The following is a 56,265-nucleotide window of genomic DNA, read 5'->3' as shown; positions in this document are numbered from 1 at the left end:
GCGTCACCGGCCAGATTGAGGCCGGACCCGCTCGAATAGCATGGGCACAGGATGACATTTAGCCTTTTCCAGACCAAGCCTTCATTCGCATTAGTAACAGGTAATAATGGCCGGAAATGGCTTCAAGCGCATGCTGTTTGACTTTCGCGAGCAATAACTGGGGATAAACATTATGCGCCTATTTAAGAATAGAATTCAGCGTTTGCGTGGAGGTCATTGTTTGCAATTTTATATTAGCGCTTCCTTTATTTAAATAAGTGAATATTTTATTCTGTAACTATTAATTGTGCTACAAAAGTTAATTTGACTCATATGTGCAATTGCACTTCCAGATGGGCACCACTACTTGTTGAATTATAATTCAATCGATTTTTGGTTCGGCTTCTCGTGAAAATTGTTCCCTCTTTGCTGATCATGCTGTTTGCGGTCGCGATGTCGAGTCTATGGGTGCTCGACAGGCGGCGGACGCATATGCTGCTGTTCGGCCTGAGCTTTGCAGCATTTTCGCTGGGGCATTTCGTACAGATTTCACCGTTTCTGCCCAATCTGCGCCATACATTCCTTTTGGCAATCTTGCTGCAATTTGCGGCTGGCTGGCTGTTCTGTCAGGCGGTAATGGTGCGGCTGGGGCGCGGCTTTCCGCCGAGAACCGCGTCGCTGATCACCATTTCGACGCTGGCGGTCGTCGGCCTCCTTGCATGGTATGGCGCGATCTACAGCTATCTGGTCGTTGCTGCCAATATCGGCCTTGGAACGCTGGCCGCTCTTTTGTGTGTGTATGCCCGGCGTGTGCCGGGCGACCGGTGGGTGGAATCTGCGCTGCGTCTGGTGCTGGTGCTGCTGGCGGCGCATTTCTTCCTGCGCAGTGTCTTCACGATCATCATGCTCGATGATGTGTTGAGTTCCAGGCAATTGCTGTCCTTGCCTTATTGGTCATGGGTGACGGTGGCTGCGTCGATGGGCGGCGTGCTGCTCGGCCTGTTCATTCTGACGGTGGCCGCGCTCGATAACATCGACAAATTGCGCAATGAACGCGATGCCGATCCGTTGACGGGCCTTCTCAACCGGCGTGGCATGGAACAATGCGCAAAGCGCGCGCTGGCGCAGGCTCCGCTGGACGCGACCCATGCGGTCATCATTGCCGATATCGATCATTTCAAGGCGATCAACGACCAGTTGGGCCATGCGACCGGTGACCGGGTGCTGGTCGAGTTTGCACATCTGCTGCAGTCGTTGGTCGGAAAGGACGCGCTTGTCAGTCGTGTCGGCGGCGAGGAATTCGTTCTGCTGGTCGCGGGCAGCGCCCAATATTGCGAACGCTTCGCCAAGCGACTTTGCAACCGGGTTGCCCGTCATGACTTTGCGGCGCTGCCCAGTGGTCGTCATGTGACATGCAGTTTCGGTGTCGCCATGCTGCGTCGCAACGAAACCTTATGGCAAACGGTGTCCCGGGCCGATCTTGCCTTGATGCGCGGCAAGCATCGCGGGCGCAATCGCACGGTGACCGAGGGCAAGGAATTCCCCGAAATTTCGGACGATACGCCGCCCCCTTATCGCCTGACGGGTTGATGAGGCGTTCCTCTCCGCGAGAGGAATTATCAGACGGACGCCGTTCGTAAAGACTTTGGTTACCATAATTCGCCATGCTGGAAGCGACCATTGCGGTCACTGCTTTGCTTCGGCCACTGCTTTGCCATGTCCTGTTCGCTTTTTTGCCGAACTGCCATGCGAGGCGAGGGCCCGAAAGTGGGGCCGCGAAGTCGAATTCCAGTCGGGTTAGTATCATGGCGTGTGTGACAGAAGTGTATGGCTATGCGGTTCCGCGTAGCAGCCGTATCAGCGTTCCGTTCAGTTTGCGCGGTTTTGCGCGCTTGACGGCTTTTGCCGTTACAGGGCTTTTCGCCGGTGGTTGGATGCTGACCACGCTCGGCGCGCTTGAAACGGTCATCCCGGCATTTGCACCTGTCGCGCCAGTCATGCGGCGCGCGCCCGGGGCCATGCCGCAGGCGCTCGCCCTTGTCGATCAGACCCGAACGCCATCGCACAAGATGCGCGAGAGCTTCATCAAGGCCTATACGGCGGATGGCGCCTATTCCAATCTCGATTGGCACCGCAACAAAGTGACCGACGATCAGCCGATCATTGCCGATATCGGTCCGGATTCGGTCATCGAACCAAAATCCGTAGACGTCGCATCGGTGGTCGAACCGCGCGCCGACCGGGTCAAACTGCCCGAGCCGGTTGCAGTTGCTTCAGCCGCCACGGCCATGGATAAAACGGGCGACACGGCGGCGAAACCCGCGACAGCAGCGGCTGTCACGCTTGGCTATGCAAGCGCGCCGCAAACGCCTGCCGCTCTTGTCGCGCTGGCCCAGATACAACCGCAGAACCCGTCCGGTATTTTGCCTCTGTCGCAGGCCGAAGAAGCTGATGCAGAGGGTAGTGCCACGTCCAATCTGCCGGTCGGCAAGGCGATACCGTTGCCGCAATCCGCGCCTGACCAGAAAACGAACATGGCGGCTGACGACGATACCGATAGCGATATGTTCGTGCCGGATGATGTGCCTTTGCCGGGTGCCAAGCCTGCGCTGCGCGCCTCGCGCATGCGTCCGAAGACGCAGCTTGCCTACGCGCCCGAAAGCGGCCTGACGGACAGTCCTGAGCCGGGCCTTTTCAGCCCATTGCTCAATCAGGCTGCGCGCAGCCGCGTGGCGATCTATGACATTTCCGCTGCAACCGTCTATTTGCCGAGCGGGGAAAAGCTCGAAGCCCATTCCGGCATCGGTCGCATGCGCGATAACCCCAGCTATGTGAACCAGAAGAACCGCGGCCCCACGCCGCCGCACAGCTACAATCTGCGCATGCGCGAGGCGCTCTTCCACGGCGTTGAAGCGATCCGCCTGACACCCGCTGACGGCAACAACCGCTACAATCGTGACGGGCTTCTGGCGCATACATTCATGCTGGGACGCAACGGCGATTCCAATGGCTGCGTGGTGTTCCGGGATTATCCGCGCTTCCTGCGCGCCTTCAAGCGCGGCGAGTTCAATAAGCTGGTCGTGGTGCCCCGCATGTCGTCATCCAAGCCGGCGCGCATTGCGTCACTTTTCTGATCGAAACATATCTGCGCAAAGAATTTCCGGCATCAGCTGAGTACACGAAAAATTGCCCCCGACAATATTGCAGGGGTAGCGGGAACTGATAGACATCCCGCGTTGCAATTCTTCGGAGACATCTTTCAGTGAAGCTCTATTACAAAGCCGGTGCCTGTTCGCTCGCACCGCATATCGTTCTCAGCGAAACCGGCCTGCCTTATACGTTTGAAGCCGTGGACCTGAAGTCCAAGATCACCGCCAGCGGCGCCGATTTTCTGGTGGTCAATCCGCGTGGCGCGGTTCCGGCGCTGGAGATCGAGCCGGGCGTGGTGATCACCCAGAACGCCGCTATCCTGCAATATATCGGCGATCATTCGGATGTCGCAGCGTTCAAGCCTGCCTATGGTACGATGGAACGCGCACGCTTGCAGGAAGCACTCGGCTTCTGCGGCGATCTGCATTCTGCCTTCGGCGGCTTGTTTGCACCGAACCTGACGGAAGAAGCGAAGGCGGGTGTGCTTGCCAATATCACGCGCCGCATGGGCCAGTTTGAAGCCATGCTGGTGGATGGTCGCAGCTATTGGTTGGGCGAAGAACTGACCCAAGCCGATGTTTATGCGTCGGTCGTCCTTGGCTGGGGCTTTGCGATGCAGGTCGATCTCAGCGCCTATCCGAAGGCGCTCGCCCTGCGTGAACGCGTCATGGCGCGTCCAGCGGCGCAGAAGGCGCTGAAGGAAGAAGGTCTGATCTGATCCTTCGCAGCCGGAGCCATTATGGCTCCGGCTGTTATGCTTCTATTGCTTCGCTTTTCGCTCAAGGCTTTGAGCCCTCGCATCGACCGGCTGCTTATTGCCCGGCCTGCAAGAGCCATTCTTTTCATTGCGATTTTCTGGATGTGTCGGCCTCCCTTTGCGCATGCTTGGGGAGGTATGTTTTTTGCTATTTGGAGCGCAGTTAATTTCCGAAAATTATAATTATAAAATGTATAAATTTCTAATTTAGTATTTATATAATCGTAATATTGAATATATGAGTGCAATTTCATTAAATATATGAGCATAAAATTGCGATTTATTATAAATATAAGCGTATTCTGCGTTGTACGAATCTTCAACATTAGATATGGATTCGGTGTGATCTGTAAGTATTCTGCATTTTATTTGCGGAATTGCTAAATTTATTTGTTGGATTATTCGCCGTGGGCCGGGGGGGCTGTAGGGGCGCATTTAGGGGCAATGATGTCGGTCATTTCAAAAGATCTGGTGCGGGTGCTGGGCTCAACAGCCGTGGCTCTCATTCTGACGAGCACAGTGGCTGCGGCGACGAGCGTTGTGGTAAACGGCGCAGCCTACCGTTATGCCGGGGGCAGTACGGCCAACCTGGACGGCTCGGGCGCGACCTACGAAGTGGCGACGACCAATAATGGGCGCGCATGGGGCGTGCTTGTCTCGACCGCAGCCGGATCAGCTTCGACGCTGAACGTGTCGAACATCAACGTCATCACGTCGGGATCGAAAGCACATGGCATTCAGGTCGGTGCGAAGGGAAGCAACGCGAATGGCATGGATCATTCGCTCATTCATCTGCTCGGCGGGGTAGCTGTCACCACTGACGGCGTCGGTTCCTATGGATTGCATGCGATTGATGGCGGCACGATTGACGGCTCAGTTCAGATCACGACGACGGGCGCCAGCGGCTTTGGCGCGTTCGCAGAAAGCTGGTCGACGATAAATCTATCGCACTCGGCAATCAACACGTCCGGCCAGAAGGCATTCGGCCTTATCGCAAATAATGACATGGGCACTGTCGCCGGGCAGATTTCCGGCGATGCGCTCACCATCACGACCGCTGGAGCCAATGCATCCGGCGCTTATGTCGATGGCGGCGGCCAGGTTCTGCTTACAGACAGCAATATTACGACAAGCGGCGCTACCGCGCACGGCGTCGAAGCCCTGTCGGGTGGCGCCGTCACGTTGAACGGTGGTTCGATCACCACTTCGGGCAGCAACGCAAGGGGCATCCAGGCCGACAATGCGACGGTCATCGCCAATGATGTGGCAATCGTGACCAACAACGCGGCCCGCTTTTCCGAAGGCGTCCAGTCGCACAACAATGCGAGCGTGACGCTCAACGGCGGTTCAATCACGACCCATGGTCTGCGCAATTACGGTCTGCTTGCCAGCAATGGCGGCTCGATTACGTCAAGCGCTGATATCACGACCTTAGGCAACAATGCCCATGCCGTGCAGGCGGGCGCATTCGGCACCAACCACCCGGGTTACGCTTATGACGGAACCACGTCCGGCACGGTCTCTCTGACTGGCGGCACCATCCGCACCGAGGCCAGCAATTTCGCTGTCGGCCTGCATACCGTCGATGAGGGGCTGATCGATGCCGAGAATATCGCCGTCGAAACCGTTGGCGCATCGAGCTTTGGCGCCTTCGCCGAATCCGCTTCCACGATCAGGCTTTCCGCTTCAACCATCCAGACGACCGGCGATCAGGCCCATGGGCTTCTGGCCAATAATGATCAGGGAACGGTAGGCGGCTCGATTTCGGCCACAAATACGCAGATTGTGACTTCCGGTGCTGGTGCTGCCGGGGCCTTGGCGCAGGCGGGCGGTTCGATTTCGCTCACGGGCGGCAGTGTCACCGCGCAGGGCGAGGCAGCGTCCGCTCTGGCGATTTCAGGCTCGGGCACGATCGTCGCCGAAGGCACGGTTCTTAAAACTGCGCAGGGACCGACAATTGGCGTTGTTCTGGCCAGCGCTGACGATGTAGCGCAAATTCGCCTCCGCAGTGGAACCGTTGCGACAGAGAATAATGGCGTCTTGTTGCAGGTGGATCGTTCCAATGGAGCGGGTTCCGGCGGCATTGTCGATATCGAACTCGATGCAGGCTCCGTCAGCACGGGCGATATTATCGACACGCAGGCTAAAACCGGGGCAGGAAACACCGTTCTGACTCTGCAGAATGGCGCAGACTGGAAGGGCCAAATTCAGGGGATCACGCATATCGAGGCGAAACGCGGCAGCAGTCTGGTTTTCGCGGGGCAATCGGTGATCGAAGGAAACCTTTCCGGCGTCCAGAGCAATTTCGATTTTGGGGATGAAGGCGATTTCATCGGCGGCAATGTCCTGCTTGCGGAGGGCTCTGCAACCCGTGGCGGCACGATTGCGATACCGATTACCGTGAGTGGCGATGTCAGTGTCGATCCTACATCCACTCTTGGCGGCAACTGGCAAATAGCCGGAGGTCTGGCCAGCTCAGGCACGATCACGCCCGGCAATTCCGTCGGCATCGTGTCGGTCGATGGCGACCTGACGCTGGCATCGTCTTCGGTCTATGCGGCGGAAATCGACGCGCAGGGCGGATCTGATCTGATCAAGGTGGGCGGAACCGCCAATCTGGCGGGTGCGGTGACCGTATCTACGCTCGGTGGCTATCAGCTGAACCGGCCTTACACGATCCTGACCGCAGGCAATCTTGCAGGCACGACATTCAGCAGCGTTTCCTGGACCGGATCGACTGATTTCATCGCGCCAAGCCTCAGCTATGATGCGAATAATGTTCTCCTGACCATCGGGCGCAATGCAGTTTCGCTTGCAAGTGTTGCGCAGACAGACAATCAGCGGGCTGTCGCTGGTGCAATCGACAGTCTGAGGCTGGGCAATCCGGTTGCGAATTCTGTCGCCTTTCTGGGTGCTGCGGGGGCAAGGCAGGCTTTCGACCAACTGTCCGGTGATGGATATGCGTCCACTAAGACAGGCTTGATCGAGACATCGCATTTGGCGGCGGATGCGATAAACAATCGCTTGCGCTCGGCATTTGCCAGTGTCGGAGCGAAGGACGTTCCGGCACTTTCTTATGCGAAAACAAAAGAACCGTCCCGTGCGTCTGCCGCAATTGATGCGGTCAGCGATGGCGCATCCCTGGGGCAATATGGGTTCTGGGCGACAGGCTTCGGCTCCTGGGTTGAGCAGGATGGAGATGCCAATGCTGCCGGTGTCTCTACATCGACAGGAGGCTTCATCTCCGGTCTCGATGTTGGGCTGGGAGAGGGCTGGCGCCTTGGTTTCGCGGGCGGTTACAGCCGGGCGGATATCGATCTCAAGGAGCGACATGCGGCTGCGACGAGTGACAATTGGCATCTCGGCATCTATGGCGGCAACCAGTGGGGCCCGCTGGGACTGCGCGCCGGGCTGATCCAGACATGGCATAGCCTCGATGCATCGCGGTCGGTTGCATTTACCGGTCTCTCCAACTCGCTGGAGGCCGATTATGATGCGCGCACGCTCCAAGCTTTCGGCGAGGTCGGATATCGGATCGACACGACCGCCGCATCCTTCGAACCGTTCGCCAATCTCGCGCATATCAGATTGCGCACGGACGCTTTCACAGAAACGGGTGGCGCTGCGGCATTGAATGTCGAAAGCGAAACGACCAACACGACCTTTACGACTCTCGGCCTGCGGGCGGAGGCTCCACTGTTGCTTGGATCAACATCCGTTAATCTGAAGGGTTCGCTCGGCTGGCGCCATGCCTATGGCGACATCATACCGGTCTCAACGCAGGCCTTCGCGGGCGGTGATGCCTTCAGTGTGGCAGGTGCGCCGATTGCCAAGGATACGGCTTTGCTGGAAGCAGGGCTTGATTTCGATGTGACGCGGGCCTCGACGCTCGGTCTCAGCTATACCGGCCAGTATGGCAGCGGTGCCAGGCAAAACGGGTTCAAGGCCTCGTTCAATATTAAGTTCTGACCTGGCCCGGTCTGCAACATGACGCAGTAAAGCCAAACTCACGTGCGGTTCCCAGCTTATCGAGCGGGAGCCGCACGGGCGACTGACAGCGGATGTAACGCGTATTTCGGTTCCCCAAGTGAGAAAGCCTGCGCTATTTCAGGGGCTGTACCTTGTATGTCAGGCTGCCCGGCGTCACTTCCTCGATCTTGATGGTAAGATCACGGATCTCAATACTTGACTGGGCGACAGGGAATTCCATTGTCTGCCCGCTCGCTGGGTGCTGCAGGTCGTGGCCGGAATAGCCGCGAATTTCGAACTGCATTTTGTCTTTTTCGATCCCTATGAACAGGATGTCGTAAATAGTGCCGCTTTCATTCGCGTCATAATCTTGAGCGCGAGGAAGGTCGGTTCCTTTGCTGTAGGCGCGCGGCGGTACGATTGGGTCGCCGGACAGGATGAATTGCGTCCGGCCGAAGCCGTCCGTTGCGGGTGCTGGCCGTTCGTCGACGTTTTCGGTTTGCGCTACGACAGCTCCGTCCGCCGCTTGCGCAATGCTCTCCGTCGCAGAACTGTAAAAGCCGAAGGACAAGCAGGCGAGGCCTGTCAAAATCGCTCGTCTCACAAGATGCATTCGGTTTTCCGACTCCGTTTGAGCCCCATCACGTTGTTTCATGTCACGCTCTGCCATTTTTGCCACGAGCATTCCAGCTGAAAAGCATCCCAATTTCACATGAAAACAAGCCGCCTACGCATCGTCGCGAATGGGCGGCAAGCGCCATACATGGTTCGGTGATGGCGACCTGAACGTGATAGCGAAGAAGGGGGGATAATACTGGCGGAGAGAGAGGGATTCGAACCCTCGATACGGTTTCCCGTATACACGCGTTCCAGGCGTGCGCCTTCAACCACTCGGCCACCTCTCCGTCTGCCTTGCTGTCGGGGAAAACCGCGTTAACGGCGAAATCTGACTGCAAACGAGATACCGCATTTCGTCTGGCGCTGGTTATTCGCCAACATGCGGTAGCGGCGCGCAATATAGCCAGAATACGCATATGTTCAATAGCTCTTTGCAAGTTTTTGCGCCAAATCGGCAGGGGCAGCGTAAATAGCCTCCATGGTCAGATATCTTACTGTTTTTAAAAGATAAATTTATGTGTATAATTTAACAGCACGAAGGATTGAGGTGCGAAGCCTTCCTTCCGTGAGGATTTGGCGGTATGAAAAGGCCAGGTCAACGACGTCGGGATGTGCCCGACGCGCTTGAATATGTGCCTGAATGTCTGGGGCAGGGAATCGTGATCCGGTTTGTGTTGCGTAGTTTCGCGGTTGTTTTTCTGGCATTGGCGGTGATCTTCGCCATTCTCGATGGCGCCCGTTCGGTCGGCGCGTCGAAGTTGGTGGCCAAACCGCTGCTTTCCATGTGGTCGCGTAACGCGCCGGAAACGTTGGCCGATGCAGAAACGCTCGTGACGCACTATATAGGAGCTACATTCTGGAACACGGTCTGTGTTCCTTTGCTCGGGCAGCCGGGATGGCTCTTCTTCGGTGTGCTCGCTTTGTTGTTCTATGTGATCGGTCATCGGCGCGGACGTCCCCTGGGGCGCTTCACTGCCTGACGGTCAATCCCACCACAGGGCCATAGGAGGTAGAAATCTATGAGTTTCCTCGACAGCTATCGCAAGAAAGTACAGATGCCCTCCACGGATGAGGCTTTGCCGGGCCGCGCAACAGCCATTCCTACATCCGCGACGCATTTCGTCTCCGGCCATCCGTTGAAAGGCCCATGGCCTGACGGCCTCAAGCAGATCATGTTCGGGATGGGCTGCTTCTGGGGCGCGGAACGGCTGTTTTGGCAGGTGCCGGGCGTCTATGTGACGGCGGCAGGCTATGCGGGCGGCATCACGCCAAACCCGACCTATGAAGAAACCTGCACCGGATTGACCGGCCATGCCGAAGTGGTGCTGGTGGTCTATGATCCCAAAGTCGTGAGCCTCGATGAGCTGCTGACGCTATTCTGGGAAGAGCATGATCCGACGCAGGGCATGCGACAGGGCAACGATATCGGCACCACCTATCGGTCGGTGATCTACACTTTCGATGACGCGGATCGGATGGCGGTTGAAAAAAGCCGTGATGCTTATGCAAAGGCGCTGGCAGCGCGGGGTTTGGGCCCGATCACCACGCAAATCGAAGATGCGCCGGTATTCTACTATGCCGAGGATTATCACCAGCAATATCTGGCGAAGAATCCGAACGGATATTGTGGCCTGCGCGGCACTGGCGTGAGCTGCCCAATCCCGCTGGCACAGTAAAACGGTCTCAAAAAAAATCGCGCGATCCTATCGCGCGATTTTCTTGTTCAGGATCAGCATGTCGGCATAGTCGCCGTCGAGCTGTTCGCAATCCTCCCAGCCGATCTGCCGGTAGAGGTCAGGCTTGTTCGTATAAAGAAAGGCCTCGCCGTGACCAAGCTCTGCCGCGGCCTTCTCGATGGCCCGGACAAGGCTCTTGGCGATGCCCCGACCGCGATAGGCGGGCGAAACGAAAACGCTCGCCACCCATGGCTTCAAATGGGCATGCGTCTCCAGATCATTATCGATCAGCAGCGCAAATCCGGCCAGTTCTCCATCTGATAGCGCTGCGCGCGCGATCTGCCCATCGTTGGTTCGCACGAGATCGTGGAAGCCGGCGATGGTCTGTTCCAGCGTTCCGCCGTTGAATTCGCCCCATTCGCCAAAGTTCCATGTCGCGCAGGCAGCTATGAGGTCGGGGCGGTCGGCGAGGTCGATTATCTGAAGCATGATCTTACCAATGCGGAGGTTTGGTGACCGGCACGTCAGGCGCGGTCTGTTCTTCCAGTTCCAGAAAACGGTCGGTCAGAGCGCTGAGCTTCTTGGAAAGCTGGTCGATAAGCTTCCACTGCTCGGCCAGCACGGACGACAGTTCGTCGATGGTCTTTTCCTGTTCGGCGACGCGAATTTCGAGCTCGGTCAGGCGTTGGTCCGCAGTCATGGTCGGTTCCGTTTCGATAAGAATCTCAAGCGCGCATCCTATCAGAGAAACAGGTTACTGCGTGAGGATGAGCGCGCCATTTGCTACTTCATAATGGCGCAGGCGCTTGAGAAAACTCATGCCGAGCAGAATGCCGGACAGCGCTTCGTCGCGCAGCACGATTGCTTCGACATTTTCCACGCGAATGCGTCCGATTTCCACGCTGTTGAGCATAGCGCGCGCTGCCGATGTTTCGCCATTGGCCGTTGAAACGCGGTAGCGGAAATCGTCGGGCCGCAGCGAAAGCCCAATGCGTCGGGCGGTGCTGGCATTGATCGCAACCGAGCCTGCCCCTGTATCGATCATCCCGCGCAGGTTCTGGCCGTTGAAGCGGATATCGGTGATGAAATGCCCGCGACTGTCCGGCGCAATCTGCGCACGGCGTCCGCTATAGGCGGATGGGTTCTGTTGGGATGATGGGGAGGGTTTTGCCGTCGCGGCTTGCTCGACCGTTGCCGACTGGAATTTCTCGAAGAGAACCGGAAAGGCCGTGGCCAATCCCGCCAGCATCAGAACAATAAAGAAAATCCGCGCCATGCTCACCCCGTTCTGAAGGCAAAGTATCCGGCGCGGATTACTGTCTGGTTACGTTTTAGTCTATTTCGTGCCGTACATGCGGTCGCCCGCGTCGCCGAGGCCCGGAACGATATAGCCCTTTTCGTCGAGGCGCTCATCGATGGAAGCGGTGTAGACATCCACATCTGGATGCGCCTTGGTGAAGCGTTCGATGCCTTCGGGTGCGGCGAGCAGGCACAGGAAGCGTATATTGGTCGCGCCGCGTTCCTTCAGCTTGTCGATGGCGGCAATGGCCGAATTGGCGGTAGCGAGCATCGGATCGACCACGATGATGAGGCGGTTGACGATGTCTTCCGGCGCTTTGAAGTAATATTCGACCGGCTGCAGCGTGTCGTGATCGCGATAAAGGCCGATATGGGCGACGCGGGCTGCGGGCACCAGATCGAGCATACCTTCCAGAAGGCCATTGCCCGCGCGCAGGATCGAAGCGAAGACCAGCTTCTTGCCTTCGAGGATCGGCGCTTCCATCGGCATAAGCGGGGTCTCGATCTCCATGGTGGTGAGTTCGAGATCGCGCGTCACTTCGTAGCAAAGCAGAAGCGAGATTTCTTTCAGAAGCCGCCGGAAGCTGGCCGTGGAAGTCTCGCGCTTGCGCATGATGGTAAGCTTGTGCTGGACAAGCGGATGGCTGACGACTGTAACGCCCATGATCTTTCCACTTTTTCTTCTTATCGTTTTGAACTTTAGCGGCAGATTGCGCCGGAGAAAACGCGTGGCAAGCGCACACGCACAGTTTTATGTCTCTTTGGCCATTTTTCAACGCCAACGCAAGCTGCGATCACAAAAGGGGTAGTGGGAAAACGTCTGTGCTTGTATCGTCCGGCACAAGCTTTATATGCATAACCGAAATTGTTTTCGTCAGACTATTCAAAAAGCAGGATGAGCTATGAGCCAGCAAAACGGCAATGCGGACCGCGTGGGCGCACAAGGTGGCATGGAACACTCGTTCGGCTTCAAGTCGGTGGACGAAAACGAAAAGCAAACCCTGGTCAATGACGTTTTCCACAAGGTCGCCAACAAATACGACGTGATGAACGATCTCATGTCGGCAGGCATGCACCGCGTCTGGAAAGATGCGATGATCGCCTGGCTGGCGCCGTCGAAGCGTCCGGGCTGGACCTCGCTCGACGTGGCTGGCGGCACCGGCGATATCGCCTTTCGCATTGTCGAGGCTTCGGGCCGTCAGGCGCATGTGACCATTCTCGACATCAATGGCTCGATGCTGGGTGTCGGTCGCGAGCGCGCGATCAAGAAGGGCCTTGCCGACAATCTCGAATTCGTTGAAGCCAATGCCGAGGAACTGCATTTCGAGGACAACAGCTTCGACGCCTATACGATTGCCTTTGGTATCCGCAACGTACCCCATATCGACAAGGCGCTGTCGGAAGCCTATCGCGTGCTGAAGCCCGGTGGCCGGTTCATGTGCCTCGAATTTTCCGAGGTCGAATTGCCGATCCTCGACAAGGTCTATGACCAGTGGTCGTTCCAGGCTATTCCGCGCATCGGCAAGATGATTACCGGCGATGCTGATTCCTACAGCTATCTGGTCGAATCGATCCGCAAATTCCCCAAGCAGCAGGATTTCGCCGCCATGATCGAGACCGCCGGTTTCGAGCGTGTGAGCTATCGCAATTTCACCGGTGGCATTGCGGCGCTTCATTCGGGCTGGAAGCTGTGATTGTGCCTGTCATGAATGCGGGCTGGGGCACTGGGGCGGGCATTATCGCATGAGTAATCTTTCCGCCGCTTTCCGGTTGGCGCGGGCCGGATGGATTTTGACACGCGAAGGCGTGATCAGTGCGCTGCCGGTCGAAGGATTGTCCGGTCTTCCGGCCTTCGGCCACAAGATTGCAGGCATGCTGGCGCGTCCGCGCGCGCGGCACATGCAGCGTTCCGAGCGCATGTCGCGGGCGATGAACAAGCTTGGCCCGTCCTATGTGAAGCTTGGCCAGTTTCTGGCCACACGCCCGGATATTGTCGGGCGCGATGTGGCTGCCGATCTGGAGCTTTTGCAGGATCGTCTCGATTATTTTCCGCAAGCCGACGCGATTGCCGGTATCGAAGGTTCGCTCGGTCGCAAGATCGACGATCTTTACCTGCATTTCGACGCGCCGATAGCGGCGGCCTCGATGGCGCAGGTGCATCCTGCCGAAGTCATGAGCGACGGCAAGCCGAAGAAGGTTGCGGTCAAGGTTATCCGCCCCGGCGTTCGCCAGCGTTTCGCCCGCGATCTCGAAGGCTTTTACATGGTCGCGCGCATGCAGGAGCGCCATGTGCCCTTCACGCGCCGCCTGCGTCCGGTACAGGTGGTCGAGACATTGCAGCAGACCACCCGCATCGAGATGGATCTGCGACTGGAAGCGGCAGCGCTTTCCGAAATTGCCGAAAACATCAAAGGCGATGAAGGTTTCCGCGTTCCGCAGGTGGACTGGGAACGGACCGGTCGCGATGTGCTGACGCTCGAATGGATCGACGGCACCAAGATGTCGGATGTTTCGGCGCTGGCCGCTGCGGGCTTCGATCTGAAGAAGCTTGCCGAAACGCTGATCCAGTCTTTCCTGCGCCACACGCTGCGCGACGGCTTTTTCCATGCCGACATGCATCCCGGCAATCTGTTTGTCGATCCGCAGGGCATCATCGTCGCGGTCGATTTCGGCATCACCGGACGGCTCAACAAGCAGCAGCGGCGCTTCCTGGCAGAAATTCTCTATGGCTTCATCACGCGCGATTATATGCGCGTGGCGGAAGTGCATTTCGAAGCAGGCTACGTCCCGCATACGCACGACGTGGCGAGTTTTGCGCAGGCCATTCGCGCCATTGGCGAGCCGATCCACGGCCAGCCGGCGGAAACCATTTCGATGGCCAAGCTTTTGACGCTGCTGTTCGAAGTGACCGAGCTTTTCGACATGGAGACCCGGCCCGAGCTTCTGATGCTCCAGAAAACCATGGTTGTGGTTGAAGGTGTGTCGCGCACGCTCGATCCGCATTTCAACATGTGGAAAGCAGCCGAGCCGGTTGTCGGCGACTGGATTCGCAAGAATCTTGGGCCGCAGGGCATGTTGCTCGACGCGAAGGACAGCGCTTATTCCCTGCTGCATTTTAGCCGCAAAACGCCGGAGTTGGTGGCGCGTGTGGAGCGCGTTTCGGTTGCGCTGGACGATATGGCCGCCAATGGCTTGCGCTTCGATGTAGCCACGGCGGAAGCCATCGGTCGCGCCGAAGCCAAGCATTCGCGTTGGGGCCGCATCGCGCAAATAGTGATTGCAATTGCGCTCGCTGCGATCGCGATCAAGCTCTATATTTGGCTATAATACACTTTTAAAGTGACAAATCACCCATAAGATGATTTCATTGATTGCACTTGCAATAAGCCGGTGCAATCAAATGGCCAGTATCACTATTCGCAATCTCGACGATGCCGCCAAGGAAAAGCTGCGTGTGCGCGCCGCGCGCAATGGGCGTTCCATGGAAGAGGAAGCGCGGCTTCTTCTGACTGCGCTGGAAGAACCCGCGCAGGTTACGCCGCCTCAGTCCGGTGCGATCACAGGCGCGTCACTCACTGGCAAGCGCGTTCTGCTGATTATTGGTGGCGGTATTGCCGCTTATAAGACGCCCGACCTGATCCGCCGCTTGCGTGAGCGTGGTGCGCAGGTTCGCCCGTTGATGACGGCGGCAGCGCAGCAATTCGTGACACCACTGACCATCGGTGCCGTTTCCGCCGATCATGTCTTTACCGATCTGTTCGCCCGAGAGGATGAGCAGGATGTCGGGCATATAAGGCTCGCCCGCGATGCGGATCTGATCGTCGTCGCGCCGATGACTGCCGATCTGATGGCGAAGATGGCGAACGGTCTGGCTGACGATCTTGCCAGTGCAGTTCTGCTGGCGCGCAAGGTTCCGGTTCTGATTGCGCCTGCCATGAACCCGGCCATGTGGGACAATCCGGCGACCCGGCGCAATCGTCTGACACTGGAAAAAGACGGTGTGCATTTCATCGGCCCCGAGCAGGGCGAGATGGCCGAGAGCGGCGAGGCGGGAACGGGCCGTATGAGCGAGCCGCTCGCCATCGTCGCGGCAGTGGAAACGCTGCTTGCACCGCGTGCACGACCACTGGCTGGAAAATCCATCGTCATGACCTCCGGCCCGACGCATGAGCCAATCGATCCGGTGCGCTATATCGCCAACCGCTCGTCGGGCAAGCAGGGCCATGCCATCGCCGCCGCTTTGGCGCGGCTGGGTGCAACGGTGCATCTGGTGTCTGGTCCGGTCGCCATTCCCGATCCCGAAGGCGTTAACGTCATTCATGTCGAGACGGCGCGTGAAATGCAGGCGGCTGTGGAGCGGCATCTGCCCGCCGACGCGGCGATCATGGTGGCTGCTGTCGCCGATTGGCGCACGGCCAATGAAGCCGGGCAGAAGATCAAGAAAAAGCCCGGCGAAAGCGCGCCGACACTGGCCATGGTCGAGAACCCCGACATTCTGGCCGGTGTCGGTCATAGCGAAAAGCGCCCGGGTCTCGTGGTCGGCTTTGCGGCGGAAACGCAGGACGTGGCAGACAATGCGCGAGCCAAGCTTGAGAAAAAGGGCGCGGACTGGATCGTCGCCAACGATGTGTCCTATGGCTCGGATGGCAGCAGCGTCATGGGCGGCGACCATAACCGCGTACGAATTCTAAGCCGCTCCGGCATCGAGGACTGGCCGGAAATGAGCAAAAGCGAGGTGGCCGAAAAGCTGGCGGAAAAGATTGCGCAACGCTTGTTGGAAAAGGAGCACTGACGCTTAGAAGAACTCGTCCAGTAAGCGGTAATAGGCGATCTTTGCTTCGTCGATGGCTTCTGCGCTATAAAGGTCGAGGAAAGGCTTCACCCATTCGTTGCCAAGATTATAGCGGATGCTCCAGCAGGCGAGTCCCAGATCCTGATGACGGTCTGCAAGGCCGAGCCTGCCGCAGTCGATAAAGCCGGTGAATGTGCCGTCGCTGGCCATGAAATTGGGCAGGCAGGCGTCGCCATGGGTGACTACAACATCTTCTTGCGACGGTTTCAGGCGGTGCAGTTCGGAGAACAGGTCTTCCGCGGTGCGGCCTTCACGCTCGGTATCGAAATCATCTTCATCGACCGCGCCCGCTTCAACGCGCTTGCGTGCATCTTTAATGCGATGTTCCAACCGGTGGTCGAATGGACAGGCGGCAGGGTCAACGCTGTGCAGCGCCTTCAAGGCTGTAGCGAGAATGGAGACGATGCGGTCAGGCGTAAGAGTGCCGACAGACGAAGCGAGATTCGATCCGGCAAGGCGCGTCATCAGGAGAAAATGGCGGTCGGCCATCCTCTCGTAAGCGACGACGCTGGGGCAGGGCAGCCCTTGGGCTGAAAGCCATTCAAGCCGGGCGCGCTCATCGGCCAGTTCGCTGACCGTGCTTGCCGGTTCGATTTTCAGAACAAGCGGTTCGTGCGCATCATGATCGAGCAGCAGGACATTGGCGCTCGAGCGGCCAAGCTCATCCTGCTGGCTGGTATAACCGGTAAGCCGATGCAGCAAGGCATCAGGCAAATCGAGAGCAGCCAGAACAGGATCGGTCATAGCAACTTACTGCATCATGCCTTGTCGCGGACCTGATAGTCCTTGATGGTTGCGAAACGGATATCCTTCCAGCGCTCGGCCTCGTAATTGAGCGAGAAGCCGTTCTGCGCTAGGAAAACCGGATCATTGTCGAGGTCATGCGCGATATCGGCGCGATGCGAGGTGATGAAGCGCTGCAATTCAGCCGGGTCGTCGGCGGAAATCCACCGGCAGACCGAGAAGCGCGACATTTCAAACCCAACCGGCAGCGAATATTCCACTTTCAAACGTTCGGTCAGAACGTCGATCTGGAGTGCACCAACGACACCGACAATCGCCGGAGAACCGTCATCGGGCACAAACAGCTGCACGACACCTTCTTCGGCCATCTGCTGCAACGCTTCGCGCAGCTTCTTTGCCTTCATCGCATCGTCCAGACGCACGCGGCGCAGAATTTCCGGCGCGAAGTTCGGTACGCCACGGAACAAGATATCCTCGCCCTCGGTCAGCGTATCCCCGATGCGCAGTGTGCCGTGGTTTGGTATGCCGACCACATCGCCGGCAAAGGCTTCGTCGGCGATCTGGCGCGAACGCGCGAAGAAGAATTGCGGTGCAGAGAGGCTCATCTGTTTGCCGGTGCGCACCAGCTTGGCCTTCATGCCGCGTGACAGCTTGCCGGAGCAAACGCGCAGGAAGGCGATGCGGTCGCGGTGGTTCGGGTCCATATTGGCCTGAATCTTGAACACGAAGCCGGTCATCTTGTCTTCGGTGGAACCGACCATGCGCGTGTCGGCCTGCTGGTCGCGGGGCGCCGGGCCGAAATCGCAGAAGGCTTCGATCAGGTCGCGCACGCCGTAATTCTTCAGCGCGGAGCCGAAATAAACCGGCGTCATATGGCCTTCGCGGAAGGAAGCGAGGTCGAACGGACGGCAAACGCCGCGTGCCAGTTCTATATTTTCCAGCCAGGCTTCGCGTTCGTTCTCAGGCAGCAAAGCGGCGGCGTCCTCCGGGCCGCTGACCTTGGTTGGCTGCTCTTCATTATCCTGACGACGCATCGTGTCGTTATGCAGGTCGAAAGTGCCTGCAAAGCTCTTGCCCGAGCCGATAGGCCAGGTGATCGGCGCCGTGTCGAGCGCCAGCTTTTCTTCGATCTCGTCCAGGATTTCGAGTGGATCGCGTGCTTCGCGGTCCATCTTGTTGACGAAGGTGACGATCGGAATATCGCGCATGCGGCAGACTTCGAACAGTTTCAGCGTGCGCGGCTCGATACCTTTGGCGGCGTCGATGACCATGACGGCGCTGTCGACGGCTGTCAGCGTGCGGTAGGTGTCGTCTGCGAAGTCTTCGTGGCCCGGCGTGTCGAGCAGGTTGAAGATGCAGTCCTTGTATTCGAACGTCATCACCGAGGTGACGACCGAGATACCGCGGTCGCGTTCGATGTTCATCCAGTCCGAGCGGGTCTGGATGCGATCCTTCTTGGCCTTCACTTCACCGGCAAGCTGGATGGCGCCGCCAAACAGCAGCAGCTTTTCGGTCAGCGTGGTCTTACCGGCGTCCGGGTGCGCGATGATCGCGAATGTGCGGCGCTTGGAAACGGGATTGTCAGCAGGCATGAAGAAACTCGTGATGGCGAAATGTTGGGCCGCGCAAAGGCGCGCCGCGAAGATGTTGCGCTGCATCTAGCAGTCATTGGGCAAAATCTCAACAAGCGCCGTGCCGCTCATCGGGCCTGAAATGAAAAAGCGGCGCTGAACACGCCGCTTTAAGGAAAATGCTGCGCTTGATTAGCGGCTTTTGATGCCGAGGCCGAAGGCGATGTAGGTCCAGCCCTGGAAAATCAGATCGATGGCCAGGAAAAGGCCAAGGATGAACAGGCTGTTGACCGGCCATTGGATGGCGATGACGAGGCCGAGCAGCGCGGTTATGACACCACCGGCCACGATCCAGCCCCAGCCCGATGCCGGTTTCGACTTGAAGCCCATCCAGACGCGGAAAAGGCCGGAGCCGAGAAGGGCAGCCGCCAGCAGGAATGTCAGGACGCCTGCCGCCAATATGGGATTGATGAAGGTGACGACACCCGCCGCAGCATAAAGCAGGCCGCTCAGGAGCCAGAAGAAAAACCGCCCCCACGTTTTCACGCCGAAAGCATGGATGATTTCGACCCCACCAGCGATCAGCATCATCATGCCGACATAGTAGACCGAAACAACTGTGGCCAGCACCAGATTGCCGAAGGCGATGCCGCCCAGAATGAGAAGCGCCACGCCCAGCGCGACGAACCAGCCCCACTTGGACGTCAGCTCTGTCGGCAGCACGGGATTGTCGAAATCTTTGTTCGTCGTTGCCATCGAATAACCCTCTTGTCCCTCGAATTGTCGTGACCCAATTTTCGTAACCCACGCAACAATATAAGGCAGACGGAGCTTTTGACCAGCTTTGGCTGCGTGAGGCCGCCGCGCCAGCCTTTTGCGCGCTTGAACCGACGACCGAGACCGGGAAAAACGGCGATATCTCTTTGTTTTTGCGCATAAACTAATTCACTGCAGTTGCACTTTTTTGGCCCGTTGGGCTCTATCTCTTTGCCGTTACACCTGTTTTAATCTCTATCGGCTACATATTTCTGGAACTTGACGCGGGGGCGCTGCCGGTTTCCCGGTACTCAATTGTTGTTGGAAAAGTCTGTTCGATGTTCGATCTGATTTCCCATTACTGGCCGCATATTCTGGCTGTTCTGTCGATCGTGCTCGGCGCAATAGCCGCCATTCATGCGACCATGACCAAGGACGAGGTGCGCACTGCACTCGGCTGGGTCGGCGTGATCGTGCTGTCGCCCATCGTGGGGGCGGTGGTCTATGCCATTGCGGGCGTCAACCGGATCAGGCGCTCGACGCTCACGCAGCAGCGCGCGCTGGGGCATATTGCGCTTTATCACCTCTCGCATTTCGACACGACCAACGACCTCGTGCGCGCCGCATTCGGGCGGCAGTTCGGCGCGATGAAAATTCTGGGCGACGCCGTCAGCCTTTATGATTTCACCAGCGGCAATCGCATTGAAATGCTGGAAACCGGCGACGAAGCCTATGCGGCCATGCTGGAAGCCATCGGTAAGGCAGAGCGCAGCATCTTGCTGGAAACCTATATTTTTGACCGTGACGCCATTGGCATCCGGTTTGCCGAGGCGCTGGGCGAGGCCGTCAAGCGCGGCGTGGAAGTGCGGGTGCTGATCGATGCGGTTGGCGCACGTTATTCCATCCCGAGCATTGTCAGCCTGCTCAAGGAAAATGGCGTGACGGTGGATGTCTTCAACGGCAACATCATCATCGGCCTGCGCCTACCTTATGCCAATTTACGCACCCACCGCAAAATCCTCGTCGTCGACGGGCGATATGGCTTTACCGGCGGCATGAATATCCGTGCCGGTTTTGTGCGGGCGATTGCTGGCGATGCGGTGGCCATCGACACGCATTTCCGGCTGGAAGGACCGGCCATTGCCGACCTTTTTCACATCGCCTCCGAGGACTGGCGATTTGCAACGGGTGAATTGCTGACCGGCGACGCCTGGCGCATTGCCCCGCCGGAAAACCCGCCCGGTACAGGTACGCTGGTGCGTGTGGTCGGCTCCGGTCCCGACAAGAATGTGGAAACCAACCATCGCATGATGATGGGCGCTTTCTCGATAGCCGAGCAGCATATCCTCATCATGTCGCCCTATCTGTTGCCCGACCGCGAACTGATCAGCGCGCTGGTCACGGCGGCGCGGCGGGGCGTGTCGGTGGATATCGTCGTGCCGGGGGTCAATAATCTCAAACTGGTGGACCGCGCCATGCGCGCCCAGTTCGACCAGCTTTTGAAGGATGGCTGCCGCATCTGGCGTGCAGGCGGCGCGTTCAACCATTCCAAGCTGATGACGATTGACGGCACATGGTCCTATGTCGGCTCGTCCAACATCGACCCGCGCTCATTGCGGCTCAACTTCGAGATCGATCTGGAAATTCTGGATCGCGATGTGGCGCGTCAGGTGGAAGAGCGGATCGGGAAGGTCATCGAGGAGAGCCGTCAGGTCAATCTGACACGTCTCAACAACCGCCCGTTTCTGGTGCGTCTCATCGACCGGATTATCTGGCTCGGTTCGCCTTATCTATGAGCCGGTCCTGCTTGCGGGTATCTCCGGATAGAGATTGTGCAGAAGGTCTATTTATTTTCACGCATTTCCAGACGCAAAACCGTTTCACACTTTTGCTGGAAATGCTCTATCGCCGTCTTCAGGTCGAGATGCGCCTTGATCGGCAGATGGTCGGAGGCCATACGCGCCAGCGGCGTGTTGTGAACTTCCACCGAGGTCACGAGATTATGCGGCGCGCCCATCACGCGGTCGAGCGCGAAGACCGGGAAGCGTGACGGAAAACTCGGCACTGCCGTCGCCACATGGTTGAAGGTCGGCATCAGCGCGGCCAGCGAAGAACGCTTGCCGATACGCCATTCATTCAGATCGCCGATCAACAGCGTCGGTAGCGTGTCGCCTTCCTGCAAGGCGGTGAGAATGCTTTCCGCCTGTTGCTCGCGGGAGCGTTTCAGGAGGCCCAGATGCGCGGCAATGACGCGCAGCGGACCGGCGGGAAATTGCAGATCGGCGACGAGCGCGCCGCGCGGCTCCACGCCGGGCAGTTTCAGCTGCTGCACATTGCGCACAATGCCTTCGCGGAACAAAAGCACATTGCCGTGCCAGCCATGCCCCTTGGGCATCGTTGCATTGATGGGGACAGGAATGAGGCCGTGGCGGCGCTCCAGAAGGCCGAGGTCGAGCAGACCGGACCGCTCACCGAAACGCTTGTCGGCTTCCTGCAACGCTATAACATCCGCGTCGATTTCGCTGATCACGTCGGCGGTGCGCTGCGGATTGAACTGTTTGTCGATGCCGATGCATTTGTGAACATTATAGGATGCAATGACAATATCACCGCCAGTGATATTGGCGTTGAGAGGCCTGAAGCCCGGCCTGTTGCGGATCGCCGTCAGGATCGACTTCGATATCCGGTTTGCTTCCTTTTTCTTCTGCACCCTTTTCACCCGTAAGGTCGTCAGTTCAAGATGAATATTTCAAATTTATACTCTTCTATATAGATAGTTTGCTATGCGATTTGAACAGAGCCGCTACGCACAATTGAGTGTTTGGGGCGAAAGTTCAGCGGGCAATGAAGCGAACCAGCCAGTCGGTCAGGCCGCGATAGGGCGGCTTGATGAGATCGCTCGGGGCGGGCGCATATTTCGTCAATATAGGCATGACCTTGGAAAAGGTCAGGAAGCCGTCATAACCGTGATACTGGCCCATGCCGCTGGCCCCCACGCCGCCGAAGGGCAGGTTGCTGCAGGCAAAATGATAGAGCGTATCGTTGATGCAGACCCCGCCAGCGACCACATGGGCGAGGATGGTGTCGATCTCGGCAGTGTTCTCGCTGAAGCAATAAAGCGCCAGCGGGCGGTCATGGCCCAGCACATAGGCAATGGCGTCATCGGTCGAGCGATAGCTGATGACTGGCAGCAGCGGTCCGAAAATCTCTTCCGCCATGATGGCGCTGGTCACTTGCGGCTCAAGAATGAGCGTCGGCGTCATCAGGCGCGTTTCGGTGGAGGGCGCGAGCAGCTCGACGATGCCCTCGCTTTTGTCCTTCGCATCGGCCAGCAGGCCGGATAACCGCTGCAATTGCGCATCGTTGATGATGGTGGTGCGGTCCTGACCGGCGGATGCGCCGCCATAGCGGGCCTGCATTTCGGCTTCGAACAAGGCAATGAATTCATCGCGCTTGCTGTGGTGGATCAGCACATAATCCGGCGCGATACAGGTTTGCCCGGCATTGAAAAACTTGCCGTTTGCGATGGCGCGCGCCGCCCGCACCAGATTGGCGTTTTCGCTGATGATGGCGGGAGATTTGCCGCCAAGTTCCAGCGTTACCGGCGTCAGATTGGCAGCTGCCGCTGCCATGATCTTGCGTCCCACGGCGGTGGAGCCGGTGAAGAACAGATGGTCGAAAGGCAGGCTGGCAAAGCGGGCGGAAAGCGCTGCATCGCCTTGCACCACGGCAACGCGATTGTCCGGAAAGACCGTGCTGATGAGCTTTTGCAGGAAGGCTGCCGTCTGTGGCGTGTGTTCAGATGGTTTGAGCAGGACATGGTTGCCTGCCGCAATGGCCGCCACCAGCGGCGCGAGCGCCAGATTGACTGGATAGTTCCACGGCGCGATGACGCCCACGACACCCAGCGGCACGAAGCGGACTTCGGCTTTCGCGGGCCATAATTTCCAGCCCGCCTTGCGGCGCTTTGGCTTCATCCAGCGCTTGAGATGGTGCAGCGCGTCATCGATTTCGGCAAAAACCACGCTGGCTTCGCCAAGCAGGGTTTCATGGGCAGAGCGGTTTCCGAAATCGGCGCTGATCGCCTTCGCCATATCGTCGAGCTGTGCGGCCAGGCCAGCACGCAGGCGCTTGAGGTCATCGATGCGTTGCTCAAAGGGCGGGCGATGATCCAGCCATGCCTGACGCAGACGTGCGAAAACCGCGTCGAGATCATCGCTCATGGGTGAAATCCTCGGTCGAGCGGGCGAACAGGAATTGCGCCACATAATAGGTGGCGAGCACCCATAGCCCGCTCAGCGGAATATCGAAGCGGAACCGGTCATAGGCGAGAAGCGTGTCGCTGACCATGAAGAACAAGCCGCCCCATGCCGCGAGCCAGGCGGCGTAATGTTGTGGTGTTTCTGGTTCGGTGCCGCTTGCGCGGCTGAAAGCCTGCGCGGCCATCAGACCCAATGCGGCGGCATAGATGATGACGGGGATTTTCATGGTCCCCGGCAGGGCCGTCCAAAGGCCGGTGATCAGCGCAACTGCCGCAAACGCGAAGACGACGAAGGCGCCCTTGTTCTGCGCAAAGCGGCTATGGCGCGACAGGGCGTAAATATAGGCGCAATGGGTGATGAGAAAGCAGATCAGCCCACCCATGAAATAATCACCCGGCAGCATCAGGAAAAAATCGCCAAGCGCTGCGAAGGCAAGGCCGAAAGCCACGGCAAGGCCATAGGATTTCGAGCGCGGCTTGCCGGAACAGAGCACCGCCGCCAGCAGAAGCAGCGTTGCGGTCGGCTTGGTGAGATAATGCAGCCAGCGCCAGAACGAAGTTTCGCCAGGATAGCTCAGCAGACTGCCTGCGATGGCGCAGACCGCGCAAAACAGGAAAAGACCATAGAGCGTCCGATTCCGCCCGAATTCCAGCAGGCCTTTATGCCGCATCTCAACTCCCCCGTTTATGATGCCGGTTTTTTATTCTTGTGTTGCCGCCGCTTCGCGCCGCCTTTTGCGACCCATGCGCTCGGCCCGGGTGGAAAGCTCCGTATTGCCCTCGAGATCGGTTTGCAGGATCAAGCCTTCCTGCTTCAGCCACCGGATAATCTCGCCGAATGCGCGGTCGTAATCGGGCTGTTCCATGGCGAACCTCTTGACCATTTTACCGGGACGGGCGATACCAATTTTATTGCTAACTAATTGTTTTTACGCACATCAAACACAAAACCATTTCACACTTTTGCTGGAAATGCGTTCCGTTGCAAGGCGGAAAATGTCAGCGTCATGAACGCTTCAAATCTTGCCGCTATCAGATAGGCTTCCTGTTTCTGACCCGACCAAGGTGCGTTTGATGAAGTCTCCGCTTTTTGTTGCAGCATTTTGCGCCGTTGTTTCCCTGACGTCAGCGGCTTTCGCGCAGGATTTCAAAATGCCAGTGCTGCTGGGCGAGATCGTGCTGCCAACCGGCCTGCAAATTAAAGGCGTTGAGTTCGGCGGCGTATCCGGCCTCGACTATGATGCGGCGCAGGATATCTATTACGCCATTTCCGACGACCGTTCCGAGAAGGCTTCCGCGCGGTTCTATACGCTCAGGATCGTCGCCGACGAAAAGGGACTGCACAGCGTCGATATCCTTTCTACCGTCACGCTGTTGAATGCCGATGGCAAGCCGTTTGCGAACAAGGATGTCGATCCGGAATCCATTCGCTATCATGCGGGCACCGGCACGCAGTTCTGGACCAGCGAGGGCGACCGCAACGGCAAACCGGCCGTGCGGGAATCGCGCATCGATGGCAGTCTGATCCGTGAGTTTGCCTTGCCCGATTATTACATCCCGAATGCCGACGGCACACGCGGTATTCGCAATAACCTGTCCTTTGAAAGCCTGACCTTTTCGCCGGATGGCAAGACGCTGCTCGTCGGGCTGGAAAATGCGCTGCTTCAGGATGGTGACAAGGCAACGCTGGAAAAAGGCAGTCGCGCCCGCATACTCGCCTTCGATATTCTGTCCGGCGGGGTGAAGGCGGAATATGCCTATGATACCGGGCCGATCTTCACCAAGGCGACCAAACTGCCCTATTGGAACGACAACGGCATGTCGGAATTTCTCGCCTGGGGCGACGATCTGTTGACGGTCGAGCGCTCTTACGCGCATGGCGTGGGCAACGAGATTAATTTCTACCGCGCGCGCTTTGCCGGTGCGACGGACGTGAGCGGCATGGCGACGCTCAAGGATGTTTCGCTAACGCCGATGGCCAAGGAAGCTGTGCTGCGGCTGGGCGAAGGTGATTTCGGCCTCGACATCGATAATATCGAGTCGGTCAGTTGGGGGCCGACAATCGGCGGACATAAAACGGTGGTCATCGCTTCCGATAATAATTTCAACCCGGAACAGTTTACTCAGTTTGTCATGTTTCAGCTTAATGCAGAAGAAAATTGAACGCAGGTTCAAGTATAAATGAATTAAGTAAACATGGTAATTCTTCTAAATAAATCCTCGTCGGTCAGATATGGGTTTATACAGCCGTAAGATGTTCAAAACATTGTGTTTTGTCAGAATTACAATCCGGTAGCGAAAAAGTGACATCAGATTGTCGTCAAATCGATTATATATTCCAGCTTCGCTTTTCATATTCACCATTCATGAGGGAATACATGCTGTCACAAGCCAAGGTAGACCAACTCGGAATCACGATCGATGTGTATCAGAAAGCGGCGAAGCAGTGGGTTGCTTCCGGCATTTATGAAGGCCACCACATCGTCGTCGAAAACCAGACACAGGGTACCGCCGTCAGCGCATGGCGTGACCGGGCGCTTTCCGTTTCGGATAGCGGCACCGCATAATTTTTTTTGAGTTCGTTAGCAGGGTGGCCAAACGGATCGTTTGCCGCCAATTTCTTTTCAAAGCCGGGCTGTTACGGTCGATTTTCAGATGACTGCAACAGCCGTTACAATCAAATTTCTCGGGGCTACCCCCCGCGTTCCTCGAAACCTTCGGCATTACCTTCGTCCACCTTGTGACGCAGATATTGCTTCAGCCGGTTGATATCGTCGCTCTGCCAGTTTTCTGCGCCGGTGATGTCACGCCAGGCTTCCAGATAATGCTCCGGGGCATAGACATGTCCATGCCCCATGGGCGCGCTGTCGGCAAATGCCATGTCGACCACCAGTTGCAGCGCGGTCACGATCGGATACCAGCGTAAATCGGCTGATACATCGGGACCGCGCGGCTCTTTCATCCAGTCCGGTTCGCGATAGAACATGCTGCTGTTAAAGAACACGATGGCATCGCTGGCATATTGCAGATAGATCGTGCGCATCACGCCCCATTCGCTGCCATTGCCGGGCGCTTCGCCATTCTGGTTCATGAAGCGGACGAAGGCGCCGTCGCGCACCACAGGCAGCCATTCCGGCGTATCGGGATTGCGGCTGCGCGTCAGCGAACGCCACAGCGCGCTGGGGAAGGGCGGGCCGCTCCACAGGGCGCCGTTCAGGGGCGCATCCAGTATTTCAAACAGCGATACCGAGCTTTGCGAATTGAAAGCGCCGAGGCTCAGACCATGCAGATAAATCTTCGGTCGTTTGTCGGCAGGCAGGCTTTTCCAGTAATCATAGACCGTTTCGAACAGCGCGCGCGCCGACTCCGCGCCATATTCCGGCTGAAACAGCAGCGATAGCGGGCTGTTCAGATAGGAATATTGCACGGCGATGCTGGCCACGTCGCCGTCGCGCAGATATTCCAGCCCGATCATGGCGGAGGGATCGACCCAGCCCGTACCGGTCGGCACGATGATCACCAGCGCAGAGCGGTCAAAACCGCCCTGCCGCTTCAGTTCCTCCAGCGCCTGTCTGGCTCTTTCCTCTGGCGTACGACTGACATTGAGCCCGGCATAAACGCGGATCGGGTCCATGGCCGCGCGCCCGGTAAAGGCGGAAATCTCGGCGGCGGTGGGCGCAGAGGCGATATATTCGCGTCCGGCACGGCCAAGATCCTCCCAGCGGATCAGCGAGGCGGCGCTGCCTGTCTTGTCGGGGGAGGAGGGTTGCACGCGGTCCGGCTCCATCAGGGCGTCATAGCGCTTGAAGGACGCATCGAGCGATTTGAAGGCCGTATTGATCAGCACGCCGTTGGCGACGGTCCAGATCAGAAAAGCCGTCACCGAGGCCGCAATCACATTTGCAACGCGCCTTGGCATGATGCGGCGCATCTTCGACGAGATATAGCGCCCAATGCGAATGAGAATGCGGGCAATGACCAGCAGCACCAGAAAGACAGCGATGGCAATCGCGGTCAGGGTCGCGGGATAGGCGGAGGGCACCGGCGGCATATCCATGGCCGTGCGGATCGAATTTTGCCAGCCAGCGGATGAGCGAAGCGCGATCAGCGCCACGGCAAGGCAGACAATGCCGACGCCGATCTTCAGGAGGGCGCGCTTGCGGCCCTTGATCTCCGGCAGTTCGAGATAGCGCCACAGCGCGCCGAAAAGCACGCCGATGCCATAGCCGATGGCGAAGACCAGCCCGCACAGCGCGCCCTGAATGACATAGGTTCGGGGAATGAGGCTCGGCGTCAGCGCCGCTGCAAAGAATAACGTGCCGAACGCCAGTCCCGTGGCGCTGAAGGAACTGGTGGCGCGAAAGAGGGCGAGGACAAAGGCGCGCATCGACACTTGCTCCAACAGAATTGCTTAGTCTTTGGATATAAAGCATTTCCAACAAAAGTGCGAAGCGGTTTTGTGCCCGGAAATGCGATTGAAAACAAATCGATAGAGCGCCCAGCGCTCACACAGGGCAGAGTAAAAGGCCGTTGGCGGAAACGACGTATGGACGCTACGCGGTTACCTGCGTCCCAACCATCAAGTGCACCGAAGTATGCGGCTTATAAGTGTTAATTTTGAATTCCCTCAGCTAAGTCGAGAATTTCGGCGTTGTTCTTGCTGTTTCCTTCCACTCTGTTGGTTTAAGCCGTGATTTATTGCAGTTGATACACCCTGACTGTCGTGTTTGATTATATCCCTTCATCTTATGACAAGATAAAATATTTCACGTGAATTACTTTCAATTCCGCATAATGGCGATCTGAATAAATTTTTACAAAGAGATTTTGTGAGGCTAGGCATATGGAGCCTGAATATTTAATTTTCATGGGAAAAAATGCGTCGGAAACTAAAGCCGCACAAGAAATTGAAAAGGCCATGACGGGTGCGCTTGGAAATTTTCATCAACAGCATAGTTCCCTGTCGCCCCTCGAAAGAGCGCACGCTGTTCAGAAATATAATTATCCGATTAGTCCTTTTAATGCAGTTGGTCGCAAACGTGCTGGTTCTGGCGTTAGTGACACCCTACTGGAGAAAATCGCTCGAAGTTCCAATGATTTTTCGATTGAACCGGCGACAGGAGCTGCTGCAGCGCTTGATGCAGATGTTCCGGGAACAAGCAGTGTTAATATGTCGACCGCTGGTAATTCGTATGAAGCCATGGCTCGTGAGCGTGAAGAGCGGTTTGGTCGACTAGTTGGTAATTGGGGCACCGAACGGGAGAATGATATTAACATAAATAGTGTCATACGTGGTGCTTATCTGAGTGCAAAAAATAGCATATTAAACAATGTCAATAGTCAGGGAATGAAACATAATTTTAGTACAATAATGTATAGTAATAAATGGTATACAGAGGTTGGAACTGCTTTTCAGAGATACAGAAAAGTTAAATTATTTGAATCAATTAGAAAAGAAACTGGGCTCGAGCAAATTGAAGCAAAAGCGTTGAATCAGGTTTTTGGATATTTTGAATCCAATAAGGAAGAATATATAAAGTTCTTAGTTTTTAAGTGGGAAAAAGGCCTGTAGAGCATTATATTTACTTGTGAGTTTAAATGCATTTATGGCGCCGCCGTTCTCTGCGTCCTTGCCTTGATGCGCCCATTGGCTTCAGATTTTGTGGCCGAAAACCTGTCAGCTGCCGCTGAATATTAATTCATTCTAAAACAGAGATATCGTATGGTTGCTGCGGTTATCCAGCCATCGATTTCGCTTGTTTCACAGTGCGTTGCGATCATCCGGCAGAAGCCTGTCGCTCGGCAGATTTTGCATGTGACAAGCCGTCAGAAATCCTCTACGCCTAGTGGTGGACCGCTACGCGGCGGTCTGGGGTATCGTAGCCCCTGTAGTGTGGCTGGTGTCGCCAAAAGATGCCGAACCTTCGTCCTTTATGGTCAGGGTGCTTGCGACGTATGTCCAGGCTTCCCTGAAGCTAAAGGTCGTGAGGCCGTCACTACACGGTTACGAACACCCTGATCACCAAAGATCGAAGGGCACAGCGCGGGGGCGTACCGCGAGAGTGCACCGGGGTGGAGACCGATCGTGGCGAAAATGCTCAGTTTCTATGCAATCACCGATGACAAGATGACGGAATGGGATGACGTGTTCTATGTGGACTTGGCAGACGCCGAAGCTGCAATACAAAGGACACTGAAAGAAGTCGAAGAACAGCTCGTCTTCTGGCCCCGTCCTATACGATGTCCTACGGTGCTTTACCTTGAGCGGGTCAGCGTTCCGTTCACCGAGGAAACGCTGTTTGCCTTGCTGAATGACAAGGGGCCGCCCAGCGTTTTTGCAGAGCGGGAAGTCCTCAACATGTATTACACGAACGGAGAAACTTGGCTGGGGTCGGGCTTCTGTTCGTAAATTGAATCAGCAGGAGCGCCAGTCGGTCCTGCTGTTTTCCTGCCAGCCGCATTTGTGCAGCAGCGGCGTGTCGTCGGTGAAGCTCGGCCAGCCGACGCACAGATAAAGGCTGAAACGCCAGATTGCCGGCACGTCGAAAAGCCTTTCCATGGCCAGCGGATTGAGTATCGAAACCATGCCGACACCAAGGCCCAGCGACCGGGCGGCGAGGTTGAGGTTTTGCACGGCCATCGCCGTGCTTTGCTCCAGCGTGGAAGCCATCGACTGTCGCCCGAGGCCGTGCCCTTCCGCCGGATCCGTTTCCGTGAAAATGGCGAGCTGCAACGGGGCGATGGCAAGCCCCTCCAGTTTCAGGTCACGATAGGCCTCGGCGCGCGCGCCATCGTAAATCTCCGCCGCTTTGCGGTTGGCTTGCCTGAAGGCATCGTGGACCGCCTGCCGCTTCTCAAGGCTTTCTACGGCGAGGACGCGCCAGGGCCGCGCATTGCCGACAGAGGGTGCATAATCCATCGCCTGCCGCAGCGTTTGAATCATCGCTTCGTCTATCGGATCGCTGCGAAAATGACGAACATCCCGCCGCCATTTCAGAAGCTCGAAAAAGGTGTCGCGATCGGCGTCGGTGAATTGCATATCTGTCTTCCTGAAGCTCAGGCCGGGGTTTGGACGCTTGGGAATGCGACGGGCCCAGAAAGCAAAAAAGCCCGCTTGCGCGGGCTTTTTGGGATGCTTCTGGACCTTGGTAGCGGTCTGAAGACTTGGAAATGGTGCCCAGAAGAGGACTCGAACCTCCACGCCCTTGCGAGCGCCAGCACCTGAAGCTGGTGCGTCTACCAATTCCGCCATCTGGGCGACGAGGACCCATCTAAGGGGTCGGCTTGCCTCTGTCAATCGCGTTTTCGAAATAATGTCAGCTTTTTTTCAAGCTGTCCGTTTTCCATGTTGAAAACGCTATCGGGCGCGGCTTCGCGCCCGATAAATTTGCCGCCAACTGCATGTCAGGCTTCCAGAATTTCCTTCGAGGCCACAGTCGAATCAGCATTGAGCCGGTAAATGATCGGCACGCCGGTATTCAATTCCTGCTTGAGAATCTGTTCCGGCGTCAGGCCGTCGAGCGCCATGATCAGCGCGCGCAGCGAATTGCCATGTGCAGCCACCAGAACGCTCTCGCCGCGCAGCACATGCGGCTGGATCTGATGCAGATAATAAGGCCAGACGCGCGCGCCGGTATCCTTCAGGCTTTCGCCGCCCGGAGGAGGCACGTCATAGGAACGGCGCCAGACATGAACCTGCTCTTCGCCCCACTTGGCGCGGGCATCGTCCTTGTTGAGACCGGACAGATCGCCATAATCGCGCTCGTTCAGCGCCTGATCGCGGATCGTTTCAAGGCCGGGCTGGCCCAGCTCATCCAGAATGTGCTGGCAGGTGGTCTGCGCGCGGGTCAGCACTGACGTATAGGCGATATCGAACTTGAGACCTGCGGCCTTGAGGCGCTGGCCAGCGGCCTTGGCTTCGGCATGGCCCTGTTCGGTCAGGCCCGGATCGCGCCAGCCGGTGAAAAGATTCTTCAGGTTCCATTCGCTTTGGCCATGGCGAACCAGGACGAGAGTACGAGACATAGGCAAGGCTCCGTTGGTGGGTAAATCAAAGCGCATCCCGAAAAGTGTGAAACGGTTTTCGGAAAAGATGCGCGTTCAAACAAAATAGTAGAGCGCCGATCTGATGCAATCAGATCGAAACGCGCTCTAGTCACTCAGCCCGAGCACGTCGAGCATGGAATAGAGGCCGGGCTTTTTGCCATAAGCCCAGAGTGCGGCTTTGACGGCGCCGCGTGCGAAGATGGTGCGGTCCTCGGCATGGTGCGACAGCACAATGCGTTCGCCGGGGCCAGCGAGAATCACCGAATGGTCGCCGATCACCGAGCCGCCGCGCAGCGTGGCGAAGCCGATGGTGCCTTCCGTGCGCGGGCCGGTATAGCCGTCACGCGCCCGCACGCTGTTGTCTTCAAGGCAGATGCCGCGGCCTTCGGCGGCCGCTTGGCCAAGAAGCAGGGCAGTGCCGCTTGGTGCATCCACCTTGTGCTTGTGGTGCATTTCGAGAACTTCGATGTCGAAATCTTCCGGTCCCAGCGCCTTTGCGGCCTTCTGTACCATGACGGAAAGCAGATTGACGCCGAGACTCATATTGCCCGACTTGACGATGGTTGCATGGCGGGCGGCGGCGCGGAATTTCTCGTCGTCTTCTGCCGAGCATCCCGTGGTGCCGATGACATGGACGATGCGGGCCTGTGCAGCGAGCCCGGCAAAGGCCACGCTCGCGGCAGGGCTGGTGAAGTCGAGTACCCCTTGCGCCTGGGCAAAGACCGGCAGCGGATCGTCGGTAATCTTCACGCCAAGCGCGCCGACACCGGCCACTTCACCGGCATCCTTGCCGATCAGCGGCGAGCCGGGGCGCTCGATAGCGCCCGCAAGCTTCGCGCCGTCTATCGACTGGATCGTCCGGATAAGGGTTTGGCCCATGCGGCCACCGGCGCCGACGACGACGAGGCCCATTTCGCTGTTTCGGCTATCCGGTTCACCGGTCATTTTGTCCTCCTGTGCCCGCAGGCACATCATCCGCAGTCAGTTCTTCGATTGTCGGCTCGGTCATACTGTCGGCGCTGCCGCTCTGCAATTGATAGAAGCGGGCATAGACGCCGTTCGGTATGGCGATCAGCTGTTCATGACGGCCTTCTTCCACCACGCGCCCCGCTTCCATAACCACGATACGGTCGGCATTGACGACCGTGGACAGGCGATGGGCGATGACGATGGTGGTGCGGCCCTTCATGATCGTTTCCAGCGCCTGCTGGACGCGCTTTTCCGATTCGTTGTCGAGTGCGGATGTTGCTTCATCGAGCAGCAGCACCGGCGCCTTGCGCACGATGGCGCGCGCAATCGAAATGCGCTGCCGCTGGCCGCCGGAAAGCGTTGCGCCGTTTTCACCAATCGGTGTGTCGTAGCCCTGCGGCTGTTGCAGGATGAAATCATGCGCATGGGCAAGCTTGGCCGCCTTGACGATTTCATCATCGGTCGCATCCGGGCGTCCATAGCGGATATTGTCGGCAATGGTGCCTTCGAACAGATAGGGCTGTTGCGAGACATAGGCCACGGCGTGGCGCAGCGAGCGCTTGGTGACCTTGGAAATATCCTGCCCGTCGAACAGGATCGTTCCCTTGTCGAGATCGTAGAACCGCTGCACGAGATTGATGAGCGTTGACTTGCCCGCACCCGATGCGCCGATGATCGCCGTGGTTTCCCCTGCCTTGGCGGTGAAGCTGACACCATGCAGAACCGGCGCAAGCTCGCTATAGGAGAAATGCAGGTTCTCGAACTGGATTTCGCCGGGGCCGGGGTTCAGCGGCACCGCATCGGCGGCATCGCGCTGGTGCGGCTTGATATCCAGCACTTCATAGATCATGCGGGCATTGACCAGCGCCTTTTCCAGCCCGACCTGAAGGCGGGCAAGACGGCGGGCCGGGTCATAGGCCAGCAACATGGCGGTGATGAAGGCAAAGGTTGCGCCGGGCGGCTGTTGTTCGAGGATGGCGCGATAGCCGCTATAGGCCAGAACGCCGGATACGGCGATACCAGCCAGTATTTCGGAAATCGGTGTGGTGCGTTCGGACACCTTGGCGATCTTGTTGCTGCGTCCTTCCGACAGGTCGATCAGATTGCCGATCTTGGCGCGCAACTGGTCTTCCATCGTGAAAGCCTTCACGACGGCAATGCCCTGCACGGATTCCTGCATGGCGCCGAGAAGATGCGAATTCAGATGCACCAGATCGCGGGTGACCGAGCGGATGCGGCGTGAAATATAGGCGACGGCCAGAATGAGCGGCGGACCGATGAGGAAGATCGCAACCGACAGCATCGGGTCCATATAGAACATCATCGCGATCAGGCCGATCAGCGAGATAAAATCGCGCGCAATCGACGAAATCGTCATGTTCAGAAGGTCGCGGATGCCGGAAACATTCTGGTTGATCTGCGCCGCCAGATGGCCGGAACGGGTATCGTTGTAGAAATCGAGACCGAGCTTCATCAGATGGTCGAAAATGCGCTTTTGATAGCGCGCGACCAGATTATTGCCGATCTTGGCAAGCTCGACGGCCTGCACATAGCCAGACAGACCGCGCAGAATGAAGATCGCCAGAAGCGTGCCACAGATGACCCAGATCAGCGGCAGGTTCTGCTCATAGAAGATCTTGTCGATCATCGGCTTCATCATATAGGCAAGCGCGGCGTTCGATCCGCCGACGATCAGCGATGCTATGATGGCGATGATATAGTTCTTCTTATATTCACCGATGTTTTCCGACATCATGCGCCGGATTACGCGGGTCGCTTCGCCCGTGTCGATTTTCTTCTTTTTCTTTTTGAATAGGCTCACGTGCAAAAGCGCTTCATTCCTGAGCTCGGTATGTCCGAGACTGCCGTTGAAAATGCGTTGGTATTAAAACCAAAAACGCGGCGGTGAAAAGGCCGAAAGCCAATTCCCCGACGCGTTTCTATAGCTTTAAGTCGCGTAATTATCCATCCCTGGTATCCGATCCAAAAGTCGCCATGCCGGTCTGCAAAGGGCGATTTCTGCGCTTACCTAGGCTCACGTACCCAAAAGTACGCTCCGCTTCGGTTCTCGAAATCACCATTTTCGCCACGGCCTGCCGCTTTTTGATTCAGACACCCTGATCCTCTTGCTGGCGGAACTTAGCCGATGCGCCAGCGCCGCCCGTCCGTCGAGACTTCGAAGCGCGATGGTGCGCAGGCGAAAGCCGACAAGCCGCTCAGCGCCGCCAGCGGATAAGTGATCACGCGGACCGGAATGTCGTGCATGATAGCCTGATGCGGCGCTTTATCCTCAAAAGCCGTGCGGAAACCGCCAGCCCGCAAGGCTGGAATAATGCGCTGCGGAATGCCGCCCGACAGGTAAACGCCGCCATGCGCCATGAAGACAAGCGCCATGTCGCCCGCCACACGGCCAAGATAGGTCGCAAACAGGTCGAGCGTTTCGCTGGCTTGCGCATTGCTACCATCGAGACCGGCAGAGGTGATGTCGGCGGGCGTTTCCAGCGTCGGGGTCACACCGTCGGCGGTGCAGATTGCCACATAGAGATTGTGCAGGCCGCGTCCGCTCAAAATCTGCTCGGCGGAAACGCGCCCGTCGATCTGCTCAATATGCGGGAAAATCTGATAGTCGCGTTCGCTGCGCGGGCCGACATCGACATGGCCGCCTTCACCCGGAACCGGCACCCAGGCCTTGCGGGTACGCACCAGACCGGCCACACCGAGGCCAGTGCCCGGTCCGAGTACGACGCGGGTTGCAACCACCTCGTCGGGCTTGCCGCCGATCTGTTCCATATGGTGACCTTCGAGCGACACCACGGCCAGCGCCTGCGCCTCGAAATCGTTGAGCACGGTCACATCCTTGAAGCCGAGATCGGCGATCAGCTTCTTCGGGCGCACAACCCAATCGCAATTGGTGAGGTCGATTTCATCGCCTTCGACGGGCCCGGCAATGGCCAGAATGACCGAGCGCGGCTGCAGCGACGTCTGGTCGAGAATAGCCGTCTGAATGGCTTCATCGATGGTCGCATAATCCGCCGTCTGAAGAACCGGAAATTCCTTCGGGTCGGAGTTAGCATCGACAAGGATCGCAAAGCGGGCATTGGTGCCGCCGATATCGCCGACAAGGACTGGAAACTGAAAACTCTGTTCGGCGTCGATCATGGCCTGCATTCTCTCTCCCTGTCGTTTCTTGTGGCCCTTGGGAGCTTACCAAAGGCTGTTATTTCTTCGCTCGTATCAGTCCAAAGCCTTGATCAGCTTTTCCGCCGTGGCCGGGTTCAACGCCATCGGAATGTCGTAGACGCTGCCAAGCCGCGTCAGCGCCTTGACATCCACATCATGCGGAAGCGGCGACAGCGGGTCGATGAAGAAGATCAGCACTTCAACGGTACCTTCGGCAATCATCGCACCGATCTGCTGATCGCCACCGAGCGGGCCGCTTTTGACACGCTGGATCGTCAGCGAAGGGCAGGCTTCAAGGATCAGCCCGCCGGTCGTGCCCGTGGCGACGATATCGAAACGCGACAGCGCCTTTTCATGCGCGCGCGCAAAGGCGACCATGTCGTCTTTCTTCAAATCGTGGGCGATCAATGCGATGCGCAGGCGCTCTGTCATGAAGTTGATAACCTTGTCATCTGGCTCTAAATCGTTTTAAACCTATAGCTGAGCCATAGGTCGGTGAAAAGAGGGCTTAGAGAAAATGCCCCGCCGTCAAGCGTCGGGGCATGATAGTTGTTTACTGTACCCCATAGGTCACTTCGGCGACCGAATTGGGAGCCGGACCATCCAGCACAGCGGCACATGCCTTTGGAAGATCGGATACCATGACGGGGCGGGGCTTCTTCGGCGGTTCCTTCGATGGCTTGGCTGGCTTCCACGGCTCATCGGTAAACCACCATGCAAGTGACTTGTCGCAACCGTCGCCAGCGGCCACCTTGGGCTGCGACTTGCATTGCGGCGAGCCAGGCTGGCAGGTCAAGCGCACATGGAAATGGTAGAAGTGCCCCCAATAGGGACGAACCTTGCCGAGCCAGCTTCTGTCGCCGGTCACGGTGTCGCAAAGCTGCTTCTTGATGCCGGGATGCACGAAGATGCGTTCGACTTCCGGATAGCTCGCGGCATGTTTGATCAGCGCCGTGCGGGCAGGGGTCCATTTCTTTTGATCGACGTAAAGCGAATCCCCTTTCAGCATCGACACGGCGGAAACGCTTTCGCGTTCGGCATCGGTGAAGCGCTTCTTAGGCATCGGCGTCAGCCAGATATCGGCGTCGAGGCCGACCTGATGCGAGGCATGACCCGTCAGCATCGGGCCGCCGCGCGGCTGCGAAATATCGCCGACAAGCAGTCCCGGCCAGCCATCCTTGGCAGCATCGCGGGAGAGTTTTTCCAGAAGACCGATCATACGCGGATGGCCCCAGCGGCGATTGCGCGACAGGCGCATCACCTGCCAGTTCGGGCCGTCTGTCGGCAGCGCGACAGCGCCCGCAAGGCAGCCCTTGGCATAAAAGCCGATCGATTGTGGCGATTGCGCCAGCACGGGCAGCTTTTCCGCACCGAATGCCTGCTTGGCGGGCCTATCATCCGCCATGGCCACGGGCACGAAATCGGGCGCGATCATCGCCGCCAGCGAGGCGATGAGGACAAATTTCTTCAGTTTGTTTGCGATCATGGGGCAATTCCATGGTTTGCCAAAGGGCGCTGCGATTGCGAATCAAACAGCGAAACTGCGGGCATTATGCTGTGTGAAATGCTGGCCAGCAATGCCGGTCGGCGGTTTGTGACAACCGACCGGCTTTTCGATCAGCTCCGTTGCAACCTTGCAAGCATGGTCAGGACCACAAGGGGCATGACGGTACAGAACGCGATCAGCGGCCATGCCGTGTCGCCGGGCAGCAAGATGACGAGGACCGTTCCCGCCAGACTGACCATCAGGCTCTGTATGCAGAAGTAAAGCGCGACAGCCATGCCCGCGCTGTCGTCAAAGGCCGCCAAAGCGCCGTTTGCCGTCATGGATGCTGTCAAAACAATGCCGATGGCCGCCAGCCACATCGGCGCTATCAGGCTGGCGAAGGATGGCAGCAGCAGCTGTTCGGTCAGGAGCAAAGCCAGCGCGCTGGCAAGGAGCACGACCATGCCCAGCGCCACGCTTTTGCGCACCCCCCATTTCCGCGTGTGACGTGACAGGAGGCGCGTGGCGGCGATCATGACAAGGGCAACGCTTGCAAATGTCAGGCTGAATTCCGTTTCTCCGTAGCCGCCTCTTTCGATCAGAATGCGCGGCGCGGTGGAGAAGAAAACGAAGAAGGTGCCCATCGCGGTGCCGAAACCCAGCGTGTAGGTCCAGAACGGGAAATCCTTCAATATTTTCAAGGTATTTGCATTGTTCGCCCCAGTGCATTCAGGGCGCGTTTCGGGCCAGTGGCGGTAGGCCCGTCCTGTTGCGATAAGGCCAAGTAGACCGAGTGTCATGAAGATCGCGCGCCAGCCGAAACCGCTGGCGATCAGTGCACCAGCGATTGGGCCAATCGCCGGAACGAAGGACAGCATGGCACTGAAAAGGCCGTAGATCGTCGCGCCTTCCGGGCGGTTGGCATAGACGTCGCGCACCGTGGCAAAAGTTGCGACAAGTGCTGCCGACGCGCCGACAGACTGGGTGAACCGCAAGGCGACGAAAAGCGTGGCGCTATCGGTCGCTGCCAGCGCGAAGGAAGAAAGCGCAAAAACGACCCCGCCGCCAAGCAACACCGGCTTGCGCCCGATGCGGTCCGACAATGGGCCGAAGATGAGTTGCCCGACGCCCAGCATCACCATGTAGAGACTGAGTGTCAGTTGCACCATGGAAGGCGTCGTTTGCAGAATTGCGGGCATGGAGGGCACCACCGGAAGGTAGATATCCATGGCCAGCGAGGCAAGAATGTCGAAGGGAGCCATCAGCGCAAGCGCGAATGGCAAGGTGAAGCTCCAGGATGGAGTTTTCTGAGGATCAAATGGCATGACAAAGCATCCGCTCGAAGACAATCGGGCGGCAATCTGCCTGCAATGGAAGAAATTGGTCCGGGACAGATGCCGCAACAGGTTGGAAAAGCTGTTGCGGCTTATTTATCTGCTGACTTGCTGTTACCCATCGTTCTTGTCCCGATTTGAAATTTGTATCAGCGCTTTTACCCGAAGGTGCGCGCGCATGCAATCAGCGCCAGTTTTCGTCGCGCCACATGGCCGAAAAGGCGGTTCTGTAGTCGGGATAAGCGAAGGAATAGCCCAGCGCTTCAATACGCTTATTGGAGACGCGCTTGTTCTCACCATAGAAGGAGCGCGCCATCGGTGTCAGTTCCGCTTCTTCGAACGGCACTTCCGGCGGCGGCGTGACGCCCATCAGCTCCGCTGCATAGGCAACGACATCCTGCGGCGGCGATGGTTCATTGTCGGTAATGTTGAAAATACCGCCCGTATCGGTGCCCGCGAGAAAGCGCAAAGCGCCCGCAATGTCTTCCACATGGATGCGGTTGAAAACCTGATCCTGCTTGACGAGACGTCGCGCCGTGCCGCGCTCCAGATTGACGAAAGCATTGCGACCGGGACCGTAAATGCCCGACAGCCGCAGAATAGCCAGCGGCGTTCCATGCCGCTCGCTCAATTCTGTCCAGGCCTGCTCCGCCTCGACGCGTTCTAGGCTGCGGCGCGAAACCGGCTTGCAGGGTGTGGTTTCATCCACCCAAGCGCCCTTGTGATCGCCATAAACGCCGACGGTCGAGAGATAGCCGATCCAGCGAATCGTATTGTCTGGGCGGCGCAGCGCTTCTTCGACCCATGCGAGCGTCGGGTCGCCCGCTTCGCCGGGCGCAACCGAGACCACCACATGGGTTGCCTTGGCAAGCCGTTCCAGAAGGTCGGGCGAGGGCGTTTCACCATCGAACAAGACCGGCGCAATGCCGGATTTCTCAAGGATCGGGAATTTCTGTTCATGACGGGTGGTTCCGTCGATGCGCTCTGTTTCTCCCGTCATCCGCTTGGCAAAGGCTTGCGCCGAATATCCGGCCCCGAACAGGAAAATGCGCATATCAGACTGTCTCCGTATTCCACTCTTCCTGCACCGTAGCATCCTCCTCCGTGGAGGCCAGACGTTTTTGCAAGGCATCGACATGGCCCGGCTCGGCCAGTTGCTTCAAGGCCCAGACTGCCGCCCCGCGTACGACAGGTGCGGCATCGCCAAGCAGCGCTTCGATCTGTGGCAAAAGCGTTGTATCGCCGGAATTGCCCGCCGCGATCAGCACATTGCGGATGAAGCGGTCGCGCCCGATCCGCTTGACCGGCGAGCCGGAAAAAAGCGCGCGAAACCCCGGATCGTCGAGCGCCAGCAGGTCGCTGAGACGGGGCGCTTTCAGATCGTCGCGCGCCTTCAGCTTCATTTCGCTGGTTGCCTGCGCAAATTTGTTCCACGGGCAGACCGAAAGGCAGTCGTCGCAACCATAGATGCGGTTGCCCATCACCTTGCGGAACTCCGCCGGAATAGGCCCCTTGTTCTCGATGGTGAGATAGGAAATGCAGCGGCCTGCATTGATGCGGTAGGGTGCTGGAAAGGCCCTGGTCGGGCAGGCGTCGAGACAAGCGCGGCAGGAGCCGCAATGATCCCGGTCTGGCTCATCTGGCGGGATTTCCGCCGTGGTGAAGATCGAGCCGAGAAACAGCCATGACCCCAGTTCGCGGCTGACCAGATTGGTGTGCTTGCCCTGCCAGCCAAGGCCTGCGGCTTCCGCCAGCGGCTTTTCCATGACGGGCGCAGTATCGACGAAGACTTTGACGTCCTGCCCGGCCCGCGCGGCGAAGCGGCTTGCCACATGCTTCAGCTTGCCCTTGATGATGTCGTGATAATCGCGGTTCTGCGCATAGACCGATATGGCCGCACGATCTTTCTGGTCGAGGATAGCCAGCGGGTCGGTGTCCGGCCCGTAATTCATGGCCAGCATCATGATGGAACGGACTTCGGGCCACAGCACGCCGGGATTGGCGCGGCGCTCTTCGGTCTCTTCCATCCAGAGCATATCCGCGTGATGGCCGTCGGCAATATATTGCCGCAGGCGTTCAGGCGCCTGCGGGATAGCATCGGGCGTGGTGAAGGCGACGGCGTCGAACCCCACGGCTTTGGCTTCTTCGATGAGGAAGCGCTTCAGTTTTTCTGTTTTCGAATTAGAAGTCGAGATCGCCATATTGGGCCACCGGGGCAAGCCCGCGCACGCGATCAGACAGAAGCGGGCGGAAAGCGGGACGCGACTTCATGCGCGCATACCAGTCGCGTGCCGCGCGCGTTTCGCCCCATTCGATTTCGCCGAGATAATCCAGCACGGAAACTGCCGCTGCCGCCGCCATATCGGCATAGCTTGGATGCGCGCCTGCCAGCCAGTCGCGGGTTGCGGCCAGCCAGTCGATATATTTCATATGCTGGCGGATATTGGTGCGGGCTGCGCGGATCGCGGTCGAATCCGGTGCACTGCCACCCATTTCAGCCGCCATCTGCAATTTATAAACGCGCTCGCGGGTGATGTGGCGCGTGACTTCGTTTTCGAATTTCAGCAGGAACCAGTCTACCAGACGGCGCACTTCGGCGCGCTCCATCGGGCTTTCCGGCAAAAGGCGACGGTTGCGCTTCAATGCGCCGCGTGTCTCATCGAGATATTCGGCAATCACCGTTGCGCCCACGACCGGCAGGTCGTTTTCCGCCAGCAGCACCGGCAAAGTGGCGGCAGGATTCAGCGCCAGGAATTCCTTGCGGCGCGACCACGGCCTCTCCTCGATCAGTTCCGCTTCCACGCCATATTCGCCGAGGATAAGCCGCACATAACGCGAGCCTGAAGACATGGGATGATGAAACAGCGTAAGCATGATCGACGCGGTACTCTCGACTGACACAGCTTGAATTGAACGTCCGGAGATTGGCATGGCGTTTGCGCATGCAGCAGGCTATTTCTGCTGCCAAGCGATTCGGCGCCGCCTCAACGGAATATAAAGTCTATAAGACCTATGTTTGCGGGAGACAAGCAATCGCTGGACGTGCTCGTTTTCACCTCAACACCCGCAATCGCGGGCCAGTTCAGATGCCTCCATTGTGCTCATCATTCTAAGGTACTGACTTCATGGATATTTTTAATCTGCTGGAAGCCGCGTTTCTCGGTCTGATCGAAGGTTTGACCGAATTTATCCCGGTTTCCTCCACGGGGCATTTGTTGCTGGTCGGGCATTTTCTGGGCTTTGAATCCACAGGAAAGACGTTCGAGGTGCTGATCCAGCTCGGCGCTATTCTGGCCATTCTGACCGTTTATTCGGCGAAATTGCTCAAGCTTCTGGCGGATTTTCCGCGGGACGCGCGCACGCGGCGTTTTGTTTTCGGTATCCTGATCGCCTTCCTGCCCGCCGCTGTCATTGGCGCGCTGGCGCATGGCTTCATCAAAAGTGTGCTTTTCGAAACGCCGATGCTGGTCTGCATCATGCTGATCCTCGGCGGTCTGATCCTTCTCTGGGTAGATCAGCTCAATTTGCGCCCGCGCTATCATGATGTGATGGATTATCCGCTGCCGATGTGCCTCGCCATCGGCTTCATCCAGTGCCTTGCGATGATCCCCGGCGTGTCGCGTTCGGGTTCCACGATTGTCGGCTCGCTGCTGCTCGGCGCCGACAAGCGCTCGGCTGCTGAATTCTCGTTCTTCCTCGCCATGCCGACCATGGCCGGTGCCTTCGCTTATGATCTTTACAAGAGCCGCGACATGCTCACGGTCAATGATGGCGCGTTGATTGGCGTCGGCTTCGTGATGGCCTTCATTTCGGGCGTGTTCGTCGTGCGCTATCTGCTCGACTATGTCTCGCGCCACGGCTTCAAACTATTTGCCTGGTGGCGCCTGATTGTCGGCTCGGCTGGTCTTGCCGCACTCCTCATTTGGGGATGAGCAAAAGAAAAGGGGCCGTGAGGCCCCTTATTCATTTCCGACTATCGATATCTCACGCAAAACCGGTCTTGGTATACTGACCGGCCACGCGATAGCGCCAGAGATAGGCGGGCAGAATGGCGTCGACGCCTTCCGGGGTAATGCCCATGCCCTGCAATGTACGACCTTCCTTGATGGCGGCTTGCGAAACCACATTGTCGGATTTCAACAGCCGTATCTGATCCTTGGTGATCGGCGGATTCGGCAGCACGCTGAGAACGGTCGCCTGAAGACCGGCGGCCCACCATGGCAGCGAAATGAGAACGCGCTTGCGGTCGATGACGCGCAGCATGTCCTTCATCCAGTTCTTGAACGGTTGCACATCCGGGCCGCCGAGTTCGTAGATGCCGCCCGGCATCAGCTTGCCATCGACGGCGCGGGCAACAGCTTCCGCCACGTCGCCGACATAGACCGGCTGGAGCTTCGTTTCGCCGCCGCCGATGACCGGCAGGAAGGGCGAGAAGCGCGCCATATTGGCGAAGCGGTTGAAGAAGCGGTCTTCGTGACCAAAAATGATCGAGGGACGCAGGATAACGCTTTCCGGCAGCACGGAAAGCACGGCGTTTTCGCCTTCAGCCTTGGTGCGCGCATAGTCCGAAGCCGAGTTTACATCGGCAGCGAGCGACGAAATGTGGGTCATCGGAATACCGGCGGCATTGGCGGCTTCGGCGATGTTCTTCGCGCCCAGCACCTGAACCGTGTTGAAACGCTGGCGACCGCCTTCGGCCAGAATGCCGACGAGGTTCACGACATGATCGGAACCCTTGACGACCAGATCGACCGAAGCGCGATGGCGGACATTGGCCTGCACCATCTGGATCTGCCCGACATTGCCGAGCGGCGCCATGTAATAAGCCACTTCGGGCTTGCGCACGGCAACGCGCACACGATAGCCACGCTTGGTGAGACTTGCTACGACCGCGCGCCCGACAAAGCCGGAGCCGCCGAAAACGGTGACCAGTTTCGGCCTGTTGTGGACTTCGTTCGGTTCGGTCTTCATCCTAAACTCCTGCATGAAAGCCAGTTGCGCCGCTTGTGAGCAGCAGCCGCAATGTGTCTGTATTGCCGGTGATTTATCGCCTTTTTGCCACAAGGCAAAGGGGACTTGTTGTCACGATCATGATAGCAGGGCTTTTTCCCGCAATTAAAGCGCAATAGAGCTTTGAGATTTCGCTGCTTGCTGTTAAATCGCGCGCATGAGCACACCACTTGACCATATTCGCAATTTTTCGATCGTCGCCCATATCGATCATGGCAAATCGACGCTGGCCGACCGCCTCATTCAGTTGACGGGCGGTCTGGATACGCGCGAGATGAAGGATCAGGTTCTCGACTCGATGGATATCGAGCGCGAGCGCGGCATCACCATCAAGGCGCAGACCGTTCGTCTCACCTATAAGGCGAAGAACGGCGAAGATTATGTGCTGAACCTGATCGACACCCCCGGACATGTCGACTTCGCCTATGAAGTCTCGCGTTCGCTGGCGGCATGCGAGGGTTCGCTTCTGGTGGTCGACGCTTCCCAGGGCGTGGAAGCGCAGACGCTGGCCAATGTCTACCAGGCCATCGACAACAACCATGAAATCGTGGTCGTGCTGAACAAGATCGATCTGCCCGCTGCCGAGCCTGAGCGCGTCAAGGAGCAGATCGAGGAAGTGATCGGCATCGATGCGTCGCAGGCCGTTCATATTTCCGCCAAGACCGGCCTCGGCATCGAAGATGTGCTGGAAGCCATCGTCACCCAGCTTCCAGCACCGAAGGAAGGCGATCGCAATGCACCGCTCAAGGCGATGCTGGTCGACAGCTGGTACGATTCCTATCTCGGCGTCATCGTTCTGGTGCGCGTCATCGACGGCGTGCTAAAAAAGGGCCAGACCATCCGCATGATGGGCACGGGCGCGAAATATCCGGTGGAACGCACCGGTGTCTTCACGCCGAAAATGGTGCAGATGGACGAACTCGGCCCCGGCGAGCTTGGCTTCATCACCGCTTCCATCAAGGAAGTGGCCGATACGCGCGTCGGCGATACGATCACCGAAGATCGCCGCCCGACCGAGAAAATGCTGCCCGGCTTCAAGCCTGCGCAGCCGGTGGTGTTCTGCGGCCTGTTCCCGGTCGATGCGGCGGATTTTGAAGATCTGCGCGGCGCCATGGGCAAGCTGCGCCTCAACGATGCTTCGTTCTCGTTCGAAATGGAAACCTCTGCAGCGCTCGGTTTCGGCTTCCGTTGCGGCTTCCTCGGTCTGTTGCATCTCGAAATCATTCAGGAACGTCTTGAGCGCGAGTTCAATCTCGACCTCATCACGACCGCGCCTTCGGTTGTCTATCGGCTGAACATGATCGACGGGTCGCAGAAGGAATTGCACAACCCCGCTGACATGCCGGATGTGGTGAAAATTTCGGCCATCGAAGAGCCGTGGATCAAGGCAACCATCATGACACCGGATGATTATCTCGGCGCGATCATGAAGCTCTGTCAGGAACGCCGCGGCATTCAGGTGGACCTCACCTATGTCGGCCCGCGCGCCATGATCACTTATGAACTGCCGCTCAATGAAGTGGTGTTCGATTTCTACGACCGTCTGAAGTCGATCTCGAAGGGTTATGCGTCGTTCGACTATAATCTCTCGGAATATCGCGAGGGCGATCTGGTCAAGATGTCGATCCTCGTCAACGAAGAGCCGGTCGATGCGCTGTCGATGCTGGTGCACCGTTCGGCTGCAGAAAAGCGTGGCCGCGCGCTTTGCGAGAAGCTGAAAGAGCTGATCCCGCAGCACATGTTCAAGATTCCGATTCAGGCAGCGATTGGCGGTCGCATCGTGGCGCGCGAGACCATCTCGGCGCTGCGCAAGGACGTGACGGCCAAGTGCTACGGCGGCGACGTGACGCGTAAGCGCAAACTTCTGGAAAAGCAGAAGGAAGGCAAGAAGCGCATGCGCCAGTTCGGCAAGGTCGAAATCCCGCAGGAGGCCTTCATTCAGGCGCTCAAGATGGGCGATGATTGATGCCCGTTCCTTTGATCCGTTGTAGGGATTGCTTCTGCGTAGGCGCGCACCTAAGCTGAAAGAATATCACTGTGATAAAGGGCACTTTGGTGCCCTTTATCTTTTTTGGGGTGTTGGAAGGGCGCGCTGCGCTTTCCCTCATCCTGAGGAGCCGTTGAAAACGGCGTCTCGAAGGGCGAGGGAAAGTCGCTGAGAGCTGGCTGTATTTAATAGTGCAAATTTTTATGTTTTTACCGTCCTGCGATTAAGTCTGGATCCGGGAGACAGCAGACGCGGCGCAACCGCCCCTCGCCCTTCGAGACGCCACCTTTGGTGGCTCCTCAGGATGAGGAGCGGGGCAGGCGGCATCAATGGTGCCGGCGTGGGCGAGGTTTATAGCTTGCGGCGCGACAGTTCCGGCAGGCCTTCGTAGTTCAGCGCAATTAATGCTTCTTTCTTTGCCCGTGACCAACCTTTGATCTGTTGTTCGCGTGCAATGGCATCCACGATCCGATCATAGGTTTCCGTAAAAACAAGCTCGACGGGCCTCCGCTTCTTTGTGTACCCGTCATAAATACCCTCATTATGCTCCCATAACCGAGCTTCGATGTTCTGCTTGGTGAGCCCGGTGTAATAAGATCCATCCACGCAACGCAGAATGTAGATTGTTACTTCCATGACTTGCCCCCGCGCGTCTTGGGAAGCTAAATGTTGCTGCAAATTTGACTGTCGAACAAGCCACGGCGACCGGCTACAGGATCGCTCGCGCTCGGAAAGTTGAAATCAATGTCTGTAAATCCCCGCGTCTCCATCACCTACTGCACCCAATGCAATTGGCTTTTGCGCGCTGCTTGGATGGCGCAGGAGCTGTTGCAGACTTTCGGGCAGGATCTGGCGGAAGTCGCATTGCGTCCGGGCACTGGCGGGGTTTTTGAAATCCGGGTGCTGATGCCCGATGGCAACGAGGAACTCATCTGGGAACGCAAGCGCGATGGTGGCTTTCCGGAAGCCAAGGTTCTGAAACAGCGCGTGCGCGATCTCGTCTGGCCGGAACGCGATCTCGGTCATACAGATCGGCCAGTAAGTTCGTGAGGGGATTTTTACCCGATCCTTCGATGAACTCAGGATGAGGTGTCGCTTTGCTCCGCACCTCAGGATGAGGGAAAACAGGGTCAGTCCTCATCCACCACGCGCAGGCGCATTTGGGTGGGCGCGCTTTCCGCTGGTCTCGCTTGGGGCCGTGGCGTTTCCTCGGCTGGCTTTTCGCCGAATTCCAGCGCTTCGATCTTCGCGCCGCGCCGGGTAACCTTGTTGGACGACACCAGAATATCGTCAATATCCTTGTTGGCCTGCACAAAGTGGGTTTGCAGCTTGCGCACACGTTCGTCCAAACGGCCCACATCTTCCATCAGGCGGATCACTTCGCCCTGAATGACATGCGCCTGTTCGCGCATGCGGGCGTCTTTCAGGATTGCCTGAATAACCTGAATGGACAGCATCAGCAGCGATGGCGAGACGATCACGATCCGCGCCCGGTGCGCACGCTGGATAAGCGCTTCGAAATGCTCGTGAATATCGGCAAAGATCGACTCTGACGGCACAAACAGAAACGCCGTGTCCTGCGTTTCGCCGGTAATCAGATATTTGTCGGAAACATCCTTGATATGGATTTCCATGTCACGGCGGAACTGCGCGACGGCAGCTTTGCGGGCGTCCGGATGTTCCGTTTCGCGCATGGCGTTCCATGCTTCGAGCGGGAATTTGGCGTCGATTACCAGCGATGGCGCTTTATTGGGCATGCGCACGAGGCAGTCGGGGCGGGTGCCGTTGGACAGCGTCGCCTGAAATTCATAAGCGCCTTGCGGCAGGCCGTCAGCGATGATCGCTTCCATGCGTGACTGGCCGAATGCGCCGCGCGTCTGCTTGTTGGCGAGGATCGCCTGCAACTGCACCACCTGTCCGGCGAGCGACTGGATATTGTTCTGCGCCGTGTCGATGACGGCAAGGCGCTCCTGCAACTTGGCGAGGTTCTCATGCGTCGAGCGCGTCTGCTCGGTCATGGTCTGGCCGATGCGATGCGTCATGCCGTCGAGCCGTTCGCGGATCGACTGGTTCAACTCCGCCTGCCGCGAGCCGAAAACCTCCGCCATGGTCTGCATGCGGCCCTGCATCTCTGCCTGTGCCTTCAGGATTTCCGCCATGCGATATTCGGCATCGCGGGCGCGGTCTTCGGCCTGCACTTCGGCAACGGCACGCAGGCGCGCAGAGCGCGACGCGGTGATCAGGAAAATGACTAGGCAAAGCACGACCACCACGATGCCAGCCAGAAGAATATCTCCCAGCGTGAGCGATGTGGCACCAAGCTGCAAAAGCGGCTCATTCAGGAGGTTCTGGTTTTCCATGCAACAAGCTTAGCTGATTCGTACTGCCTTGAAGAGATCAAAACGAGAACATTTTGCAAAGCACAATTGACGATTCTGTCTCAAGCGATTACGTGAAGCGCATGTCAGTAAAACCGCTTGTCATCCTTCCCGATCCTGTGTTGCGCCTGGTTTCCAAGCCAGTGGAGCGCTTTGACGATCAGCTGCGCAAATTTGCCGGCGATATGTTCGACACCATGTATGACGCGCCGGGCATCGGCCTTGCCGCCATTCAGGTGGGCGAGCCGATCCGTATGCTCGTCATCGACCTTGCCAAGGAAGGCGAGGAAAAAGCGCCGCATGTCTTCGTCAATCCCGAGATTGTCGGTGTGACGGATGAAGTCAGCACCTATGAAGAAGGCTGCCTGTCCATTCCGGATTATTATGCGGAAGTGGAACGGCCAGCCGCCATTCAGGTCAAATATTTCGATGCCGATGGCAAGCCACATGCGATGGAAGCCGATGGGCTGATGGCCACCTGCCTGCAGCACGAGATCGATCATCTCAATGGCGTGCTTTTCATTGATCATATTTCAAAGCTGAAGCGCGATATGGTCATCAAAAAGTTCAAGAAGCTCGCCAGCCAGCGGGCGTCGAAGAAGGTTCTTTAATGCGTATCGTCTTCATGGGCACGCCGGATTTTTCCGTGCCGATCCTGACCGCTATTATCGGGCAGGGCTATGATGTGGTCGCGGTCTATTCGCAGCCACCGCGTCCGGCAGGGCGCAGAGGGCTGGAGCTGACCAAGTCGCCTGTCCATGAAAAGGCCGAGCAGTTCGGCATTCCCGTCTTCACGCCGAAGAGCCTCAAGGGCGCGGAAGAACAGGACGTCTTTGCGAGCCTTGAAGCCGATGTCGCCATCGTTGTGGCCTATGGGCTGTTGCTGCCGAAGGCCATTCTCGATGCGCCGCGGCTCGGCTGCTATAACGGCCATGCCTCGCTTCTGCCGCGCTGGCGCGGTGCAGCGCCTATCCAGCGGGCCATCATGTCGGGCGATAGCGAAACCGGCATGATGATCATGAAGATGGACGAGGGGCTCGATACGGGCCCGGTCGCCATGGCCGAAAAGGTGGCGATCACGCCGGATATGACGGCGGGCGAATTGCATGATCGCCTGAGCATGATCGGCGCCGATCTGATGGTGCGGGCGCTGGGAGCGCTCGAGCGCGAAAGTCTGGCCTTGCAGCCGCAGGCCGAAGAAGGCGTTACCTATGCCGCCAAGATCGACAAGGCCGAAGCGCGCATTGACTGGTCGAAGCCAGCGAAGGACGTGCATAACGCCATTCGCGGCCTTGCGCCTTTTCCGGGTGCTTGGTGCGAAATGGAAATCAACGGTGCGGTCGAACGGGTAAAGCTTCAGCGCTCGACGCTGGCCGAAGGTTCCGGTGCGCCGGGTACGGTGCTGGACGACCGGCTGACAATTGCCTGTGGCGAGGGCGCGGTGCGGCTCGTCACTTTGCAGCGCTCGGGCGGCAAGTCTTTGCCTGCGCAGGAATTCCTGCGCGGCGCAACGGTTACGAAGGTTTTGTAGGCCCGTGCCGCGCTACAGACTTCTGGTCGAATATGACGGCACGCCCTATGCGGGCTGGCAGCGTCAGGAAAACGGCCACACGGTTCAGGGCGCTATTGAGCAGGCGTTCAAGAAATTCTGCGGTGAAGATCTGGCGTTAAGTGCTGCGGGCCGCACCGATGCGGGCGTTCACGCGACGGCGCAGGTTGCGCATGTCGATCTGACGAAGGATTGGGGCGCGGGCAAGGTGCGCGATGCGGTCAATGCGCATCTGGTCATGGCCAATGAGCGCGTAAGCATCCTCAATGTCGAGAAGACGACCGAGAGTTTCGATGCGCGTTTTTCCGCGCAGGGACGACATTATCTCTATCGCTTCCACAATCGTCGTGCCCCGCTGGCCGTCGATTATCAGCGCGCCTGGTGGGTGCAAAAACGCCTCGACCACGAGGCGATGCATGAAGCAGCGCAGCTGCTTCTGGGCGAGCATGATTTCACCACGTTTCGTGCTACGCAATGCCAGGCCAAAAGCCCGGTCAAGACGCTTGATCGGCTCGACATCACGCGCCATGGCGAGATCATCGAAATGCGCGTTTCGGCGCGCTCTTTCCTGCATAATCAGGTGCGATCCTTCGCGGGCAGCCTGATGGAAGTGGGCGTCGGTCGCTGGACGGCGGATGATTTGCAGGCGGCGCTTGAAGCAAGAGACCGCAAGGCCTGCGGACAGGTCGCGCCACCTTACGGTCTCTATCTGATCGGCGTCGATTACGCTTTTCCGTTTTAGAGCGGTTCCGTTAAAACGGTATCGTGGAACCGCTCTATCTATTTGTTTTTACGCATTATCCTGCGTATCGAAGCGGGATCAGAAATCAGTCCAGTGAACTGATTTCCCCGCGTAGGCGCTTCGCACTTTTGCTGGAAATGCTCTAATAAGCATGCGGGTCGAAGCCGATGCCGAAAATCTGCTGAAGCAGCACGGTAAGGAACAGCGACCCGAAGAAGACGCAGGCGAAGAATGGCGCGACAAACGCGTGCTGGCGTTGTAGCGCCACGTGGGTCAGCCGATAGCTCAGCACAATCGAAGCGCCGAACATGATCAGCGCGAACAGCGTCGCCACATCGAAGCGCCCGGGAAAAAACAGCTGTAGCAGCGTGATCGGTGCAAAGATCCAGGCCAGCAGCGCGCTGCCCCAGTTGGTGGCAATCACATAGGCCGCATAGCGTTTGACGATACCGATCCGCTTGGCCAGCATGCCGATGATGGCCAGTGGCACCACCCACGCCGCCACATCGACGAAGGCGGCCCGCAGCACGATGGCAAAGCGGATGCCCGCTTCCTCGCGTCCGGCGGTGAGGTCGGCGGCATAGGCCACCCAGCTGGCAAAAAGCGGCGGCAGAGCCACCGCTATTGCGAAAAACGAAGACCAGAACCCCTCGGCGGTTATATCGAGATAATCGAGACCGTCGCGGCGACCGAGCATCATTTTCCAGACGCCCCGAAAATATCTGAAAATATCGTCCAGGCTCGGCATGAAGAACCTTATTTACCCAAAGAAGTCAGCGATGAAGCGCTCATAAATCTGTGTCAGTCCTTCGAGGTCGGCAAGGGCCACACGTTCATCGACCATATGCATGGTCTGGCCGACAAGGCCGAACTCCACCACCGGGCAATAATCCTTGATGAAGCGCGCATCGGACGTGCCGCCGGACGTCGACAGTTCCGGTCGCTTGCCAGTCACGGCCTCGACGGAAGCGGTCAGCGTGCCGATCAGCTTTTCATCGCGGGTCAGGAACACATGGCTTGGGCTCTCGCGCCATGTCAGCTCATAGCTGATCGGCGTGTCGCGGCCCGGACGCAGGCGATTGTCGCGCGCTGCCTTTGCGAGGCGAGCGCTGATTTCGGCCTGCAGGCTTTCTGCGGTCCATGTGTCGTTGAAACGGATATTGAACGAAGCCGTTGCCTTGTTCGGAATGACATTGGTGGCCTTGTTGCCAACATCAATGGTGGTGACTTCCAGATTGCTGGCCTGAAAATCCGCCGTGCCCTGATCGAAGGCCGGATAAAGCAGGCTGTCCACCAGCGTGGTGATGCCGCGCACCGGATTTTCCGCCAGATGCGGATAGGCCGCATGGCCCTGCACGCCCTGAACGGTGATCGTGCCGGAAAGCGAACCGCGACGACCGATCTTGATCATATCGCCAAGCGTGTTGGGATTGGTCGGTTCGCCGACGATGGATGCGTCCCAGCTTTCGCCGCGTTGCTTTGCCCAGTCGAGCAGTTTCACCGTTCCATTGACTGCCGGGCCTTCTTCGTCACCGGTGATCAGGAAGGAGACGCTGCCCTTGAGGTTGCCGTGCTTTTCGATGTGCCGCGCGACGGCTGCCACAAAGCAGGCAACGCCGCCTTTCATGTCTACAGCGCCGCGCCCATACATGATGCCGTCTTCGATGGCGGCTGAGAAGGGCGGGTGCTTCCAGTCGCTTTCATCGCCGGGCGGCACCACATCCGTATGACCGGCAAACATCAGATGCGGTCCGTTGCCGGATTTGCGCGCATAGAGATTTTCGATGTCGGGCGTGCCCTCTTCGCTGAAGACGGGGCGCTCGACGGAAAAGCCCAATGGCTTCAGCATCGCTTCGAGCGCCGTCAGCGCGCCGCCTTCGGCAGGCGTTACGGATGGGCAGCGGATCAGGGCGGCAAGATTTTCGGCGGGATTGACTGAAAGGCTCATGATGTCGGCTTCTTACTCAAGAATCGTCTGTTGTGTGAGACTAGATCGGGATGCGTACGGATGGAACCACAAACCTTGGTTCTGACCATGGCAGAAAATTCGCTCTTCACGCGCTTTTCCAACTTGGTTGCAATTTGGGAACGAAATTTCCTTGACCGGATGGCCCCTGTCATCGTTAGTTAAAAAAGAGTTGATAACGAGACCCGGGAAACGGGCCGGTCAGCGGGAACTTTTTTCAAAATGGGAAACTGTGTATGCGTTTAATCACCACAACTGTAGCAGGCATGATGGCGCTCTTCGGAGCAACGATGGTTCCAGCCAAGGCTGCACAGTGGAGTGAAGCGGGCGGACTGACAAGCATCCCTTACGGACACAAAGACTATTGCGGGCGCAATCCACGCGATTGCCGCAGCCATAGTGTATTGCCCCCGATGCAGCTGACACCGCAGCGCCTGAAGCTTTTGCAAAGCGTAAGCAGCTCCGTCAATCACCGTATCAAGCCGGTTTCCGATCAGGATAATTACGGCAAGCGCGACTACTGGACCATGCCGGTCAACGGCAAGGGCGATTGCGAGGATTATGTTCTGATGAAGCGCGCGCAACTGATGGCGCGCGGCATCAGCGCCTCGCAGCTTCTGATTACCATGGTGCAGGGTAGCGAGGCGCATATCGTGCTGACCGCCCGCACCGATCATGGCGATTATATTCTCGACAATATGCGTGACGAGGTTCTGCCGCTCGAGAAGACGTCCTATCGTTATATCAAGATGCAGTCGCCTTCCAATTCCGGCCAGTGGGTTTCCATCGCCGGACGTTCGGTTGCCGTTGCCAATAATTGAACGTTGCCGGAGAGCTCGCTGAGCCTCTCGCAATGAGAGCCATCGCTGAAGGCCGCATCTTTGATGCGGCTTTTTGTTTGCGGGGTTTGCGGTGGATTGAGGCGTCTTTTTACCGGACCCGTTGAAGATTGGGAGCATTTGCACGAACCGGTCTGATGCGGCAGGATAAGGCCTTGCTCCATTAAAAATCGCTCATTGTTCACGTTTATTATACAATAACCTCAAACACACTGTTCGAGATTGGTGAACAAATTAAGGGCTGTAACACGGCCGTGATGGAGAAATCGTAATCCATCATTTTGTTTTTAATTATTTTTTTTGTATTAATTGCAACGATTGTGGCAGGCGATGTGCACAAATCTGTGAAGTTTTTAAAATTTTCGTGACTGGAACTTTTCCCCATTGTTACCCATTTGGGATGTATCGGAACGACGAATTCATACGCCGCTCCATTTTGTTAGGAGATAGAAAATGAAGAAGCTTGTTCTTACCGCTGCTGCCCTTGCCCTGAGTGCCGGTGCTGCTTTCGCTGAAAACCCACGCGTAGGCGAACCTGAAAATCTCTATGCAAATGACCGTACCCCGGTCGCGTCGCAGTCCGTTGATTATACCGCGCCCGCAGCGATCAGTGCTCCGGTTTATCGCGATGGTTCTGCCAATCGTTTTGGCGATGCCAACCAGGGCTAATGGCTCTCCGGAACTATAGCCCGCCCGGTTCTGATGGAGCGGGATCTTTCAAAACACCCGCTTTGCATGTCGTCCCAAAGGTGTCGCCGGTGCAGGTTTTGAAGATCTGCCGGACACCGGGAGGGAAAGCCTCGAAGGCTTAGTCCAACTTGAAAGTCCCTGTTGCCTGAAACAAGGCTTCGAACGGCCAGATGCCGATGATGGGACAACATGATGCGAAGGAATAGGAAAATGAAAAAGCTCGCTCTTGCCGCCCTTGCTGTCGCTCTAAGCGCTGGTGCAGCCTATGCCGAAAATCCTTATGTCGGCATGCCGGAATCTCAGGTTATTCAGGAGAAGGCCTTCAAGACCCCGAATACGGGTCCGCTCTTCGGCACGAAGGGTGATGTCGATTACACCGCAACGGCGACCATTCGCCAGTCGACTCCGGTTTATCATGATGGTTCGGCCAACCGCTTCGGTGATGCTTCGCCTTCCAGCTATGAAAATTAATGCCCCGGTAGCTTAGCAATCTCCCCGGAGGATGGCTGCGAGGCCTCCCCGGACCACGGCCCGGACCAGAGGCTTTGCGCCATCCGAAGGGGCGACCCATCTTGAAGCGCAAATGCTGGAATGAAAAAGGCGAAGCACCAGCTTCGCCTTTTTGCTTTGTATTAGTCGCGCATCAGTCGCGCAGCAATTCATTGATCGAGGTCTTCGAGCGGGTCTTTTCATCGACGCGCTTGACGATCACGGCGCAATAGAGGCTCGGGCCCCAGTTTTCACCGGGTACGTTCTTGCCGGGCATGGTGCCTGCGACGACGACCGAATAAGGCGGGACTTCGCCATAGAAGACTTCGCCGGTCGCACGGTCGACGATCTTGGTCGATTTGCCGATGAAGACGCCCATGCCGAGCACCGAACCTTCGCGCACGATGCAGCCTTCCACGACTTCCGAACGCGCGCCGATGAAGCAATTGTCTTCGATGATGGTCGGTCCGGCCTGCATCGGTTCCAGAACGCCGCCAATGCCGACGCCGCCGGAAAGATGCACATTCTTGCCGATCTGCGCACAGGAGCCGACGGTCGCCCAGGTGTCGACCATGGTGCCTTCATCGACATAAGCGCCGAGATTGACGAAAGACGGCATCAGGATGGCGTTCGGCGCGATATAGGCCGAGTGGCGCACGACGCAGTTCGGCACGGCGCGGAAACCGGCCTTCTCGAATTCGTTGGCAGTCCAGCCGTCGAACTTGGACGGCACCTTGTCCCACCAGGAAGACTGGCCGGGGCCTCCCTTGATGACTTCCATCGGGTTGAGACGGAAGGAGAGCAATACTGCTTTCTTCAGCCATTGGTTGACTTGCCAGTTGCCGTCCGCCTGTTTTTCTGCGACACGGGCCTCGCCGCGATCGAGCAGGATAAGCGACTGTTCGACGGCATCGCGGATTTCGCCACGGGTTGCCGTGCTGATACCGTCGCGCTCGTCAAAAGCCTTGTCGATGGTCTTTTCGAGGGAGGCGAGGTCTGGCTTGGTCATGGGGTGCAGTCTCCGTGAATGGGCAGCGGATGGCAGGCCGGTAAGTGATCCGGCCGATTGTCATGAAAGTGATTAAGCGAAGGCGCCAAATGGGTCAATCATGATCACGGCGCAATTGCGCGCTCTTGATCTCATTCTCGAACAATGTCCGACATGTTTGAGACAGATTAAACATTTGGCCTGAGAATGAGTATGGTAACAGGTTTTAAGGAGCAGGTGAGAAGCATGAACCCGATGGAGAAGTCTGGCTGGACGCCTTTCCCGAATTCCGAGGAAGCGATCAAGCAGGCAAAAACCGTACCGCAAACGCCCCAGACGGAAGCGCCTGCCTATCGCCTTGCTTTCACGGACGACGATTTTTTGACGCGCCGTGACCTGCGCCCGGTGCGCCTGCAACTTGAACTGCTCAAGCCGGAGCTGATCCTTGCCGACCGCGGCATCAAATCGACGGTGGTGATGTTCGGCGGCGCGCGCATCCCAGAGCCGGGCGGCGAGGCATGGGCGGCGAAGAACGAGGTGCAGAAGAAGAATCTCGAAGCCAATTCTCATTATTATGAGGAAGCGCGTAAATTCGCGCGGATTTGCTCAGAATATTCGGCCACGACCTATTATCGCGAATTCATCGTGGTGACGGGCGGCGGACCGGGCGTGATGGAAGCAGGCAATCGTGGTGCCGCCGATGTCGGTGCACCGACCATCGGCCTCAATATCGTGCTGCCGCATGAACAGGCACCGAACCCTTATGTGACGCCGGAGCTCTGCTTCAACTTCCATTATTTCGCGATCCGCAAGATGCACTTCCTGATGCGCGCAAAGGCGATCTGCGTGTTTCCGGGCGGCTTTGGCACAATGGACGAACTATTCGAGGCGATGACGCTGATCCAGACCAACCGTATGGAACGCATGCCGCTGATCCTGTTCGGCAAGGAGTTCTGGACCAAGGCGATCAATATCGAATT

The 56,265-nt window shown here is 57.7% G+C and carries 54 protein-coding genes and 2 tRNA genes (1 of these 56 running past the window's edge); 24 read left to right on the top strand and 32 right to left on the bottom strand.

The genetic code is table 11. The features are described 5' to 3' along the window. Window positions 1–432 precede the first annotated feature (432 nt). From ABWW11_RS10480 to ABWW11_RS10465, 4 genes are all read left to right on the top strand, one after another. On the top strand, window positions 433–1,569 hold the full coding sequence (locus ABWW11_RS10480; protein ID WP_244597175.1) for a GGDEF domain-containing protein: 1,137 nt from the start codon (window positions 433–435) through the stop codon (window positions 1,567–1,569). A 215-nt stretch (window positions 1,570–1,784) separates the two neighbouring features. Further along, on the top strand, window positions 1,785–3,113 hold the full coding sequence (locus tag ABWW11_RS10475) for a DUF2778 domain-containing protein (RefSeq protein WP_235858995.1): 1,329 nt from the start codon (window positions 1,785–1,787) through the stop codon (window positions 3,111–3,113). Between the two features lie 128 nt (window positions 3,114–3,241). After that, the gene (gene gst, locus ABWW11_RS10470; protein ID WP_109369684.1) at window positions 3,242–3,847 is read left to right on the top strand and encodes a glutathione transferase; all 606 of its coding nucleotides are present in this window, start codon (window positions 3,242–3,244) and stop codon (window positions 3,845–3,847) included. A gap of 486 nt (window positions 3,848–4,333) precedes the next feature. After that, complete coding sequence (locus tag ABWW11_RS10465; RefSeq protein WP_167836108.1) at window positions 4,334–7,855, top strand: autotransporter domain-containing protein; 3,522 nt, start codon at window positions 4,334–4,336, stop codon at window positions 7,853–7,855. A gap of 133 nt (window positions 7,856–7,988) precedes the next feature. Here the strand turns inward: ABWW11_RS10465 and ABWW11_RS10460 are convergent, their stop codons facing one another. Both ABWW11_RS10460 and ABWW11_RS10455 read right to left on the bottom strand, forming a co-directional pair. Further along, window positions 7,989–8,525: a hypothetical protein gene (locus ABWW11_RS10460; protein WP_235859000.1), complete on the bottom strand. Its 537-nt coding sequence runs from the start codon at window positions 8,523–8,525 to the stop codon at window positions 7,989–7,991. Between the two features lie 145 nt (window positions 8,526–8,670). Further along, a tRNA-Ser gene (locus tag ABWW11_RS10455) sits at window positions 8,671–8,760 on the bottom strand. A gap of 372 nt (window positions 8,761–9,132) precedes the next feature. Here ABWW11_RS10455 and ABWW11_RS10450 point away from each other — a divergent pair. Together ABWW11_RS10450 and msrA are read left to right on the top strand one after the other, a co-directional pair. Next, on the top strand, window positions 9,133–9,453 hold the full coding sequence (locus tag ABWW11_RS10450) for a hypothetical protein (protein WP_109370300.1): 321 nt from the start codon (window positions 9,133–9,135) through the stop codon (window positions 9,451–9,453). Between the two features lie 39 nt (window positions 9,454–9,492). Next, on the top strand, window positions 9,493–10,149 hold the full coding sequence (msrA, locus tag ABWW11_RS10445) for a peptide-methionine (S)-S-oxide reductase MsrA (protein ID WP_109369681.1): 657 nt from the start codon (window positions 9,493–9,495) through the stop codon (window positions 10,147–10,149). Window positions 10,150–10,176: 27 nt separating this feature from the next. On the opposite strand, the gene ABWW11_RS10440 is transcribed toward msrA, so the two are convergent. Genes ABWW11_RS10440 through upp form a run of 4 tightly spaced genes read right to left on the bottom strand, consistent with a single transcriptional unit; the run spans window position 10,177 to window position 12,112 of the window. Further along, window positions 10,177–10,638, bottom strand: coding sequence for a GNAT family N-acetyltransferase (locus ABWW11_RS10440; protein ID WP_109369680.1), 462 nt, complete (start codon window positions 10,636–10,638; stop codon window positions 10,177–10,179). Between the two features lie 4 nt (window positions 10,639–10,642). Continuing rightward, window positions 10,643–10,849: a SlyX family protein gene (locus ABWW11_RS10435; RefSeq protein ID WP_109369679.1), complete on the bottom strand. Its 207-nt coding sequence runs from the start codon at window positions 10,847–10,849 to the stop codon at window positions 10,643–10,645. 54 nt (window positions 10,850–10,903) lie between these two features. Continuing rightward, window positions 10,904–11,425: a retropepsin-like aspartic protease family protein gene (locus ABWW11_RS10430; protein ID WP_109369678.1), complete on the bottom strand. Its 522-nt coding sequence runs from the start codon at window positions 11,423–11,425 to the stop codon at window positions 10,904–10,906. Window positions 11,426–11,485: 60 nt separating this feature from the next. Beyond that, the gene (gene upp, locus ABWW11_RS10425; protein WP_109369677.1) at window positions 11,486–12,112 is read right to left on the bottom strand and encodes a uracil phosphoribosyltransferase; all 627 of its coding nucleotides are present in this window, start codon (window positions 12,110–12,112) and stop codon (window positions 11,486–11,488) included. Between the two features lie 238 nt (window positions 12,113–12,350). On the opposite strand from upp, the gene ubiE reads away from it, so the two are divergent. The 3 genes from ubiE (at window position 12,351) to coaBC (ending at window position 16,240) form a co-directional block, all read left to right on the top strand. Continuing rightward, window positions 12,351–13,142 carry a bifunctional demethylmenaquinone methyltransferase/2-methoxy-6-polyprenyl-1,4-benzoquinol methylase UbiE gene (gene ubiE, locus ABWW11_RS10420; protein ID WP_109369676.1) on the top strand — a complete coding sequence of 264 codons (792 nt, stop codon included), beginning with the start codon at window positions 12,351–12,353 and terminating at the stop codon, window positions 13,140–13,142. Window positions 13,143–13,191: 49 nt separating this feature from the next. After that, a complete protein-coding gene (gene ubiB / locus ABWW11_RS10415; protein ID WP_109369675.1) occupies window positions 13,192–14,775 on the top strand; it encodes a 2-polyprenylphenol 6-hydroxylase in 1,584 nt (527 codons plus the stop codon). 73 nt (window positions 14,776–14,848) lie between these two features. Then, window positions 14,849–16,240, top strand: a complete 1,392-nt coding sequence (coaBC, locus tag ABWW11_RS10410) for a bifunctional phosphopantothenoylcysteine decarboxylase/phosphopantothenate--cysteine ligase CoaBC (RefSeq protein WP_235858994.1) — start codon at window positions 14,849–14,851, stop codon at window positions 16,238–16,240. Between the two features lie 3 nt (window positions 16,241–16,243). Here coaBC and ABWW11_RS10405 read toward each other — a convergent pair whose 3' ends face one another. The 3 genes from ABWW11_RS10405 to ABWW11_RS10395 form a co-directional block, all read right to left on the bottom strand. Beyond that, window positions 16,244–17,044, bottom strand: coding sequence for an APH(3')-II family aminoglycoside O-phosphotransferase (locus ABWW11_RS10405; RefSeq protein ID WP_109369674.1), 801 nt, complete (start codon window positions 17,042–17,044; stop codon window positions 16,244–16,246). 14 nt (window positions 17,045–17,058) lie between these two features. Beyond that, on the bottom strand, window positions 17,059–18,636 hold the full coding sequence (locus ABWW11_RS10400) for a peptide chain release factor 3 (protein WP_109370298.1): 1,578 nt from the start codon (window positions 18,634–18,636) through the stop codon (window positions 17,059–17,061). 171 nt (window positions 18,637–18,807) lie between these two features. Beyond that, complete coding sequence (locus ABWW11_RS10395; RefSeq protein ID WP_109369673.1) at window positions 18,808–19,371, bottom strand: HdeD family acid-resistance protein; 564 nt, start codon at window positions 19,369–19,371, stop codon at window positions 18,808–18,810. Window positions 19,372–19,709: 338 nt separating this feature from the next. On the opposite strand from ABWW11_RS10395, the gene cls reads away from it, so the two are divergent. Further along, window positions 19,710–21,167: a cardiolipin synthase gene (gene cls, locus ABWW11_RS10390; RefSeq protein WP_109369672.1), complete on the top strand. Its 1,458-nt coding sequence runs from the start codon at window positions 19,710–19,712 to the stop codon at window positions 21,165–21,167. Window positions 21,168–21,214: 47 nt separating this feature from the next. Here cls and ABWW11_RS10385 read toward each other — a convergent pair whose 3' ends face one another. The 4 genes from ABWW11_RS10385 to ABWW11_RS10370 form a co-directional block, all read right to left on the bottom strand. Next, window positions 21,215–22,081, bottom strand: a complete 867-nt coding sequence (locus tag ABWW11_RS10385; protein WP_109369671.1) for an endonuclease/exonuclease/phosphatase family protein — start codon at window positions 22,079–22,081, stop codon at window positions 21,215–21,217. A gap of 124 nt (window positions 22,082–22,205) precedes the next feature. Beyond that, window positions 22,206–23,594, bottom strand: coding sequence for a coniferyl aldehyde dehydrogenase (locus ABWW11_RS10380; RefSeq protein ID WP_235858993.1), 1,389 nt, complete (start codon window positions 23,592–23,594; stop codon window positions 22,206–22,208). Beyond that, window positions 23,584–24,303, bottom strand: coding sequence for a lysoplasmalogenase (locus ABWW11_RS10375; protein WP_109369669.1), 720 nt, complete (start codon window positions 24,301–24,303; stop codon window positions 23,584–23,586). Before ABWW11_RS10375 ends, ABWW11_RS10380 begins: the two co-directional genes overlap by 11 nt. A 30-nt stretch (window positions 24,304–24,333) precedes the next feature. After that, window positions 24,334–24,498 carry a hypothetical protein gene (locus ABWW11_RS10370; protein ID WP_167836107.1) on the bottom strand — a complete coding sequence of 55 codons (165 nt, stop codon included), beginning with the start codon at window positions 24,496–24,498 and terminating at the stop codon, window positions 24,334–24,336. Between the two features lie 208 nt (window positions 24,499–24,706). On the opposite strand from ABWW11_RS10370, the gene ABWW11_RS10365 reads away from it, so the two are divergent. Together ABWW11_RS10365 and ABWW11_RS10360 are read left to right on the top strand one after the other, a co-directional pair. After that, window positions 24,707–25,795: an esterase-like activity of phytase family protein gene (locus ABWW11_RS10365; RefSeq protein ID WP_109370297.1), complete on the top strand. Its 1,089-nt coding sequence runs from the start codon at window positions 24,707–24,709 to the stop codon at window positions 25,793–25,795. A gap of 215 nt (window positions 25,796–26,010) precedes the next feature. Then, the gene (locus tag ABWW11_RS10360; RefSeq protein ID WP_109369667.1) at window positions 26,011–26,199 is read left to right on the top strand and encodes a hypothetical protein; all 189 of its coding nucleotides are present in this window, start codon (window positions 26,011–26,013) and stop codon (window positions 26,197–26,199) included. Window positions 26,200–26,324: 125 nt separating this feature from the next. On the opposite strand, the gene ABWW11_RS10355 is transcribed toward ABWW11_RS10360, so the two are convergent. Next, window positions 26,325–28,019 carry an alpha/beta hydrolase gene (locus tag ABWW11_RS10355; protein WP_109369666.1) on the bottom strand — a complete coding sequence of 565 codons (1,695 nt, stop codon included), beginning with the start codon at window positions 28,017–28,019 and terminating at the stop codon, window positions 26,325–26,327. A gap of 456 nt (window positions 28,020–28,475) precedes the next feature. Between ABWW11_RS10355 and ABWW11_RS10350 the strand changes: the two genes are divergently transcribed. Both ABWW11_RS10350 and ABWW11_RS10345 read left to right on the top strand, forming a co-directional pair. Then, on the top strand, window positions 28,476–29,204 hold the full coding sequence (locus tag ABWW11_RS10350) for a hypothetical protein (RefSeq protein WP_109369665.1): 729 nt from the start codon (window positions 28,476–28,478) through the stop codon (window positions 29,202–29,204). 513 nt (window positions 29,205–29,717) lie between these two features. Continuing rightward, a complete protein-coding gene (locus tag ABWW11_RS10345; RefSeq protein WP_109369664.1) occupies window positions 29,718–30,041 on the top strand; it encodes a hypothetical protein in 324 nt (107 codons plus the stop codon). Between the two features lie 6 nt (window positions 30,042–30,047). Here ABWW11_RS10345 and bluB read toward each other — a convergent pair whose 3' ends face one another. From bluB to ABWW11_RS10285, 12 genes are all read right to left on the bottom strand, one after another. After that, entirely contained in the window at window positions 30,048–30,671 is a 624-nt protein-coding gene (gene bluB, locus ABWW11_RS10340; protein WP_109369663.1) for a 5,6-dimethylbenzimidazole synthase, read from the bottom strand. 132 nt (window positions 30,672–30,803) lie between these two features. Beyond that, window positions 30,804–30,890, bottom strand: a tRNA-Leu gene (locus ABWW11_RS10335). A 146-nt stretch (window positions 30,891–31,036) separates the two neighbouring features. Beyond that, window positions 31,037–31,657, bottom strand: a complete 621-nt coding sequence (locus tag ABWW11_RS10330) for a 2,3-bisphosphoglycerate-dependent phosphoglycerate mutase (RefSeq protein WP_109369662.1) — start codon at window positions 31,655–31,657, stop codon at window positions 31,037–31,039. A gap of 126 nt (window positions 31,658–31,783) precedes the next feature. Next, window positions 31,784–32,623, bottom strand: coding sequence for a 4-hydroxy-tetrahydrodipicolinate reductase (gene dapB, locus ABWW11_RS10325; protein ID WP_109369661.1), 840 nt, complete (start codon window positions 32,621–32,623; stop codon window positions 31,784–31,786). Next, window positions 32,613–34,469: an ABC transporter ATP-binding protein gene (locus tag ABWW11_RS10320; protein ID WP_109370296.1), complete on the bottom strand. Its 1,857-nt coding sequence runs from the start codon at window positions 34,467–34,469 to the stop codon at window positions 32,613–32,615. The genes dapB and ABWW11_RS10320 overlap by 11 nt, the downstream gene beginning before the upstream one ends. 317 nt (window positions 34,470–34,786) lie before the next feature. Next, the gene (locus ABWW11_RS10315; protein ID WP_109369660.1) at window positions 34,787–35,815 is read right to left on the bottom strand and encodes a glucokinase; all 1,029 of its coding nucleotides are present in this window, start codon (window positions 35,813–35,815) and stop codon (window positions 34,787–34,789) included. A 66-nt stretch (window positions 35,816–35,881) separates the two neighbouring features. Next, window positions 35,882–36,259: a methylglyoxal synthase gene (locus ABWW11_RS10310; protein ID WP_109369659.1), complete on the bottom strand. Its 378-nt coding sequence runs from the start codon at window positions 36,257–36,259 to the stop codon at window positions 35,882–35,884. Between the two features lie 121 nt (window positions 36,260–36,380). After that, the gene (gene mepA / locus ABWW11_RS10305; RefSeq protein ID WP_109369658.1) at window positions 36,381–37,313 is read right to left on the bottom strand and encodes a penicillin-insensitive murein endopeptidase; all 933 of its coding nucleotides are present in this window, start codon (window positions 37,311–37,313) and stop codon (window positions 36,381–36,383) included. Between the two features lie 131 nt (window positions 37,314–37,444). Next, on the bottom strand, window positions 37,445–38,638 hold the full coding sequence (gene cml / locus ABWW11_RS10300; protein WP_109369657.1) for a CmlA/FloR family chloramphenicol efflux MFS transporter: 1,194 nt from the start codon (window positions 38,636–38,638) through the stop codon (window positions 37,445–37,447). A 193-nt stretch (window positions 38,639–38,831) separates the two neighbouring features. Continuing rightward, window positions 38,832–39,701, bottom strand: coding sequence for an SDR family oxidoreductase (locus ABWW11_RS10295; RefSeq protein ID WP_109369656.1), 870 nt, complete (start codon window positions 39,699–39,701; stop codon window positions 38,832–38,834). Window position 39,702: 1 nt separating this feature from the next. Next, window positions 39,703–40,848: a tRNA epoxyqueuosine(34) reductase QueG gene (gene queG, locus ABWW11_RS10290; RefSeq protein WP_319081227.1), complete on the bottom strand. Its 1,146-nt coding sequence runs from the start codon at window positions 40,846–40,848 to the stop codon at window positions 39,703–39,705. After that, window positions 40,829–41,521, bottom strand: coding sequence for a glutathione S-transferase family protein (locus ABWW11_RS10285; protein ID WP_109370295.1), 693 nt, complete (start codon window positions 41,519–41,521; stop codon window positions 40,829–40,831). The genes queG and ABWW11_RS10285 overlap by 20 nt, the downstream gene beginning before the upstream one ends. Window positions 41,522–41,772: 251 nt before the next feature. Here ABWW11_RS10285 and ABWW11_RS10280 point away from each other — a divergent pair, with 251 nt between their 5' ends. Next, window positions 41,773–42,579, top strand: coding sequence for an undecaprenyl-diphosphate phosphatase (locus ABWW11_RS10280; protein WP_109369654.1), 807 nt, complete (start codon window positions 41,773–41,775; stop codon window positions 42,577–42,579). Between the two features lie 52 nt (window positions 42,580–42,631). Here the strand turns inward: ABWW11_RS10280 and ABWW11_RS10275 are convergent, their stop codons facing one another. Further along, complete coding sequence (locus ABWW11_RS10275; RefSeq protein ID WP_319081229.1) at window positions 42,632–43,618, bottom strand: complex I NDUFA9 subunit family protein; 987 nt, start codon at window positions 43,616–43,618, stop codon at window positions 42,632–42,634. Window positions 43,619–43,814: 196 nt separating this feature from the next. Here ABWW11_RS10275 and lepA point away from each other — a divergent pair, with 196 nt between their 5' ends. Continuing rightward, window positions 43,815–45,623 (top strand): translation elongation factor 4, encoded by a 1,809-nt coding sequence (lepA, locus tag ABWW11_RS10270; protein WP_109369652.1) that lies wholly within the window; start codon window positions 43,815–43,817, stop codon window positions 45,621–45,623. Between the two features lie 372 nt (window positions 45,624–45,995). Here the strand turns inward: lepA and ABWW11_RS10265 are convergent, their stop codons facing one another. Continuing rightward, window positions 45,996–46,280 carry a GIY-YIG nuclease family protein gene (locus ABWW11_RS10265; RefSeq protein ID WP_109369651.1) on the bottom strand — a complete coding sequence of 95 codons (285 nt, stop codon included), beginning with the start codon at window positions 46,278–46,280 and terminating at the stop codon, window positions 45,996–45,998. A gap of 108 nt (window positions 46,281–46,388) precedes the next feature. Here ABWW11_RS10265 and ABWW11_RS10260 point away from each other — a divergent pair, with 108 nt between their 5' ends. Then, window positions 46,389–46,694, top strand: coding sequence for an Rdx family protein (locus tag ABWW11_RS10260; protein WP_109369650.1), 306 nt, complete (start codon window positions 46,389–46,391; stop codon window positions 46,692–46,694). Between the two features lie 80 nt (window positions 46,695–46,774). Here ABWW11_RS10260 and ABWW11_RS10255 read toward each other — a convergent pair whose 3' ends face one another. Beyond that, entirely contained in the window at window positions 46,775–48,004 is a 1,230-nt protein-coding gene (locus ABWW11_RS10255) for a DNA recombination protein RmuC (RefSeq protein ID WP_109369649.1), read from the bottom strand. Window positions 48,005–48,105: 101 nt separating this feature from the next. Here ABWW11_RS10255 and def point away from each other — a divergent pair, with 101 nt between their 5' ends. Genes def through truA form a run of 3 tightly spaced genes read left to right on the top strand, consistent with a single transcriptional unit; the run spans window position 48,106 to window position 50,313 of the window. Further along, entirely contained in the window at window positions 48,106–48,633 is a 528-nt protein-coding gene (gene def / locus ABWW11_RS10250; protein ID WP_109370294.1) for a peptide deformylase, read from the top strand. Then, a complete protein-coding gene (gene fmt, locus ABWW11_RS10245; protein WP_109369648.1) occupies window positions 48,633–49,553 on the top strand; it encodes a methionyl-tRNA formyltransferase in 921 nt (306 codons plus the stop codon). Before def ends, fmt begins: the two co-directional genes overlap by 1 nt. 4 nt (window positions 49,554–49,557) lie before the next feature. Further along, window positions 49,558–50,313: a tRNA pseudouridine(38-40) synthase TruA gene (truA, locus tag ABWW11_RS10240; protein WP_109369647.1), complete on the top strand. Its 756-nt coding sequence runs from the start codon at window positions 49,558–49,560 to the stop codon at window positions 50,311–50,313. A gap of 142 nt (window positions 50,314–50,455) precedes the next feature. Here truA and ABWW11_RS10235 read toward each other — a convergent pair whose 3' ends face one another. Together ABWW11_RS10235 and dapE are read right to left on the bottom strand one after the other, a co-directional pair. Next, complete coding sequence (locus ABWW11_RS10235; RefSeq protein ID WP_121538866.1) at window positions 50,456–51,061, bottom strand: hypothetical protein; 606 nt, start codon at window positions 51,059–51,061, stop codon at window positions 50,456–50,458. Window positions 51,062–51,073: 12 nt separating this feature from the next. Then, window positions 51,074–52,261, bottom strand: a complete 1,188-nt coding sequence (dapE, locus tag ABWW11_RS10230) for a succinyl-diaminopimelate desuccinylase (protein ID WP_109369645.1) — start codon at window positions 52,259–52,261, stop codon at window positions 51,074–51,076. Window positions 52,262–52,548: 287 nt separating this feature from the next. Here dapE and ABWW11_RS10225 point away from each other — a divergent pair, with 287 nt between their 5' ends. From ABWW11_RS10225 to ABWW11_RS10215, 3 genes are all read left to right on the top strand, one after another. After that, window positions 52,549–53,100, top strand: a complete 552-nt coding sequence (locus ABWW11_RS10225) for a transglutaminase-like cysteine peptidase (protein WP_109370293.1) — start codon at window positions 52,549–52,551, stop codon at window positions 53,098–53,100. Between the two features lie 471 nt (window positions 53,101–53,571). After that, window positions 53,572–53,787: a hypothetical protein gene (locus tag ABWW11_RS10220; RefSeq protein ID WP_109369644.1), complete on the top strand. Its 216-nt coding sequence runs from the start codon at window positions 53,572–53,574 to the stop codon at window positions 53,785–53,787. A gap of 231 nt (window positions 53,788–54,018) precedes the next feature. After that, window positions 54,019–54,279 carry a hypothetical protein gene (locus ABWW11_RS10215; protein WP_109369643.1) on the top strand — a complete coding sequence of 87 codons (261 nt, stop codon included), beginning with the start codon at window positions 54,019–54,021 and terminating at the stop codon, window positions 54,277–54,279. Window positions 54,280–54,451: 172 nt separating this feature from the next. On the opposite strand, the gene dapD is transcribed toward ABWW11_RS10215, so the two are convergent. After that, window positions 54,452–55,306 (bottom strand): 2,3,4,5-tetrahydropyridine-2,6-dicarboxylate N-succinyltransferase, encoded by an 855-nt coding sequence (dapD, locus tag ABWW11_RS10210; RefSeq protein ID WP_109369642.1) that lies wholly within the window; start codon window positions 55,304–55,306, stop codon window positions 54,452–54,454. Window positions 55,307–55,531: 225 nt separating this feature from the next. On the opposite strand from dapD, the gene ABWW11_RS10205 reads away from it, so the two are divergent. Next, window positions 55,532–56,265, top strand: the 5' portion of a protein-coding gene (locus ABWW11_RS10205) for an LOG family protein (protein ID WP_109369641.1). Its footprint extends 106 nt past the window's final position; only the first 734 of its 840 coding nucleotides appear in the window; it begins with the start codon at window positions 55,532–55,534; the stop codon falls past the right edge of the window.

The organism is Brucella sp. NBRC 113783, from assembly GCF_040372265.1.
Classification (GTDB): domain Bacteria; phylum Pseudomonadota; class Alphaproteobacteria; order Rhizobiales; family Rhizobiaceae; genus Brucella; species Brucella teleogrylli.
Note: the sequence above shows the minus strand (reverse complement) of the source record. Positions and strands in the feature narration are given on the sequence as shown.

Coding starts and splice junctions, on each gene's coding strand:
- ABWW11_RS10480 (WP_244597175.1), top strand. CDS start 433: ATGTCGAGTCTATGGGTGCTCGACAGGCGGCGGACGCATATGCTGCTG.
- ABWW11_RS10475 (WP_235858995.1), top strand. CDS start 1,785: ATGGCGTGTGTGACAGAAGTGTATGGCTATGCGGTTCCGCGTAGCAGC.
- ABWW11_RS10465 (WP_167836108.1), top strand. CDS start 4,334: ATGTCGGTCATTTCAAAAGATCTGGTGCGGGTGCTGGGCTCAACAGCC.
- ABWW11_RS10460 (WP_235859000.1), bottom strand. CDS start 8,525: ATGGCAGAGCGTGACATGAAACAACGTGATGGGGCTCAAACGGAGTCG.
- msrA (WP_109369681.1), top strand. CDS start 9,493: ATGAGTTTCCTCGACAGCTATCGCAAGAAAGTACAGATGCCCTCCACG.
- ABWW11_RS10440 (WP_109369680.1), bottom strand. CDS start 10,638: ATGCTTCAGATAATCGACCTCGCCGACCGCCCCGACCTCATAGCTGCC.
- ABWW11_RS10435 (WP_109369679.1), bottom strand. CDS start 10,849: ATGACTGCGGACCAACGCCTGACCGAGCTCGAAATTCGCGTCGCCGAA.
- ABWW11_RS10430 (WP_109369678.1), bottom strand. CDS start 11,425: ATGGCGCGGATTTTCTTTATTGTTCTGATGCTGGCGGGATTGGCCACG.
- upp (WP_109369677.1), bottom strand. CDS start 12,112: ATGGGCGTTACAGTCGTCAGCCATCCGCTTGTCCAGCACAAGCTTACC.
- ubiE (WP_109369676.1), top strand. CDS start 12,351: ATGAGCCAGCAAAACGGCAATGCGGACCGCGTGGGCGCACAAGGTGGC.
- ubiB (WP_109369675.1), top strand. CDS start 13,192: ATGAGTAATCTTTCCGCCGCTTTCCGGTTGGCGCGGGCCGGATGGATT.
- coaBC (WP_235858994.1), top strand. CDS start 14,849: ATGGCCAGTATCACTATTCGCAATCTCGACGATGCCGCCAAGGAAAAG.
- ABWW11_RS10405 (WP_109369674.1), bottom strand. CDS start 17,044: ATGACCGATCCTGTTCTGGCTGCTCTCGATTTGCCTGATGCCTTGCTG.
- ABWW11_RS10400 (WP_109370298.1), bottom strand. CDS start 18,636: ATGCCTGCTGACAATCCCGTTTCCAAGCGCCGCACATTCGCGATCATC.
- ABWW11_RS10395 (WP_109369673.1), bottom strand. CDS start 19,371: ATGGCAACGACGAACAAAGATTTCGACAATCCCGTGCTGCCGACAGAG.
- cls (WP_109369672.1), top strand. CDS start 19,710: ATGTTCGATCTGATTTCCCATTACTGGCCGCATATTCTGGCTGTTCTG.
- ABWW11_RS10380 (WP_235858993.1), bottom strand. CDS start 23,594: ATGAGCGATGATCTCGACGCGGTTTTCGCACGTCTGCGTCAGGCATGG.
- ABWW11_RS10375 (WP_109369669.1), bottom strand. CDS start 24,303: ATGCGGCATAAAGGCCTGCTGGAATTCGGGCGGAATCGGACGCTCTAT.
- ABWW11_RS10370 (WP_167836107.1), bottom strand. CDS start 24,498: ATGGAACAGCCCGATTACGACCGCGCATTCGGCGAGATTATCCGGTGG.
- ABWW11_RS10365 (WP_109370297.1), top strand. CDS start 24,707: ATGAAGTCTCCGCTTTTTGTTGCAGCATTTTGCGCCGTTGTTTCCCTG.
- ABWW11_RS10360 (WP_109369667.1), top strand. CDS start 26,011: ATGCTGTCACAAGCCAAGGTAGACCAACTCGGAATCACGATCGATGTG.
- ABWW11_RS10355 (WP_109369666.1), bottom strand. CDS start 28,019: ATGCGCGCCTTTGTCCTCGCCCTCTTTCGCGCCACCAGTTCCTTCAGC.
- ABWW11_RS10350 (WP_109369665.1), top strand. CDS start 28,476: ATGGAGCCTGAATATTTAATTTTCATGGGAAAAAATGCGTCGGAAACT.
- bluB (WP_109369663.1), bottom strand. CDS start 30,671: ATGCAATTCACCGACGCCGATCGCGACACCTTTTTCGAGCTTCTGAAA.
- ABWW11_RS10330 (WP_109369662.1), bottom strand. CDS start 31,657: ATGTCTCGTACTCTCGTCCTGGTTCGCCATGGCCAAAGCGAATGGAAC.
- dapB (WP_109369661.1), bottom strand. CDS start 32,623: ATGACCGGTGAACCGGATAGCCGAAACAGCGAAATGGGCCTCGTCGTC.
- ABWW11_RS10315 (WP_109369660.1), bottom strand. CDS start 35,815: ATGCAGGCCATGATCGACGCCGAACAGAGTTTTCAGTTTCCAGTCCTT.
- ABWW11_RS10310 (WP_109369659.1), bottom strand. CDS start 36,259: ATGACAGAGCGCCTGCGCATCGCATTGATCGCCCACGATTTGAAGAAA.
- mepA (WP_109369658.1), bottom strand. CDS start 37,313: ATGATCGCAAACAAACTGAAGAAATTTGTCCTCATCGCCTCGCTGGCG.
- cml (WP_109369657.1), bottom strand. CDS start 38,638: ATGCCATTTGATCCTCAGAAAACTCCATCCTGGAGCTTCACCTTGCCA.
- ABWW11_RS10295 (WP_109369656.1), bottom strand. CDS start 39,701: ATGCGCATTTTCCTGTTCGGGGCCGGATATTCGGCGCAAGCCTTTGCC.
- queG (WP_319081227.1), bottom strand. CDS start 40,848: ATGGCGATCTCGACTTCTAATTCGAAAACAGAAAAACTGAAGCGCTTC.
- ABWW11_RS10285 (WP_109370295.1), bottom strand. CDS start 41,521: ATGCTTACGCTGTTTCATCATCCCATGTCTTCAGGCTCGCGTTATGTG.
- ABWW11_RS10280 (WP_109369654.1), top strand. CDS start 41,773: ATGGATATTTTTAATCTGCTGGAAGCCGCGTTTCTCGGTCTGATCGAA.
- ABWW11_RS10275 (WP_319081229.1), bottom strand. CDS start 43,618: ATGAAGACCGAACCGAACGAAGTCCACAACAGGCCGAAACTGGTCACC.
- lepA (WP_109369652.1), top strand. CDS start 43,815: ATGAGCACACCACTTGACCATATTCGCAATTTTTCGATCGTCGCCCAT.
- ABWW11_RS10265 (WP_109369651.1), bottom strand. CDS start 46,280: ATGGAAGTAACAATCTACATTCTGCGTTGCGTGGATGGATCTTATTAC.
- ABWW11_RS10260 (WP_109369650.1), top strand. CDS start 46,389: ATGTCTGTAAATCCCCGCGTCTCCATCACCTACTGCACCCAATGCAAT.
- ABWW11_RS10255 (WP_109369649.1), bottom strand. CDS start 48,004: ATGGAAAACCAGAACCTCCTGAATGAGCCGCTTTTGCAGCTTGGTGCC.
- def (WP_109370294.1), top strand. CDS start 48,106: ATGTCAGTAAAACCGCTTGTCATCCTTCCCGATCCTGTGTTGCGCCTG.
- fmt (WP_109369648.1), top strand. CDS start 48,633: ATGCGTATCGTCTTCATGGGCACGCCGGATTTTTCCGTGCCGATCCTG.
- ABWW11_RS10235 (WP_121538866.1), bottom strand. CDS start 51,061: ATGCCGAGCCTGGACGATATTTTCAGATATTTTCGGGGCGTCTGGAAA.
- dapE (WP_109369645.1), bottom strand. CDS start 52,261: ATGAGCCTTTCAGTCAATCCCGCCGAAAATCTTGCCGCCCTGATCCGC.
- ABWW11_RS10225 (WP_109370293.1), top strand. CDS start 52,549: ATGGCGCTCTTCGGAGCAACGATGGTTCCAGCCAAGGCTGCACAGTGG.
- ABWW11_RS10220 (WP_109369644.1), top strand. CDS start 53,572: ATGAAGAAGCTTGTTCTTACCGCTGCTGCCCTTGCCCTGAGTGCCGGT.
- ABWW11_RS10215 (WP_109369643.1), top strand. CDS start 54,019: ATGAAAAAGCTCGCTCTTGCCGCCCTTGCTGTCGCTCTAAGCGCTGGT.
- dapD (WP_109369642.1), bottom strand. CDS start 55,306: ATGACCAAGCCAGACCTCGCCTCCCTCGAAAAGACCATCGACAAGGCT.